The following is a 57,671-nucleotide window of genomic DNA, read 5'->3' on the forward strand; positions in this document are numbered from 1 at the left end:
GTTTTAATGATACTGGCAGACCGCGATAATACAATTAATATAAGAGCTATTACATCTCATAGGTCACGCGAATTAGCGTGAGTCTTATTTTTTCTAATCTTCCCCAAAACACTTATTATTGTGATGGTTACCCCACTAACTAATATCCAATATCCAGACAGAACAATAATCCCTATTAGTGCCATTGGAGCGTCATTTGCTTGAAAATCTGCTGACCACACCATAGCATCAAATATTGTTAGCGAAATTGGTGGAATAAAGAACAACAGGCTTAGCTTTAACCACACTTTTTTAATATGAATTAAGGCTAGCCCAAATAAAACTCCAATTATGGTTGGGATAAGAAAGTTCATAAAAACCTCAAGGACAAGGTACGTGTGTCAAACCGCGAATGCAAACGCCATATGCACATATTCGATATTGAACAGGCATAAGACAAATACCGCCGTTATATAGTTCTAATGGGAATATTTCACCTGATCCACCGTCCCCTGATCCGCTGTTTGTTGAGCCGGTACCGCTTACTACATTCAACTCACCTTTTTTATCTTTGCAGCTTGTACCTTTATTGGCACAATATGCATCTAACCCTATATCAGTATAAGCAACTGCTGCATGATAACTATAAGCAATTGCCATTAGCTGACCGAAAGCGATTGACTCTGGCACAGGAAAATCAATTGCAATGATTCTAGCTTCATATTGCGCAAGCCAACGCATATCGGTCAAAAACATCGAATCGCACCAAGACTTATTTCTGAATGACGCATAACAAATATCATGGTTATTGCATGCTCTAAGGAAAGGGTAATCAGGAATATAAGGGTAACTCCCATGGTTAGGGGTACCGCATCCGTTGGCAATTGAGCTTGATTGCGAGTTTAGGGTTCCATCTAGTTGACTGCGGCGCAGTTGCAAGGATTTACTCTCGGGTTGGAAAGTTAAGGTTGAGTTTTTTAACTCAGTAATAGATTGGTCTACGTACACTGCAAAAAATACAAGTATTTCATACTCCATTCTATCCAAATTTTCCAATCGAACAGGCTTAGATATGCCTTGGCTATCCTCTTCCCATATGATTCTTCTTGCATCAAAGTTCTTGAAATCTACAGCATATTTTTGTGCCTTTAGGCCAATTAAACAAAGCTCCTCGCCTCGATCAAATTCACAAAAAGTATAGTCATCAATGTTGTGAGATTCGTTGAACTCTTTATAAATTGCATAATCTTCATAGTCGCCAAACTCTTCTTTAAAAATTTCAGAGTCTATTAGTTTACCTAGAGATTGTGGCGCATAGCCAAGTAAGGTTGAGAACAGCATCAAAACAATGAGAGGATATTTCATTACACTTCCTTTTAGTTATATCCACTTAGGATTGGTATATCGTTAGCATAAAAAACTTCCAAATCATAGGTAATGTATCAATCTTTTTGCAGAGGGTTGTTTCTTACTCTAAAGAAGTAAATTAGTAAGATAACTGTTTCTTTTATGGGCTTGGCTGGGCATTTCAGTGATTTGCCTGAAATCCTCTTCACAACCGACTATATGAATTTCTGTCGCGGCTCTAGTAATGGCAATGTATAACCATGCTCTGTCTACAATACGCCCTTTTTGCAGAGCAATAATAACTCTAGGAAACTGAGAGCCTTGTGCTTTGTGGAGTGTTATCGCGTAACCCAACACCATGCAATCCAATAAAGATGGCGTTATTTCGATTTTCTCACCCGAATCGAGTGTGACTTCGCCGAAGCTGTGGCTCGATGATGAAACATTTGTCAATGTGCCAAGCGAACCATTTTGAATACCTCTGTCATAATGATTTTGGGTAAATAAGATGGCGTCATTAAGCCTAAGATTTTGAAAAAATTGTTCACCGTGCATTTCAAACTCAAGCCTGCTGCCATCAGAATTAACAGCCTCTTTTATTTGTTTGTTGATGTCTGCGACAAGTGCTTTGCTCGGAGCCATGACACGAGTATCAGCAGGTGATTGCTGATAAAGGTCACAACATACTTTCGCTATAGTGCTCCTTTTCGTTTCATGGAAATGGATCGCTCCGATGCTCAACTGTTCTGCGACGTTACCTTGGTTAACGAGCTTGAATATTCTGGAATGCCTGTTGAGCCATCCTGATGTTTCACAATATCCAGTTTGGTATAGTCAACAGCCTTTGAGCGGACAATATCATAAAGTACCTTACCGCAACCAAAAGGCGGCAACTGATCTGGATCTCCAGTAAAGACGAAACGTACTGAAGGATGCGTATGGTTTATTGGGCGGTACATGGTCGGTAGAGCAATCATGCTGGCCTCATCAATTACCAGATGGTGCTTTTGTTGCTCTGGTGTAGGTGCGATAGGCTCTCCACGCAACAGCTTGGCAATGGTTGAGGTCATACGGCCAATAGATTCATGCAACCTCATGGCAGCTCTTCCACTCAGCGCCACTGCGTGTATTTCAAACCCCATTCGATGAAATGCGTTAAGAGCTGTTCTAAGTACTGTCGTTTTGCCAGTATCAGCACCGCCAGTGATGCAGCTTACTGAATTGTCTAAACACATCGCCACAGCTTCACTTTGCTTTTTGGTCAAATCATAAGGCAAGTCAGACACCACAGAGCAATATGCAGAGTTTGCATTGTCGCCATACAAATCTTTTTGGCGCGCTAGAGCCTTAAGTCGCTTCGCTATTACATTTTCCATCAACAATTGTGCAGTTGGATGGTAGGTGCCAGAGTCTGAATTCAGGATGTATTGTGCTTTGCTGTCACCGATACCTTTGAAGTCACTTTCTTATGCAAGAAGATGAATTAGTTGCTCGCCTGTTTCGGGCAATCTGCATGCGACGCGTTGAGGTGATTCATAGGTATGCTGTTGCATGACATAATCATCACTCTCCATTTCTTCAATTACCCGTTTCCCCTTGACTAACCAATGTTGACCTTGCACTGGGTGTACTGGAATAGAGTCAGGATTAATTTTAATGGTGATGTAATATCTGCTGCTATTGGCTTTATAGGAGTTTTTCTTAAGCGGAACACCGCTGATTATCACCATACTGGGCGATTTATATGGAATGCTCGTTACACGCATTTGTTCTTCATGTACGGCTAAATTCATCGTGGCATGAATCCCATTTCTGATAAGGTTTCAGACAGCTCCCTAAATCGCTCCAGCTTACTCTCTAATTCTTTAACCTTGGCTTTCAGAGCAATGTTTTCAACCTCTAAGGCAGACGCACGTTTCGATACGAGCATCTTATGGCTAGTAGTGTTGTCATATTGTTTTGGGTTATCAGCATTCATCTTTGCGGATTCGGTCAGGGGCGGCAGGACACGCCTCTCACGCAAGTTGTCCTCAAGCGTCTTAAGCGTTCTTCTGAGTGCAGGATTTTGGTTGAGTGCAAATTTAACCCGTTTTAGCTTCATCTACGCTTTCCAAGTTTAACCACCAGTTGTTTTAATTTAACATTTTCACATTACACCAAGTATAAAATAAATTGGACTTCACAAGCTGTCACGTATAAAAATAAAAACCCACTAAATTAGCGGGCTTCGTTAGTTTTTCGTGTTTATTTTAACACTTTAAATTATTGCAACTGCTAAGAAGTGGAGTCAATGGTCTTAAAAATTGAGCTCTATACCTATAGAAGGAAAGACCTCTAGACCTTTTTCTGCGGTTAAAGGTACATTAGTCAAACTTTCAGAACCATTTGGAGAGTAATAGTAACCAGATACATTATCACCAGCCAAAGCATTTAAAAGCGCAAATGTTATCGAGCCATCTAGGCCAAAGGGTAAGTTAGAATACTTTGCTTGTAAGTCTAAGCGAACATAGTTTGGCAGAGTTTCGCTGTTAAGCTCTCCATAGTTTGGTAAAAAATTATCTGGAAAATTTGGATTGACTCTCAACCCAACGATAGGAGTATACTTCGCACCTGCTCTTGCCGTAAATCGCGCTCCGAACTCCCAATAATCAGAATATTCGTAATTAGTGACAATATTCACTACCCAAGGTGTATCTAGCCAATATGGAGTGGTTTGTTTACTCAGCTCATCGGTACGTTCACTCTTCGCGTAGCTAAAACTGGCCCAAGCATACCATCCATTTTGCTTTTGCCGTTCGATTAGCAGTTCTGCACCATAGGACTCCCCACTAACATCATTTGTATAATTTAAGCTTGGAGTCTGACTAAGCTCGTCAGTGGCACGAGGTAAATCATCTAACTGCTTAAAATAAACTTCAAATTTAGTTGACCATAAATTGTTCCACTGCGTTTCGGTACCGGCAGAATAATGATTTGATAAAAAAGGTTTTAAATTTGGATTGCCTATTGTCGGTAAGATTTGTCCACTATTTGGAAAGCGCGAGTAGACTCCTCCTTTTGCGAAAATTGTATTTGAGTTACTTAACATCCAAGACAGGCTAATACGTGGATGAATAAAAGACTTATCGGTGTAGCTGTCTTTTTCAAATCTCGTACCAATTTCAACCAACGCCTTTTTTGACAAATGCCAACTATCAACTAGGTACACGCCGATTACGTCAATATCTATCGCATCGTCTCCTTGAACCCTATCACCTCTTTGACTTTCACAATCAGAGGTAATTTCTGTGCAAGTATAATTGATAATATCATAGGTATATTCAAACCTATTGATTTGAGCGTCCGCTCCAATCATTATAGTGTGATTAGGCACTATATCGCTTGTTACGCTAGCTCTAAAATTATTTTGTGTGTTTTTACCATGTGTAAATTGCCCAGCACCAAAATTGTTTCTGTCTGTTGTAATGACTTGGTTAAAGCCTAGAGATGAGAAGCTTTTATTGCCAAAGTGCTCATAAATAAACGACTGTGAATGTGTAGACGACTTGACTCGTTCATTACCTACAAGGTCAGGGTTTATTCTTCCATCTTCTGAAAGCTCAGATATATTAGCGCCTCCTTTATCACTTGCACCTAGGGCAGCTATTGTCAATTTTTGATTTTTTCCAATCTGCCATTGGTACTTCATTTGATAGTCATCACTTATTGGTGCATCAATAATAGTAATACCATCACTTTCTTCTGTCCCTTCAGATAGAAACAAATGAATAAGTGAGCGCCGATAACTAGCATAAAAAGCATGGTCTTCAGCTAAACTTCCTTCAGCAAAGATACCTGTTTTGATAAGGCTGGCATCTAATGTGAATTTAATGTCTTGTTGCCGAGGATCTCTTAATTTCACATCAAAGACACCTCCTGTGGCTCCGCCATATTGTGCGCCAAATGAAGAGGCATGAAAGTTAAAATCCTGTACAATATTCTTGTTAAAGATGCTGTCTCCAAATAGGTGATATATATAACCTGTAGGCATCCCATCGATAAAAAAAGCGTTGTCCTGCGGCGAAGAACCACGCACCGCAGGCGCACCACCTTCGTCACCGCCAGCATATAAAACACCTGGTAAAGAAAATACCGCAGCTAATGGATCACCATCGATACCAGCTATATTTAAGAGTTTAACTGTTTCTTCACTTGGTTCAGAATTAAGCTTGTTACGTTGCCCCTTTACGGTAAGTATTTCCAGCTCATTTTCGTTAGTAGCATTGCTCACGGCAATTGACTGATTTGATATTAGTAACGAAATAAGCATCGACGCTTTGGCGATGAGGATTCTTTTATTATGCATTATTTTCCCTTAAATATTGACTTAACAAGAGGGGTAAAATTTAGCAAATCAAATAATTTAACTCTGTTGTTGAATTGTTCGTTATTGAGGAGAGTTTCTTACACTTTCTAAACAAAGACGAAATCGTTTCATGTTGTTACTAGCGCAAATCTGGAAATTACAAGATATAGACTTAGCTAGTTGAGAGTGCGATAGGAATTGCTTTGAAGCTATTTCTAAAACGGCGAGGAAAGCTAATTTAAATGTCAACGGAATTAAAATAATGACACTTTATTTATTGAAAAAAACATAATCAAAAAGAAACTCGGTGACAAATTGAGAATCAAATGTTACATCTTAAATTGAAACAATATTTCTTCGTAATTAGGCAAAGAAAATGGACTTTCAATTTAATCTCTTTATGGCCTCAGCAAGAAGTCCAAGTATAAATCTGCTATTTGTTTAGGCTTATCTAGCATTGGAATGTGCCCAGAATTATTAAGAATTTCACGTTGTGAATTGGGTAACGCTTCATGTAATAAATCTGCTCCGCTTACATGAAAAATACGGTCTTCTTGACACCAAAGTATAAGTGTCGGGAGCTCTAAAGTAGGTGCCAAATCAAGCAATTTTGGTGTACTTACAAAACTATTTGCTGCTAACCAAATTTGTTTATTATGATCGACGGTTTTTAATTCCTGTTTCATCCAAGTTCTTAATATTGGCGACGGAATAGCGGGTGTTTTGGGAAAAAGCCATTGATTGCGGATTTCAAATTCTTTTTCAGACTCAACTAAAAGTGGATATTGCCCATTTGCAATAGCAACTTGCATATCACTTTGAATTAATGAGTCCACACCGAGAGGACTACCAATAAATGTTAGTGATCTGAGTAAATCTGGTCTAGTTGCCGCCATTAAAGCTGCAACAGCTGCGCCCATTGAGTTCGCACCAAAATGAGCAGATTCGATTTCTAGTGCATCCAAGACAATCAATAAGTTCTGCTTCTGATGAGACAGTAGATAGTGTTCAAAACCGAGTTGCTTGTTATCACCGAAACCAGGTAAATCCAACGCGATTACCCTAAAATAAGGAGTAAGCTCACGAGCCAAATCAACCCAGTGCTCTTTCCTAGCAAATATACCGTGTAAAAGAACAATAGTTTCTGTATGCACACCTTTCTTGCCTCCTTCCAAGTAATGAATATTCCCTAAAGGCGTTTTCATGGACTTGGAAGATAATCCAGCAGAAGTGTTGTTCAATAAAAGTAAGAATCTACTCATAGTTTGGGGGATAGCAAACCATGAGTAAATAAAGAACAGAAAAAATAATATACAAAAAAAAATAATAGTGTATCGCTTCATTTTGGTTTACTCACTTATCTGTAACAGTCTTAAAGACACCAATATCCAGCGGATATAAAGTGTCCTTGAATTCAGTTGAAATTTAGATGAACGTTATTTTGTAATGGCGAATGCGCTAGTTTAAATAGTTACAATAAAGAAACAGATTTCATATTCGTGTTACTTTGACGTAGATTCACTACCTTCCTATTGATATCACTTCAGATCTGTAAAAAGCATCAGCTTCTATATCGTCCTCAGTAAATTAGACCATTTTGTAATTCACGCTTTCTATCAAAACTGCTAGGTCAAAATAATGAGAAGAATCAGGGTTATTTGACTGACTGTAAGTTGAAACACGCTTAGTATTTATTCCTTGAATATTAAATTTAGCAACAAGAATAAATCCGCTTCCAACATCTAATGCATACCAGTCTCAAGAGAGCCCGCTATACACAATGGAAACGTTGGGCACGGGAGTCAATAGGTAAATTAAGCCAGTCGAAGCAACAGACCAAGTATGAGTCCATGCAAATAGGCTATTGAAACCGAAAAATGTGGTCAAAAGCATGGTGCAAATCCCCCACACACATCGATCTTGCCCGGTATTATTAGGTGAGCTTCGTAACATGCGTACCGCCCGCGGTGAGAGCGATGAATATTTGATAAAATCATACCGTTACCACTTATTGACATTTTTTCCAAGTACCCAACCGTTAGTATCTTTCATGGATTCCGCAAGGCTCATTTTCTTGACCTTTGGTTTTTCGCGAGATTCAATAACAACAATTATCTCTAACTACCCTCGAAAATACTGTAAGGAAAAGTTTAGCAAATGTTTGAAAATGTAATTGCAACAATACCTTCGCGCTATCAAAAATATCTAAGCTGAAACAGACAATAAAAAGCCATCATTGCGATGGCTTAAATATTTTGATTAGTAATAAACGAAAGGAAATGCTTAATACTGAGCGTTACCTGGCGTGCGAGGGAATGGAATTACGTCCCTTACATTTTGCATACCGGTTACATAGGCAACTAAACGTTCGAAACCTAAGCCAAAGCCAGAGTGGGGGACTGAGCCGTAGCGTCTTAAGTCGCGATACCAGCTGTAGTCTTCTTTGTCTAAGCCCATTTCCTCAAGTCTTTGGTCAAATACATCAAGGCGTTCTTCACGTTGTGAACCGCCGATGATTTCGCCGATACCCGGTGCAAGCACGTCCATCGCGGCAACGGTTTTATTATCGTCGTTAATGCGCATATAAAAGGCTTTGATGTCTTTAGGGTAGTTTTGCATGATAATAGGCGCACCGACGTGTTCTTCAGCGAGATATCGCTCGTGCTCTGAAGATAAATCCACGCCCCATTCAACAGGGAATTCGAATTTCTTACCGCTTTTTTGCAAGATATCAATGGCATCAGTGTAGTCCATACGAACAAAAGGAGAGTCGATCACTGACTTCATTCTGGTAACGACTTCTTTATTCACGCGTTGCTCAAAAAATGCCATATCATCTGGACGCTCAGCTAAAACAGCTTTGAAAACGTACTTAAGCATGTCTTCAGCAAGTTGTGCGACATCTGATAACTCAGCAAACGCTACTTCAGGTTCGATCATCCAAAATTCAGCTAAATGACGGCTTGTATTTGAGTTTTCTGCTCTGAACGTAGGGCCAAAGGTATAAACTTTGGACATCGCTGTACAGTATGTTTCTACATTTAATTGACCTGAAACCGTTAAAAACGTCTCTTTGCCGAAAAAGTCTTCTTTGTAGTCTACGTTACCTTTTTCATCTCTGGGGATGTTCATCATATCAAGCGTAGATACACGGAACATTTCACCGGCACCCTCAGTGTCTGAGGCTGTTAGGATGGGCGTGCTGATCCAGAAGTAACCTTGTTCATGGAAAAACCTGTGAATCGCTTGCGACAGGCAGTTTCTAACCCTTGTCACTGCACCGATAATATTGGTGCGTGGACGAAGATGCGCATGTTCTCGAAGATACTCAATCGAATGACGTTTCGCCGCCATCGGGTATGTATCGGGGTTTTCAACCCAACCCAAAACCTTAATGCTGTCAGCTTCAATCTCTAATGATTGCCCTTTACCTTCAGACGCTTTTAGCGTGCCCAATACTTCTAAAGAACAGCTGGTGGTGAGTTTGGTCACTTCGTCATAATTTTCTAAAGTATTAAGAGCAACAACTTGAATTGGGTCGAAGCAACTTCCATCGTGCAATGCCACGAAAGAAAGACCTGCTTTAGAATCTCGTTTGGTTCTTACCCAACCCTTTAAGGTGACTTGTGCACCCACATCATGTTTTCCAGCCAAAACGTCGGCGACTGGTGTATATGACATATTGTTCTCCATTGTAAAATTATTGCGTGCGAAAACTAGCTATTTGGCTTATTGATTTAATCACTGTATTTGCACGGATTTTGTATTGGTGTTCTGTTAATATCTACTGAACTAACTCGTAGTGTGCCAAGTATACTTATATAGGCGCTAGATACCATTACTCAACGCGAATATGCAGCAAAATTCAGAAAAAAACTTAGATTTAGGTCCAACTCGACAAAGCACAATGACGAATATCGAGCGTCGGTTGAAAAAGCGAGCGCAGGATCCTTTTTTTCGTATTGTTGTAATTCTTAACTTATCGGCCTGGTTGTCATTATTTATTGCCCTAGTGTTGTTTCATTTTGCAAGGCCGGAGTTTATTTCTGGGGTTCAGAAATATTGGGGAATTGAAGGGCGCATCTATTGGTCTAAAGAGCATGTTTCCAGTCTGTTGACGATGCTCCAAATCTGTTTGGGTCTTGGATTGGCATCCACGCTTATGAGAAGCAGGCGAAATAGAAGAAAAACCGATAATTTTGGCGTGAACCTATTTATCTTACTTGCGATATCATTTCTTAGTCTAGTCACGTTGTACACATCTATTGTCGAGTGAAAACAAGGGCTTACACCTCTTTCTTAAACTGTCTTCAAACTGCGACACTCTTGATTTTTCTATTTGGCGCTCGCTGCACAATGGTTGTAGAGGGTCGTATTTCTATATATGTTTTACGTGTTGCCAATATGCGACATTATTTATTTTTTAATTCCTTAAGTATTTGAATTTAAAGGTTTATTTATTTGGCTTGGTTTTTGATATACCACGTTGAGCAACAGCAAACGGGGTACTTATTATGACAATGTCGAATATAAAAAAAATGATAATCGTGGCAGGCGCAATTATGCTCGTTCAAGGCCTACTGGCAGCCACCATTGTGTATGCAGAACAGCAAGTAGTGGATGATTTAGATATCGACCAAGACGGATTTTTATCGCTTCGTGAAGCAGCGGTCAGTCGCTATTTATTGGAAAACTTCAATAAGATCGATTTGAATGAAGATGGTCTTATAAGCAAAGAAGAGTTTTCGTTTATGTTACGCAGCCACGCCTAGGATTGCTTTGTTGAAGTCGAATAATGCTTGTGTCATTCTGACCAAAGTCATCTTGGATGCTTGAGTCAGAATTGAAAATACGTTCGTTACGTCAATTGATACTGGGAAGTTTTTTACTTGCCCTTATTCCTTTATTTGTGCTGCTTTGGTTGAGTCAAAGTGATATCGCGAAATTGCGAGCATATACTGAGAAAAATACCGACTTTTTCGTCAACACGTCTGGCAGTATGCAAACGCTTGGACGTATCGCACTGGATATTGAAAGGTTAACACTTCAGCATTTTGTTCTTCCCAATGACACTTTAAAACAACTAAACGATCAAACTATTTCATTATTTAAAGAAAGATTGGCAATTTTGTGCATGCATAACATCGATTCTTATGCATGTGCTAGTTTAATTGAGCAATTAGATCAGTTGGGAAATTATTCGCATATGTCTGAGCGAAGTATCGTTGATGCTCAATTAGCTAGCTTTAAAAGCGCCATGGAAACACTGCGAGGTGATGTAGATAAGCAAATTGATCAAGCGGTGATCGAGCAGCAAATGTCGATGTCATATATGCAAAAGAGGCAAGCCTGGTTAACAGCAGTGTTGACTTTTGTTTCGCTTCTCCTAATTTTGTTTGCTGCACAACTGATTGTTAAGCCCGTTAAAAAGTTGAAAGACATTATTCAAGCAATTGCAAACAACGATAATCGCCTGCCAGCAAAGTCTTCTAACTCTCCTAAAGAGTTGTTAACCGTTGAGCGCGACTTATATAACCTACACAATCGTATACAACAATTAGAAAAAGTGAGAATGGCATTGTTACGCCATGCATCTCATGAATTGAAAACGCCCCTTGCTAGCATGAAAGAAGGCTGCGCTTTATTGAGTGATCATGCCTTAGGTGATTTGAACAGTGCTCAAACTGAAGTATTAGGTTTGGTAAATAAATCAACTGAGCGCTTAGAAACACTGATAATTAAATTACTAGATTACAATAGCCTTTTACAACAAGCTGAACCAGTTTACGTTCAAATCGATGTAAGTCAGGTGTTTGATGAGGCAATCCGAGACAACCGCTTAGCCTTGAGTCAAAGTAATCGAGTCGTTGACATAGACATACAGCTAAGTGAAAGCTCAATCGTCAGCGATGCTGAACTGTTTAGACGCATAATCGATAATCTTTTGTCGAATGCCATCGCACATGGTCGTGAGAATACACCGATCAAAATAACAATCAGCCAAAATAATCACAATACATTCTTAGAAGTTTCAAACCAAGGCTCTCCTATTTCAGAAGATGATAGAGCAACAATATTTGAACCTTTTAAAAGAGGGCATAGTGAACGAAATGATCGCGTGATTGGTGCAGGTTTAGGGCTGTCTATTGTCAGTGATTGTGCGAGTCTTTTAGGGGGAGATGTCACTATTATGGAAGTTGAAGGTGCAGATGTGTGTTTTAGAGTGAAACTTAAAAGAAGAGAAAATTTATGAGAGCAACCCTTTTGAGTAAAAGCCTGTTAATAGTGTTTTTATTACAACTATTGAGTGCTTGTAATTTATTAGAGCAAAATAAAGTCCCTGCACCAGTGGTGAGTGCGGGTGAGCTCTGTGAATCTGAGCTAACGAGTATTGAATTTGGTGATTTTTGTCAAGTTAATCATTGGCATAATGAATTAATTGAATATAGCGAAATTTCTTGGCCAGAACGAAACACTAAAATCAAATCCTTAAGCGACAAACCTGTCGACTTACTTCAGAAAGTACTTTTGTCTCACGGAAACGATACACCCTATGCTAGTCGGCTGCGCGCCCAGTCTTGGATTTCGACACTCCAAACACTATCGGATAAGACCATGACTCAACTGCTAGATATTTTGTTTTATCAAGCTAACCAACAACTCCTAGAATTGGAATCTGCGATTACAATATTAAGTCGAGTCAACTCGCGACAATCAAAAGCCATCGAAAATCAAGAAGCGTTACTAGCTGAAAAAGAAAACATCATAAACACCCAGCAGAGACAAGTTGAACAATTGCTAAATATCGAAGCTTCATTGGTGAACAAAGAGCGAGAGGAACAATAATATGGGCGCGGTAACACTACAAAAACCTGAAAAGTCTATACACAACACACAGTATCATATTTTGCTGGTAGATGATGATGACAGCTTATTGCGGCTAGTGACGCTTCGTTTAGAGTCTCAAGGTTACAAGGTTAGTGCAGCAAGCAGCGCCAACCAAGCTTTGCGTTTAATGTACAATGCGCAATTTGATTTGATCTTAAGTGATATTCGCATGCCCGGAATGGATGGGCTTGCATTTTTTGATGAAGTGATGAACAGATATGACGGTATTCCTCTCATTCTCATGACTGCCCACGGCACAATCCAAGATGCGGTGCTTGCGACACAAAAGGGCGTCTTTGGTTTTTTGACAAAACCATTAGATCACGACAAGCTAAACAAGTTAATTGAGCGTGCAATTGAGAGTAACCAAAAGATAGAATCAGGCGAATGGTCAAGCGCAATTGTAACGCGCTCACCTGAGATGCTGCGTTTGCTTAATCAAGCCCATCGCATCGCTTCAAAAAACGTAAATGTGTTGATTAATGGAGCAAGTGGAACTGGAAAAGAGTTGTTTGCCAGTGCCATTCATAAGGCCAGTCCTAGATCTGATAAGCCTTTTGTCACCATTAACTGTGCATCAATTCCAGAAAATTTACTTGAATCTGAATTGTTTGGGCATACAAAAGGTGCCTTTACTGGCGCTATTCAGTCTAATTTGGGTCTCTTCAGACAAGCAGATGGTGGCACACTGTTTTTAGATGAAATAGGGGATATGCCGCTTTCATTGCAAGCTAAAGTCTTAAGGGCTATTCAAGAGCAGGTAGTTCGCCCTGTTGGGTCAACTTCGGACGTTAAAGTTGATGTACGTATCATATCTGCTACTCATAAAGACTTGAAAAAAGAGATGGTAGATAAAACATTCAGAGAGGACTTGTATTACCGCTTAAATGTTGTGAATTTAAAATTACCACGTCTAAAAGAACGTTTTGAAGATGTGCCTTTATTAGCAGATCATCTATTGAACGTCAGCGCCAATAAACACCAAGTCAATGTCAGCCACTTTTCTGATGATGCTTTAAATCTTCTTTCAACCTTTGATTGGCCCGGTAATGTGAGACAACTGTTTAATGTTGTTGAACAGTGTGTTGCGCTTACTTCTACACCTATTATCTCTAAAAATTTAGTGGAAGAGGCCTTAGCTGAGCAGTCAAAAACATGGCCGACATTGACAGAAGCCAGAGACGATTTTGAACATCAATATTTAAGTCGAATCTTAAAGGCCACGGACGGAAACGTAACGAGAGCTTCAGAGATCGCAGGAAGGAATCGAACAGACTTACACAAATTAATGAAAAAGCACGGCTTAATTGCGGCTGAGTTTAGAAATAATAATGTCAGTTGATAAGCGACTTTCGAGGTGAGTCTAAGACTGTCCTTAGCCTCACCTTTTATGAATTATTTTGAAGCGCGACGAATTCCGAACATACATAAAGCTAAACAGCATAGTAGTGTATTTTGAGGAGCAGAAACACGGGTCACAACCACATCTAAAAGCGATAAGCTGTCGTCGTCGCCATCCACCCAAATCATGAAATTAGTGCCCGTGAATGACATTTCAAAGGCATCCAAAATAATAAAGCCAATCTCATCAAATGGACTGAATAATTCAACATCAAATAGCGTTTGTGTTAGGACTAATGAACCGTCTGAAGCAAAATCTACCATTGAAATGTTAATATCATCCTCGCCTTCGGTAATAAAATCAAAGGATATACCAAATAACGACACTTCTTTATTGAACTGAAGTAAAAAACCTTCGTCGGGATCTTCACTATAATCAGATGAAGAACCACCATCAATGAATGGACTATCTTCAAGATGTGAAAATAAACCTAATCCTCGATCAGCATAAAAAATACCATTTTCATCAGTGAGAACTTGTTGCCAAGGTTCAAGTTCTTCCTGTTCCGAGTTGTGGCTAGTTGTCCATGCTGATATCGATAACAATAAATCTTGCTCTATGAAGTCAAGTTCGTGTGAAATCGTCGGTTCGTCGTCATTTACAAAATCGAATATATACTGAATTGAAGCAAATGAATTGAAGCTCAACAACGCACACGCCAGTACACCATATTTACGCAAATTTAAACGCATAGCCTTATCTCCCTATTGTTTGCTCAATGATAATTAAACAATGTGCAAATAATGTGGATTTGTTGATTGAATATTAGACTTGTTGTTTAGCTAAAAATATCGTTTTTATTCTAAGAGAGGCTGTAAGATAATTTCTTCTAAGCTGACGATATCACCAACACTTGGTGCTTTGATTTCGATAGGCTCAAAAGCGGTAAAACCCAATTCAGACAATTGATCCTCGCCAATTGTCAGACGATAGATACCTGGCGGAACTTGACTGAAGAAGAAATAACCATCACCTTCGGTTGAACTTTGATACTGTTTATTTGATTCAATATGGGTAAGTTCAAGTTCTAAACCAAAAATACCATTTGTTTTTTCGCTTCCTGCTTTATAAAAAACGATACTGCCTTCAATATCATTGACGGGTGCAAGTGCGAAAGACACTCGGGCTTGGCCGCCAGGATGCACATTGACTATTTTCGTATCCATTGAAGGGGCTAAGAATGGATCTTGTAATGAGGTTTCGTCAATACCAATTGATTGATAGTCGGATTGAGTGAATAACTCAATTCGCCCGTTTGCCTTCGTTTCTTTTCCTTTCCAATTGGGCCTTCCTGAAAATTCAATATTTTGCAGTAATGCTTCTTCTTCAGATCGAATGCCATTGCGGTCAGCATCGATAAATGCTTCCGCTAATATTCGTCGACTAGTGGTGCCTTTAGCTTGTGTGAAATTCAACTCACGCGTATTCTGATTCTGGTAAAAGCTGCCAGATACACCTAAGCGAATACTCCATACGCCTTGGTTGTTGACACTGCCGCCAAACTGGAAATTAAAGCGCGGGGAGCGCCAATTAACTTGATGTCTCAATTCAAATATTTCCTTGGCTTGGTTTGAGTAGTCGAAAGTCGTTTCGTTATAAACACCGTGCAGGTTAGGCCAGCGTAAATTCGCTGTGTATTTTCTAATGCTCTGTTTTTCAAAGGGTTGCCAAGCTAGGCTCTGACGCAACTGCCAAGCACCGAAAAAAGCGGAATAAAAAAAACGATGATTGATTTGTTCAGAATTCTTTATTGACGAATATGATAGGCTATTTGAGTAGGTACCAAATGCAAGGTTTTGACTCTGTTGTATCGATATGGAGCGATGTCGTTCACCATCATTAAAGTCTTTTTGCGTGGCACTCACATTAAAGCTTGTAGTGAAGGGGTATTGCAATCTACCGTTAACTCTTAATTTAAATTCAGTGTTGAGATCTTGCTGTTGATCATAAATTTCACTTTGGATATCCTTTATCTTTCTTACGCTTAGATTGCCTGTAAAGTCTTCACTTATACTGGCGTTTAAACCCGCAAACCAAGCGCTTCCAGCGTGTAAATTGTCGGCATATTTAAAACGAAATACGCTATTAGTGTTTGAGTAATCGATTGCATAAGCAAACAAATTTTTGTGTTGTCCATTGAGTAACTTGGTTGCGTGAGACTCGGCACTTAGTGTTAACTGATCGCTCAGACCATAGCGAGCGACGCCTGCTATGCGCTTGTCGAAGTCTCGCGCGTGATGGCTGCCATTGATCAAGCTTTCGCTGGCATTGATCGCGCTGAATTGATAATCGAAACGACCGCGTTCTTGCTGTCCGTCGCCAACCCTTACAATTTTTGTACGGGTACGCTTTTGTCCCTCTGGACCGAATAATGATATCGAAAACGAATTAACACCAAAAAAGGTTGGGACATCATCAAATACAATCTGATTGTTCTCATTTACCAATTCTTCGCGCAAAAACTCACCATTTCTGAATAATAGTGCTCTCCAACCAGGAAGAGCCGTTTCTTCAATTCTAATATTTGAAAAATTACTGCGCTGATTTTGTGAGTAGCTGTAAAGGTTGACTCCTATACCTTGCTTGGTTTCAAACAATAGCTCATCACCTTGTAGGCTAATATCACCTAGTTCAAGCTTATTGGCCCTGTCCTCAAGTGTTTGAATGTTACCCATTTTGATATTTTGAGCATCGTCAAAGAGAATATTGCGACTGAACTTAATAAATTGGTCCGTATTGGCGCTAGTGTGATTGACTCGATATTCACCTGATAATCCCAAAATATCTGAATAGATGTTTGAAGAGAGTCGAATATTGTTTTTATTTAAATGATTTTGACTCGCCACAATATTGTAATTAACAATAGGCGAAGAGAATAGACGATAATTTGTCCTGACGATGGGATAATCTTTTATTTCTATTTCGTTGAAAAAGGCCTCTCGTGAAGTACTTATATTGGCTAAGCCCAAATTTTCATATTGGCTTGTAAAGTTCATTTGCTGCAATTCGACATTAAACTCGGCACTGCCACGTATAAAAGCAGCGACTAAATTAACGTCAATATAAGTACCGTAATCATCTTCTGCCCAGACAAAATTCGACTCTGAACTTTCATCATTAAGGTTGACTTCAAAATTACACAAACCCGCATCCGCACTTGCTTTTGCATCTGACTGCAATGTGTTAGTGACTGCTTGATACTGCCATGAAAGGCCAAAATGCTTACCGATTTCAGTCACAGGGATTAAGTGGGTATTTTTATATCGATAAACATCGATACTTTCTGCGACGGGACGGTTATTGATTCTAAGAACAGCAATGAAATAGTCGTCATCACTCACAATAACTTGTTTAGGATCGACGATATCTTCGCAAGAATCTGCAAATACGGGATGAAACAAAAACGCTAAAAGAAGACTAAAAAAGCGCAACTTCTTTAGTCTTAAATTTGGAATCAAAACAATTAGAGCGTAATGCTAGCTTCAGCTTCTTCGCGACCGCCAAATGAAGAGACTTCTTGATATTTCACAATCAAATCTCCTGAAGGTACTTGGTTGAGCGGAATCAGTACTTTACGTTGAGATAGAGGCGTATACACCGCCACACCATTGAGCAATCCCATTACATCGCCACGCTTGTCGACGACAGTGTAATTGCCATAAAGTGATCGGTTCCCATCGAGTGTTTGAGTCAATTCTATATGAGGGTGTTGGTCAAGCATTACCAGTCTTGAGTTTTGTAGCTCAGTACTTGCTTTAGTATCACCGTGTCGCATGATGACTGGCATGTTGTACGCCAACGTCGGTTTTAGAGTAACGTCTTCTGGCTTTTCTGTTGCGATTGACGTCGCAATTGACAAAACGGCTCGATACTCACCTACTTCTAAGTCTCTAGGACGGCGCAATGAAAAACGAATAACTTGCTTTCCGCCCGCAGGTACTACCCCTCGTTTTGGTGAAAAACGCAGCATTTTAGCCGCTAACTCATCTTTCGATTCTTGGGGAGCTGCGACTTTTATTATTTGACCTTGCTCGGTCATCTTAACGAAGTGGATTGAGGTTTTGTATTCCATCGCATTGCCGCCTGTATTGCGCAGTTGTACAGCGTTTGCTCGATCATTTGGGCCAAAATAAATGCGATTTTGAGATAGCGTTATATTTGCAAAAGTGTGAACGCTAAAGCAGAAAGTAAAAAGGGCAACTAATACTCTGTTCATGATAATAAGTTCTCAACATGGTATTTTATTATTTTCAAACAAGGAAATCGGATGACGTCAAAAACATCATCCGATGAGGCGTTAAAACACTTTTGTTGTTATTGGAAAGTGACGTCAACAACATAGTCAGCTGTATAAGCTTGACCAGCGGTCAAGTCACTATCAACTGTCATTGTTCCGTATACATTAATAGCCAAGTCATCACCAGAGCCGTTTGTAGTCACAGCAGTTGTAGTGTTGTCTGATACTGCGTTGTGAGTGCCTGTTGCGTTTTGAATATCAACGGTTGATACAAACGTAACGTTTGAACCGCTACTACCGTTAACTGTTACATCTACGGCAGTATTAGCAAGCAAGCCCGATACAGTAACAACACCTAATGCAATGTTTGCGTTTGATGCATCACAAGCACCCGTGACGGCACCAGCATTATCCATTGTACAAACAGAACCCGATGCAGTTTGCATTGCACCAAAGTGAAGTGGCGTTGTGTTTGTAATAGTCGCATCAGATACAGCGTTTACAGTTGCTTGGAAGGTTTCAGATGCAGCGAAGCTGAAAGTAGAAACAGAAACTAAAGCAGCGATTGATAGTATTTTGAAATTTTTCATGTGTATTTATCCTTAAATTAAATTCTTGGTTTTCCCCGTAAGTTCAAACATTCCAACACGGTGAAGAGTGTTTGACCTTTCGGTTGAGACGCATTTAATCAAAAGAAATCGGCTGAAGCGGTATAAATTGAAATACCTTTGTATCGAGGGTAAAAAATATTAGAAATCAGTAACCTATGAAAAAGTACTAGTAATGTACTAGATTGATTCTACTTAAGTATAGAAAGTACTAGCGGTGAGAATAGTTAGCAGTTCGATTAAAACATAACCAATTCATTGGGTTACCTATGCTCTGCAAAAAGCAAGAAAACTTTAGGTATTTTTTGTGCAACAAATGCTTAGTTGTTAAATGTTTTTTAAACTAATTTCACAAAAAACATAAAACTTAAACTTTGGTCGAAAGCTTAACAAATACAAACAGTGATTGGCTATACAAAAGTCTAAAAAAGCTGAATCCTAGTAAATATGTGTATTTATTTGCGACTGGAAATAATTGAATTTGAATACTATTGTGGACGTGACGAAAGCTTCATGAGTGGTCATGAACCCACGTCTGCCGAATTTATACCGGCACTACATGAGCTCATAAACCACAGCTAGCTAATATTGTAATTAAAAGTAAACATGAGTTTGAAAAAAAACAAAGTCACTCGTTCTGCTTGGTTGTTGTGGAATACCCTCAGAGCTTCTTACTCCACTGCGTAATTGAAGGTTAGAAATCGGCGCATACTCAACAACAATAGAGTAACGTGTCTCTTCGTTGTTTGAAATGTCGCGATCCGGGTCGTAATATTCCCCAGTTAATTTAAGGTTTAAACCCTTCATTACCTCATAATTTGCCTCAATCAAACTGACAAACTCTTCTATGTCTTCGTCAGCATCTTGTGATGTTTGGATAATATTTGCTTCGGCTAATAAGGCCAACTTCTTCCATGACCACCCGCCATAGACGTTCAAAAAGCGTTGTTCGTTTCTATCGGCACTATTTACCACAATCGTGGAACCTATCCTGGCAGCGTCAAAGAGTCGCTCAAACTTAGCGCCATACAGAAAATTGTCATCATTGTTTGCTACTGAGCTAGTGCCGTTAGTGACAAAAAAGTTGATGATAGTTTTATCATACTCAAGGCCAAGCTCAATACCATTGTCACTGCTGTCAAAATTAAAGCCCGTTACCTGGCGCACAAAAGATGTATCATCTTCAAGTCTCCACCCATACGGGACATACATTTTCCCAGCTTTCACATAGTGATTTCCGGAAAACTTGTACATGACGAAAGCTTCACGATTTATAGCTGCACCCGGCGCAATTTGTTGGTCAATATAAAAGGTGAACTTTGAGTCTTTGGGTTGCAGAGTTACATAAACCTGAGCTGAATCTACTCTAAAAGTAGATGAATTTGTATCCGCATTATCGCGGGATGCTTGCGCGTTATATCGAAAGTTACCTCCTACACTCAAATAATCTGTTAACTTTCCAATATCTGCATTTGTCATATTCGACATGCTCTTGGGTAGTTGAATATGTCCATAAACATTACCAAATTTTGTTCTTTGGCCACCACCTAGTGGATTAATATGACATGCACTGCATTTTGCACCAGTTTTTACCGCTAAATATGGTTCAGCTACGGCATTTTTTGCAATAAACAATAGTCCGCTAATCGTTAATGCGAAACATAAATTAATGAGATATTTCATGAATCAAAGCTCCTCCTTGAAATCCGTCCATATCGCCATCTAGCACATATCCGCTTTCACTGGTGATAGAGGATAAGGACGGTTGATTAATTGTTAAAGTGAGTAGAGTAGGGAGTTTGTCGAGCTGGCTAAATTTTACGCTGAGCGTTTTTTTATCTAGCCATACAAATGATTTGTTCGCCAGAACGATAGTGTTATCTTCAGGGTTTACCAACTGAGCGCTCGAGGCATCAAATGTAGATGTCTGCATTGCTTGACTAAATGAAATGTTGGCGATTATCTGTCCAGCATCAATTTTGTCTATACTAACTCCAGCGGTGACTTGCGTTGAATCTAGGGGCGCACCGTCGTTAATCCATTGCTTTATAGTGTCTTGAGTTTCTTGATCTAAGGGGGTAAGCCCTAACGGCATTTGGTTTCCAGCAATTGGAGCTCCTGAAATTTTTAAGTATAAGAAACTGTTGTCAGCATCCCCTGGAAGAACTCGTTTAAAAGTCGGGTTGGTTGCCGAATCAACCTCAATCAAGTTGATCCGTGAGGTTTCAAGGTCGTCTAAGCCGAGCCCAAGTGGCGCATTGCTTCCAGCATGACACTGAACACATACTGGCGTAAAAACCTTTTCTTGAATAGACGCTAATGTGGGTTTGATACTACCATCATCAGGCTCATCAGGCTCATCAGGCTCATCAGGCTCATCAGGCTCATCAGGTGGTGTTTCGGTAGGAGGATCAGCGGGTGTTACAGGCTGGTTAGGGTCAATGGGCTGGCCATTGTTATCGAGTCCATCTCCATCGCCCGCACTACATCCTGCTAGGGTAAGTGCTGTCAATAATACGCTCAGCAAACGTTTGTGAGTTTTCATGTGTATTCCCTTGGGATTAAGTAACAATATCTACATTGATGGTTTGTACCTTCAATAACCAAGGTTACGCCGGCGTTTGATTGAAAGTTGCAAGCTACTATGGATTGTTAGAGGGAAAATCTGCAGTTTAGGCCGAACGAAACGGGTGAGGCCTTATTTTTTCTGGTACGCACTAACTGGTCTGAGCTTTAAAAAATCAGTTAAATTTGTAAAATACTAAGTGAAGCGAAACAGTTTCTTGTGGACACAGAGACAGATAAGTTGCTAAGCAAAGCAAGCATTCAATATTGAAATTATCCTGTACGATAATCGCGAGAAGGACTATGTTAAGACAATTACATGGAGTACATGTTCTTGCTACCCCTTGATGTATATTAGTTTGCAGATAGTTGTTTGCGATATTGACCAGGAGTAAGCCCCGTAAACTCCTTGAAGACTCTTGTAAACGGAGCAGCTGATGAAAAGCCACTTTCTATGCCAACAACGAGTACTGACCAATCCTGCTTGTCAGGGGCACTCAAAATACTTTTAGCGTGCTCAACACGCATTTGATTAATATAATGATTGAAGTTTTTGGCGCTAAAATGGTTTTGCATAATGGTGCGAATACGATACTCAGGAACGTCTAACTCGCGAGCAATACCAGCAACGCGTAAATTAGGTTCTAAAAAACGCTTATCTTCAATTAAGAGCGTCTGTATGTGTTCGGCAAGGTTGGTCTCCTCTTGAGTCACTGAGTTCGATTCTCTTAGCTTTTTTCCAATTTGAAATTGTCGAAAGTGAATGAGTACATGTGAAATTGATAGTATCAATGTGTAAGCGAACACTACGAGCCAATCGCGCCCAACTCCTTCTGATAAATCCCTTGGAAGTGCTGCCGCAATTAACATAACACTGACGATGCCCGTGATTAGAGAAGACAAGTAAACAATTGATATCTTACGCAGAATTGCCGTTGCATGTTTTAAAACTCGGTAGCCCTCCCAAAAAGCGAGAATGAGCATACCTGAAGATAAAATAGTGATTGCTTCGGATAAGATCGTGTTAGTCACTGTCAGCCATTCTGTATTGGCTAACCACATCTTTTCAGCAAAACGTAACAAATGCCTCAGCACTAAGAGTGCGCCGAGTAGGCCAACGAACAATAGGTGGTGCTGATTAATCGCATTGGATTTTCTGAAAAATGTACGTGCAAATAACCAGTAGCCGCTGCAAGTAGCGAAGCCAAATATACCTATTAGATGATGGTATGGTGAGCAGTACTCAGCAGAGAATACATAAGCCATATGCATTGAAGATGATGCGCAAAAAAATGCAAAGGCTAAATGCAGATCATGCTTATCTCGACGTTTAAAATGAATAATGGCGAGCCCAATACACAAAAAAACAACCATTAATTGCAAAATCTTAAGCAGTTCCAATACGCATCTCCTTTCCACTTGTGAGTAATATTACATTAGTTCTGTTTATTTTCGATCTGAACGTTCGATTTTGTTTTTTCGTGGATCAAATTTGAAATTTGAACCTATTTCAACATCTGGTAGTGGCAGTATTACGCAGAAATTTTAAAAACGAGGTGTTGTTATGAAAAATGAAATTACTATCGAAAATGAAATTATAAAAGGTGCCCCAGCAGTTCCACTCTGGAAAACTTGGGGACTAAGGCTGTTTTTTGCGGGCTTAGTTTTTGTGATTGGGAGATGGCAGTTAATCTACATTTTAGAGGGGCCTTCAGATTGGACGCCTTGGCGTGGAGTGGGGCATTCATTTCTATTTGCACTAGCCATATTATCTATAGGCGGCATGTTTCGTCCATTGGCTTTATTACCTATTATGATATTTGAAATCGTTTGGAAAGTTGTATGGCTACTTGCTGTAGCGCTTCCGCTATGGATGGCTGGAGAGCAAATTCCGGGTGTTGTAAGTATTCAAGGATCAATAATTGGGAGTTGTTTAATCGCTACAGTTATCCCTTGGAAATATGTATGGTGGAGATATTTCAAACAGCCATTAGAGCCATGGAGGCGTAAAAAGCAAAAAGCTGCGGAATAAACCTACGTAAAATTTGGGGGGTGTTAGCGTCCGTTATATTCGCCCCTAGCTATAAAACTGTGTTACTGATTAAGCGTTTAAAACAAAACAGTAAGGAATTTGTATGCGATTAGCAAATAAAATAGCACTTATTACTGGAGGGGCCAGAGGTATTGGTGAAGCAACAGCAAAGGCTTTTGCAGCAGAAGGTGCCCACGTAATTATTACCGATATTAATGATCAGCAGGGAAATGAAGTTGTTAGTAGTTTAGCTGAGCGAAGTGAATATCTGCACCTGGATGTATCGAAACCCGAGGATTGGCAAAGAGTCCATGCAAGTATCCTAGCTAAATATGGTCGTATCGATATTTTAGTTAACAATGCTGGCATAACAGGTTTTTTAGAAACCAGTGGACCACATGACCCTGAGCATTTGGACTTGGTCAGTTGGCAAAAAGTAAATTCGGTAAACATTGATGGCGTGGTGTTAGGCTGCCAAGTAGCTATTAAATTGATGAAGAAATCAACAGCTGCAAGTATTGTTAATATCTCTTCTCGCTCAGGTATTGTTGGTATTCCAGCAGCAGCGGCTTATGCTGCAAGCAAGGCCGCTGTCAGAAATCACACCAAAACGGTAGCACTTTATTGTGCCGAAAAAGGCTACCCAATAAGGTGTAATTCAATTCACCCTGGGGCGATATTAACGCCAATGTGGGACGCCATGCTCGGTGAAGGTGAGGCCAGAATTGCTGCTATAAAGGCAGTTGCTTCCGATATCCCACTAGGCACAATGGGAACACCAGAAGATGTTGCTTATGCCGCATTATATCTGGCGTCTAATGAGTCTAAATACGTAACTGGTATCGAGCTTAACATTGATGGCGGCATACTCGCTGGCAGCGCAGCTGCACCAACCCAAGAGATGTAAAAAATCATTAAAGGACGGAGCCTTGAAGACATGGGGTAGTTAAACAAGCGTTGTCGTAAAATATAAATTCAAAAAAGTTGTGAGATTTTTCTAGCTAGCGCGAATCATTAGTTAAGTAGGTTTTGTTAACGAGGATATGATGGTTGTGATTAATCACCATTGCGTAAAGAATTTAATGTTAGCTTGGATTCACGCACACGAAGAATTGAATCCAAAATCAATCAATAAGCCCTTTACAAAAGGTGACTGATAAGTGCAAATTTCGAAGAAAAGTGAAATGTGCCCAGACAAGCAAACGCTGTATCTTGAGATCATAGAAAAACACAAGGGTATCGTTTTCAAAATCACTCGTGCCTACTGTAGAAATGAGTTTGAAAGAGAAGACTTAGCTCAAGAAATACTGGCTCAAATTTGGCGCTCTTTAGATACGTATCAAGAAACATTCAAAATAACGACATGGATGTATCGAGTGGCACTAAATGTGGCAATTTCGTTTTATAGGAAAGACAAATCAGTCGCATACAAGCATCTGCAGATGGAAGATAAACTACTCAGCTATGATATGGAAAAAGAAAGCGAAAATGAACAGGGTTTGATCAAACTTTATGAGTTTATTAACCAACTGAACGATATAGATAAAGCGGTGCTATTGATGTACTTAGAAGGCGAAAACCAGTCTGAAATTGCTTCTAATTTAAATATCACGGTATCAAATGTCTCAACCAAAATCAGTCGGATCAAGCAAAAACTAGAGCAGAAGGCTGCTTAAATTAAAGAGGTAATAAGTATGAATTTAGAGCAAATGCAAACCATGTGGCAATCACATAGCGCAAAATTAGACGAGTGTATTAGTCTCAATAAAAGCCATTTAGTAGATAAGCAGTTCGAAAGTAAAAAAAATGAGTTAAATAAGCTCAAGGTTACGAGAGCAATTGAAGGCTTGTTGTTTTTTGTCGTTGTCTTTTTGCTATGGAAGTACATCGTTTCTTCTTGGGAGTTAAGTGCGCCAGTGGTGTCGGCCTTTATACTGAATATATTTGCTATTGTCGGCTTAGCGGGAAGCATTGGACAAATAGTGCTGTTGAACAATATTGATTTCTCCAAGCCTGTTAAAGAAACAGTAACAGACCTTATTGCGGTGCGTTCGCATAATTTGAATAACTTTAAGCTTATTAGCCTTTCAGTTCCGCTATATATGGCTTATGTCTTTTTAGCTTATGACATAGTTTTTAGCGTAGACTTATTCTCACTAATGTCAGCTCAAACCCAGGCAGTGTTTGCTGCTGTTTCATTATTGACTGGTGGACTGGTTGTATACTTAATTAATAAACTTAAGCCAGAAAATAGAAACAATAAATTAATTGGGTGGCTGTTTAAGGAAGTATCGGGCGAAAGATTAACTCACTTGTTGGATGAACTTGAAAACTTGGAAAACGCCAGCCTATCAAGAGTGTTTTAATTAACTTTATTGCCACAACATTTTTTAACGGTGGGGGAGCTTAATTGGCCCCTCGCTTTTGATAATACAACTAGCAGCTAAAGTCAGATTATTGCCTAAATTAGCACGAAAATTTAATGAGAGGTTTATAAATTTTGAATGACAGCGTAATAGATTTGGTTAGCGTTACGATACAAGTATTCGGTTTGCTGTTGGTGGCGATTGAGCTTTATTTACCGAAATTAGCGGAACGTCTTAAAGTATTCTTAGAAACAGTTCAATTTCGATTTGTTGGCAGACCAGCGAAGAAACAGGACTGGCACTGGGTTGCAATTGGAGCCTATATTACTATTTGGGTAATTTCGGTCGCTATCGTCTCAATAATGGAGCCCTCGATGAGTATCGTTGCAAATGCTGCCTTTACAATCTTTACAATATTCTTTGGAATAGTCACCTTTATAAGCAAGGTTTTTGTAAGACTAGGCATAGTGCTTGGCAGAGGGAATGCTATCGGTGGTGTTGGCCTAGTTTTAGCTTTAATTGGTTTTACGGTAGAGATATCCAAGATGGTTATCGCTTAACCGTCAAAGCTAGATAGACGCGTTGAAAATATGAGTCTCATAAGAATTAATGGCATATGACTATCTTGATTGATGACTTCAAATCGCTTTTTCAAACGATGATGATGCTCAACCCTCTATGACTGCGAAACAATATCGTGACAACCCTTATCACTTCTCAAATTCGGTCAACTTCAGGCTTATTTTAGCGCTAGGTACTCAGTGACTTAAAAAATAGTCATACCACCATTTCACCGAACAAAGTAATGTATCTGTATTTTAGAAAACTTACCAAGTGGTCAGTTATTTGCGGGTGTAAATTGTTGAATATATTGATTTTTAATTTTTACTGTGGGATTTTTAATTCTACTGGCATCATTAATGCAAAGGTTTATCCATAAGCGTAAAAATTACAAGTTTTGTAGACATTTGCGCCATTACATTGCAAATAATTAAAAAACTGCACCAAAAAAGTGAATGTTGGTTTTTTATTATTTCTGTGTATTTAGACCGTGTGATTTGTTGTGGTTTGAATCCGTCAACAAATTACTAACTTTGCATTAGGAAGCTTTAGGATGGATGAGCAAACACGCCCACTGTTTAAACATATTAGAAATCACGATGCTTTGTTCAGTGAATTAGCGCTTATCCGAAATAACTATATTGCTTCTTTGGGACTAAAAGACTATCGCTTTCACAAAACGCCAAAACAAATAACACCATCAGGCCAGCGTTTATCAATCGAGCCTGAACGAAGTATCGTTATACATGATTACAAAGCTGTGACAGGTGTTAAGCCAATTTTATGCAAGCAATTAGCCGGTTTTAGTATCATTCCCGATAGTGATATTGGTTTTCGATACCCAACGGCTGCATTAGCTGGACTAGAAGCTCCTTATATTAAGCGATTTAGATCAGAGTATTTTCACCGCGTTGACGAACATCGTGATATTTGCCGACCCATAAACTTGTCCTATGGCATAAAAAGCAGAGGTAAAAGCGATAATCGTGAGGAATATGAGGTATGGGTACCTGAGGACAAGCTAAGCCACGATCCAAGTCCTTTATTTATTGAAAAATACGCCGAAGATCTCCCGAAAGCTATACTCGACTTTGCTAGCCAGCCTCCTTTAGTACATGGTTGGATGGGAGTGAAGCGTTGCGCGTTTGAAGGTATCTATCAGGAGCCTAGCTTAGGAGATATAGCGGTATGCATCGCACTATCTTTAGATTCATACAATATCGGCGCTCGCCCAGACTTATCCTTTTCAGAAAATACTCAAAGCTCCATTGCTTGTGGTGGTGCAGAGTTTGAGTGGGAAGTATTAGGTTTTTACTGTCCAGATAGTGTGCAACCCAGTCAGGAGCAAATCTGGTCTGCGATTAACAAAGCCATTGATGCAATCTCAGAACCACTCGAAACAGCATTTAGTCGCGATATTGTGGCGAGTGATGAAAGCAAAACAGAACGTATTTTAAGTGCTGTTTTTGAAAGTGGTACCACGGTTGACGAAGTTGAGGCGCTTAACTTGAAACCTTGGGAGTTTTTACAGACTCAAAGTGAGTACCGCAAAAAGCCCCGTGATAACACCCGAAGTATCAATTTATTAGGGCGGCTAAACCGACTTTTTTACAACCCCGAATATGCATTGCCATCGCTGCGCGAACTTCATCATCTTGCGGCCTTAGAAATATGAATAAAAAGAATATCCAGAGTCTCTGTGTACTTAATATAAAAGTAATTAATAAAAGGGTAAACCATGCGCGGAAATACTGAAATAATTTATGGTCTCGATGACAAGCCGCCTTTCGGTCAAAGCTTTACCGCTGCCATCCAGCATGTACTTGCCAGTTTTGTTGGCATAGTAACACCAACCCTAGTCATCGGTTCGAGCCTAGGTTTGTATAACGAAATCCCATATCTAATTAGCATGGCGCTTATCATATCGGGTGTGGGCACTGCCGTGCAGGCACGTCGGTATCGAGGTGTAGGTGCAGGGTTGATAGCTTTGCAAGGTACTAGCTTTGCATTCTTGACCGCTTTTATAACAGGTGGATTGCTTGTAAAAAGTAAAGGCGGCACGAACGAAGAAATACTAGCGGTGTTGTTCACTATCACCTTTCTAGGTGCGTTTATCGAAATCTTCATGAGCTTTTTTATCCGCTACGTTAAAAAGATCATCACTCCGCTTACAACAGGTGTTGTTATAACAACAATTGGCGTGTCATTAATCAAAGTTGGTATGACTGACATTGCTGGTGGATTTGGCGCTCAAGACTTTGGTAGTTTATCTAATCTTGCACTAGGAGGATTAGTGCTCGCTATTATTATTGGTCTGAACAACTCTTCTCGCCCCTTATTGCGCTTATCCGCAATTTTTATTGGTATTATCGTTGGTTCGTTGATCGCTTATTCAAGTGGAATGAGCGTGTTTAAAAGTCCAGATAGTATTGAGCTACTTGCTTTCCCAATTCCATTTAAATATGGCTTTGCCTTTAGTTGGGATGTATTTATCCCAGTTGCTTTAGTCTATTGCTTAAGCACTATCGAAACAGCCGGCGATTTAACGGCAAATAGTCTGTTTTGTGGTTTACCCATAAAAGGCAAACAATACATTAGTCGAATCAAAGGTGGTATTTTGGCTGATGGCATAAACTCTATGCTTGCCGGCATATTTAATACATTTCCTAATACTACTTTTGGGCAAAATAATGCAGTGATACAACTTACTGGTGTCACAAGTCGCTATATTGCGTATTTTATTTCATTTATTTTGGTAGTCTTGGGCTTATTCCCAATTTTGGGTGTAGTGCTACAAAACATTCCTAAGCCGGTTTTAGGTGGCGCTACATTAGTGATGTTTGCCACTATTGCAGTGGCGGGCATTAAAATTCTGAGCTCCGAGCCCATCAATCGGCGTAGCAGCTTGATCATTGCCAGCTCTTTTGGCCTGGGCTTTGGTACGATGTTAGTACCTGATGTGTTGTCGCATTTGCCAAGTTTACTGCAGAATATATTTTCTTCTGCTGTCTCTACCGCAGGGTTTACCGCTATTATAATGACCTTAATTTTACCTGATAACCAAATAACTTCGTTTATCCCTGAGGTAAATAACACAAAACTAAAAGAAGCTGATGCTCCATGAACCACGTCACCAAACCCAACATCGACAAGACATCACAAAAGATTTGGTTAAAGTCACCTTTGGCTGTATTTACTGCAAGCAATTCAGATGCAAGCGGGGGACTTGTTGTTCATGACGATAAAATTATTGAATGCATTTCCGCGGGGCAAACGCCAAAATCTGAATATGATAGTGTAATAGAATGCGGCAATTTCGTGCTGACTCCTGGACTTATCAATACACATCATCATTTTTATCAAACGCTTACCCGTTGTTTACCTCAAGCTATTAACAAACCACTATTTCCTTGGCTAAAAACCTTGTATAAAGTTTGGCAACATCTTGATGACGAAATGCTATATAGCGCAACACAGTTGGCGTCTTTAGAGCTAATGCTGTCGGGAACTAGTATGGTCTGCGATCACCACTATGTTTTCCCTAAAGGTTTAGATAATGCGATCGACATTCAGGCTGAGGCACTCAAACAACTAGGTTGTCGTGCAATGCTAACTCGCGGATCAATGAGTTTGGGAGAATCAGATGGTGGCTTGCCACCTGATTCAGTAGTGCAAACACAAGACACAATTATTCAAGACAGTATAAGGGTAATCAAGCAGCACCATGAGAGCTTTGAGGGTGCATACTTAAATATTGCGTTGGCGCCGTGTTCGCCTTTTTCTGTGACCACCGAGTTAATGCAAGAAACAGCGTCTGTGGCCCAAAAACACAATGTTTTATTGCACACCCACTTAGCCGAAACCGAGGATGAAAACGTATTTTGTGAGCGCATGTACGGTATGCGGCCTCTCGCTTACTTAGATAAGTGCAATTGGTTAGGCCCGCAAACTTGGCTTGCTCATGGTATACATTTTTCGGCTGACGAAATTACCTTACTCGGTAAACACAAAGTGGGCATTGCGCACTGTCCTAGTTCTAATATGCTCTTGGCCTCAGGTATTTGCCCTACGCTTGAACTTGAAAAAGCGGGATGTAAAATCGGCATGGCTGTCGACGGTTCAGCGTCTAACGATTGTTCTAATTTGTCTCAAGAAGTCCGTCAGTCTTTACTGCAACAACGTTTAAAGTATGGAGCTGAGTTGATCACCGCTGAGAAAGTACTGGGTTGGGCAACTGCTGGTTCTGCAAGCGTTCTTCACCGCAATGACATTGGCGAACTCGCGCCAGGGAAACAGGCGGATATTGCTTTTTTTGATCTTAATGAATTACGTTTTTCAGGTGCAGGCGATCCTATCGCGGCATTGGTCACCTGTGGTGTTTACAAAGCCAGTAAATTAATGGTTGGCGGCAATTTGGTAATTGAAGATGAGCAACATGCAAACGCGCTAAGTGAACAAATATTGCATCAACATACTCAGCTAGCCAAACAACTTCACGCTAAGTCGGCTTAGAGATTTATGACAAGATCACTTTCTACCAATAACACCTTGCCAGCCGCTTTTGTATCTATGCCAAAAGAAACGGATAAGATTAAAGTGGCAAGTAAAGATTTTTCCGACGTAACTTTGGCTTGTCCACTTGCCAATATGCGCTTAGCGGTTAAAGACCTTTTTCACATTGACGGACTGTCTACAGCAGCAGGCAATCCTACTTGGGCGAAAACACATCCAACACCCGACACAACTAACTCAAGTGTGTCGGCGCTTATTCAAGCCGGCGCGCGCTATGTTGGCAAAACGCTGACAGACGAGCTTGCGTATAGTCTAAATGGTCAAAATATCCACTATCCAGCCTTATACAACCCAGTTACACCAGATAGGATAGTAGGAGGTTCATCAAGTGGTTCAGCAGCGGCTGTATCTAGTGACATTGCCGATATAGGCTTGGGCACAGATACTGGCGGCTCAATTAGAGTACCAGCAAGCTACAACGGTTTATTTGGCTTACGAACTACACACGGAGTAATACCCAAGGACAACATGGTTCCACTGGCGCCAAGCTTCGACACAGTCGGTTGGATGTGCAAAAGCATTGAGTTACTTGAAGAAGTGGGCAAAGTACTTTTACCTAAAAGCAAAATGCTAGCCAGCGATTCACAAGCAAACGAGATACGTATATTTGTTGCGAGCAATTTAATAGCCGCATCAGAACAAAGCAGGGAAATACAAAACTGGCTGACCACTTTGAGCAAAGTAGCCATAACAAAAGGGGAGTTTGATGTCATCGCGATGGACACGAGCAATACCTTTCGAATACTTCAGGGCTTTGAAATATGGCAGCAACATGGGCAATGGATTTCTGCGAATTCACCTAAATTTGCAGACGATGTTGAGCAACGGTTTAAATGGTGTAAAAGCTTAAGCCTAACGCAGCAAGAAATGGCAAAATCGCAACAACAAACCATTAAGCACTATGTCGATGAAATATTTGAGCAACATGATCTAATACTATTGCCAACGACACCTGGACTAGCCCCTCTGATTGGTCAAGAACCGAGTGAAATGGCAAGTTACCGAGAAGAACTCATGGCCTTAACCGCAATAGCGGGTCTAAGTGGCCGTCCGCAAATACACTTGCCTTTATTTAAGATAGATGACGCGCCCTGCGGTTTATCTTTAATTGGTAAGCTGGGGGAAGATCTTAAATTGGTTCAACTAGCAAAGCAGCTTATACATACAAGTAAACTGGCGCCGAAAGAGAGGCATATTCAATGAAAACATCGAGGATGAGTACAGCGTCATTCACCTCTCCACATTTTGCTGCCACGAATGCAGGCATCGACATACTGGATAAAGGAGGCACTGCGATTGAAGCAATGGTTGCAGCAGCAGCATCTATTGCAGTTAACTACCCCCATATGAACGGCTTAGGTGGTGATGGTTTTTGGTTAATTAGCGAACCTGAAAAGCCTCCAATAGCAATAAATGCAGCAGGTGTTGCAGCAAAAGCAGCTGACTTATCCTTTTATGATGGTTTATCGAGTATTCCCAGCAGTGGTCCTAAAGCGGCGTTAACAATGGCAGGCGCTGTCTCTGGTTGGCAAAAAGCCCTAGAAATTAGCGATAGCTGGCAAAAGAATAAGTCATTGTCTCTGCTATTAGGTCATGCAATTGAGCAAGCGCAGTCAGGTGTAAAGGTCACCCAAAGTATGTGTGATGCTAGTCATAAAACCTTTGAAAATATGTCAAGTTCGGCGGCTTTTGCGCAGTTTTTGTCAGACGGTAAGCCACTCAGTAAAGGCGAGTTAATTAAGTTACCACTCTTATCCAAAACCTTAACAAAGCTTGTTGAAAATGGTCTAAGCGATTTTTATCAAGGCGAAGTTGCAGCGCAACTTGCCCATGATCTTTGCGCAGCAGGATCGCCCATACAGCTTCAAGACTTTCATGACTACCAAGCTGAAGTCGTCGAGCCTTTGAACGTTAAGGTGAGTAAAGGAAAGCTTTACAATCTTCCTGCGCCCACACAAGGTATTGCCTCGCTTATTATTCTAGCCTTGTATGATCTGCTTCAGCACCACGTTACTGACGACCTTAGTCATGCACACTTGCTGATTGAGTGCACAAAACAAGCCTTTATTCAAAGAAATAAATACCTGACCGATCCCTCTAGGCTTGACATAGCTCTAAATGAATTGCTCGATCAAGCCAGCATTAAAGCTATGGCTGACAATATATCAATGACTTCTGCTGCTCCATGGCCGCATGCAGCAGCCAAGGGCGATACTGTTTGGATGGGTGCTTGCGATAACCAAGGTCGCATGGTGAGTTATATACAGAGTTTGTATTGGGAGTTTGGCAGTGGCGTAGTGAGCCCTTCAACAGGTATTGTTTGGAACAACCGTGGTACTTCATTTAGTTTAGAAAAAAACAGTCTTGGGCAATTGGCGCCAGGATTGCAACCCTTTCACACCTTAAACCCAGCTTTTGCTGAGTTAAATGACGGAAGGCGCATAGCATACGGGACAATGGGCGGAGAAGGACAACCACAAACTCAAGCAGCTACAATTACGCGTTACGTTTATCAAAATATGCCTCTGCAAGATGCGTTTTCTAAAGGTCGCTGGTTGTTGGGTCGAACTTGGGGCGAAAACTCACACAATTTAAAACTAGAGTGTGATATTGGTGAAGATATTGAGAGTCGTTTAGTCAACATGGGGCATGACGTGGTGAGCGTTCCAGCAAAGAGCGAAATCATGGGGCACTCAGGCGCGGTAGTTTTGCACACAGATGGCACCTGTGAAGCCACTACTGATCCAAGAAGCGATGGCAAAGCCATTGTTCAATCTGTTGATACTTAATAAAAGGCAAGATAATGGATTTAATATTAACGAACTTACCGACAATCGCCGCACTTATTGCAACAGGAGTCGTCGCAGGTCTATTAGCCGGTTTACTGGGCGTCGGTGGTGGTATCGTGATTGTTCCGATACTCTATTTTTTGTTTCAAGCTTTTGGGGTTTCACCAGATTCTGCAATGGTGATTGCCACGGCAACATCTTTAGCGACCATCGTACCCACTTCAGTTACTTCGATGCGCGCCCACCACAAAAAAGGAAATGTCGATTTTGCGCTCTTGAAGTTATGGAGCGGCTTTATCGTTGTAGGTGTGTTAGTTGGCAGTTATTTAGTGACAAAAGTAGATGGTCAATGGCTCAGCATATTGTTTGGTATTATTGCCACCTTGTCCGCCCTAAATATGTTATTTGGCAGTAAAACTGCAGTGTTTAACGACTTGCCGAATAAAGCGGGGCAAGCTGGCATGGGCACCAGTGTCGGGCTGTTTAGTTCGCTCGTCGGAATTGGTGGAGGTACGTTAACTGTGCCTATGCTGACCTTTTGCAACTACCCTGCACACAAGGCTGTCGGTACAGCAGCAGCTGTCGGCTTACTGATTTCTTTGCCTGCTGCAATTACTATGCTCGTAGTTGGCGTAACGCCTGCAGATGCGCCAATCGGCACATTTGGCTTGGTCAATTTAGTTGGCTTTGTTTGTATTGTGCCATTGACGGTATTATTTGCGCCAATAGGGGCAAACCTCGCGCACAATATGGATGCAGCAAAACTTAAGAAAGTTTTTGCTGTTGTGCTAATGATCACCGGCATTCGTATGCTCTCACAAGTTTTCTTATAGGATTACATGATGTCTTTACTTACCCCACCTCCTCGTTTGCTAATGGGTCCAGGTCCGATCAATTGCTATCCGCGTGTGCTAAATGCAATGTCGACCCAATTAGTAGGCCAATATGACCCTGTTATGACTGGCTACATGAATGAAACCATGTCACTTTATCGCAAGGTGTTTAAAACAGAAAACAAGCAAACATTTTTGATTGACGGAACGTCTAGAGCAGGGATAGAAGCAGTATTGGTATCGATTGTTGAACCTGGTGACAAGGTATTAGTGCCTATTTTTGGACGCTTCGGTCATTTATTGGCAGAAATAGCCGAGCGAGCAGGTGCAAAGGTACACACTATTGAAGTACCGTGGGGCGAAGTATTTGAGCCTCAACAAATTGAAGACGCCGTTAAACAGGTTCGCCCAAAGGTTGTTGCTGTTGTACAGGGCGATACCTCAACAACGATGCTACAACCTCTCGATGAAATTGGAGCAATTTGCCGTCGATATGATGCCTTATTTTATTCAGATGGCACTGCATCTATTGGCGGAAATCCCTTTGAAACTGATTTATGGCAACTTGATGCTGTGTCAGTTGGTTTGCAAAAATGTCTGGGGGGCCCATCAGGCAGCGCCCCCGTGACCTTTGGTGAGCGTTATTTAGATATCGTCAATAAACGCAGGCATGTAGAAGCCGGTATCCGAAACAATCAGCATGTTGATGGTCAAGCATCTAGGATACGCTCTAACTACTTTGATATTCCAATGATTATGGATTATTGGGGAGAAGAACGCCTAAACCACCATACAGAAGCATCTTCGATGCTTTATTGTGCCAGAGAATGTGCTTTGCAATTGTTAGAAGAAGGCATCGACAAGAGCATTGCTAGACATCAACTAGTAGGCGATGCGATGTTAGCTGGTGTTAAAGGGTTAAACTTAAAACCCTTTGGCGACTTGCGTCATAAAATGACCAATGTTGTAGGCGTCTACATCCCTGAGGGCATCAACGGAGAAGCTATTCGCCACACTATGCTACACGATTTCAATATCGAAATTGGCACTAGCTTTGGGCCTCTGCACGGTAAGATTTGGCGTATTGGCACGATGGGATATAACGCGCGACCAGACGCCGTTTATCAAACGCTACAATCCCTTGAAACCTGCCTAAGAAGAGCCGGACATAAGCTTTCACTTGGGGAAGGTGTAGACTCAGCTTACGCAGTATATTCGGGTCACGCACTATGAGCCAAGCCAGTCGTAGTCACTTACTCTTTGAACGAGCTCAATGGGTGATGCAAGCTTGTGAAGATCTAGGTGCGATTAGTCAATCGCCTGTCTATGTGGATAGGCGTTATTTAACTAAAGAACACAAAGCAGCAAACTCTCTTGTAATGACTTGGATGAAAGAGAGGTCAATGCGTACATGGGAAGACGCAGTGGGCAATGTGTGTGGACGCTTACAAAGCAAAAACCCTAATGCGAAGTCATTATTGTTTGGCAGTCACTTGGATACTGTTGTCAATGGCGGTAAATATGATGGCATGTTAGGCGTTATAGCCCCCTTAGCGCTAGTAGACTTGCTACTTGAAGATAGTACTGAATTTCCTTTTCACATCGATATTGTCGGTTTTTGCGATGAAGAAGGCACGCGCTTTGGTTCGACGTTATTAGGCAGTAGAGCATTAACGGGCAAGTGGCAGCGCGAATGGGCGAATTTACAAGATGCCGATGGCAAAAGCCTGCGACAAGCAATGCAAGACTTTGGCTTAAATTTTGACGCAGTCGATGACGCCAAGCTTGATTCGAATTCCTTACTTTCATATGTGGAAGTCCATATTGAACAAGGCCCAGTGCTTGAAGAAAAAAACCTGCCAGTTGGTGTGGTAAGCGCTATTACAGGAGCAAAACGTTTTAATATAAGCCTAAAAGGTATGGCTGGCCATGCAGGCACAGTGCCAATGGCGAATCGTCAAGATGCGCTTTTGGGGGCAAGTGAAATGGTGTTAGCGGTAGAGCAATGTGCCATCGATTATGAAGTCGTGGCAACTGTGGGAAAGATAAATAATTCTCCAAATGCGGTTAATGTGATTTCGGGTATGTGTGAATTTAGTCTTGATGTTCGCAGCGACAATGATCAACGTCGAGATGCTGCAATTACCGAAATGACCGCTGTGTTTGAAAATATCGCTAAACATCGCGCATTGAGTTTGGAGATTACAGAAACGCATCAAGCCCCCGCTATTTTATGTTCTCAAAGCTTGATTAGGCAACTGGGTATAGCCTGTGTTAGTGCACAAGTTGCACCTAATGATGAACCATTTCAATTACTGTCAGGGGCAGGGCATGATGCAATGGCGATGGCTGAGATTTGTGAAGTCGGCATGCTATTTGTCCGTTGCGATAAGGGAATTAGTCATCATCCCAAAGAGTCAATTTTAGTAAGTGATGTGCAAGATACACTGGCGGTATTACAAGCGTTTGTGATGCACTTTGAGCAAAGTATTCAATAGTCACAGACATCGTGACTAAGTGATAAATGGCAATAATTTAAACCAAATCAATCAAGGATAAAATATGATAGTGCCACGTATATACGCCGATGAGCAGGGCAACAGCCTGTTTGGTGAGGTAGATATGCCTTTAGCAGATGGTGGACCAATTGGTTTACTGTCAGAAAAATTCCCAGCCGGCTCAGTGATATTTCGTGAAACTCCTGCAGATTACAACTTCAAATGGCACCCAGCACCAGCTCGCCAACTTTTGTTTATCATAAAAGGCAGTGCAGAATTTACCGTCTCAAGTGGAGACGCTCGAGTGTTTGGTACAGGCAGTGTAGTGCTGCTAGAAGATACACATGGACAAGGACATTGCAGTCGAGCCCTTAATAATGAGGTTCGTCATTCAATTTTTGTGACTCTGCCCGAAGGTTTGGATAGCGTAATAAAATAGTATTCGCCTAAGTATAAGGATGTTTTATGTTAGTAGCTTTTATCGATAGAGTTTTTCAACTAAAAGAACACAAAACAACAATAAAAACTGAAGTTGTTGCAGGCTTGACCACCTTTGCAGCAATGTCATACATACTCATCGTTAACCCCAGTATTTTAGGCTTAAGTGGTATGCCGATTGAGGGCTTAATTACTGTAACTGCCCTCGCAGCCTGCCTTGGTACTTTGCTCATGGCATGGTTAACCAACTATCCAATTGCGTTGGCACCAGGCATGGGCTTGAACGCTTTTTTTGCGTTTACTATTTGCATGTCACGTGAAATACCATGGGAAGCAGCTTTGGGAATTGTGTTCTACAATGGCATATTGTTTTTGCTGTTGACGGTTTCAGGTATTCGTAAAAAAATTGCGGACGCGATCCCCGACGCGTTAAAAATAGGGGTTCAGTGTGGTATCGGTTTGTTTATTGCTTTTATCGGTTTAAAAAATGCCAATTTAATCGTCGATAATCCAGCAACGTTTGTGTCCTTAGGTGACTTATCTGAACCTGCAGTCATGCTCGCCTTTTTAGGCATTATATTCACCGTCATATTAGTGGTTAAAAAAGTCACTGGTGCGATTTTAATATCCATCATTACACTAACTGTAATCGGTATTTTTATTCCTACCGAAAATGGTTATTTAACCTCAACGCCAAGCGGCATAGTTGGGATGCCTGAACCTATCGGCAATACTTTGTTCGCTATGGATCTTGTTTACCCAATAGTGAACTTTGCAAGCACATGGGACCTTATTTTTGCACTTATGTTCGTGAATATGTTCGATACCATCGGTACGCTTATTGGCGTTTCTAAACGCGCAAACCTTACCGATGCAAACGGTAAACTACCTAAAATGGGACGTGCGATGACTGCTGATGCTGGTGCGAGTATTGTGGGTGCAGGATTAGGCACATCACCTGTGACAAGTTACGTCGAATCTGCAACCGGCGCTGCAGCGGGCGGGCGCACTGGATTAACAGCTGTAGTAGTCGGTATTTGTTTTTTACTTGCTTTGTTTTTAACGCCGTTAATGGTCGTAATACCAATTATGGCGACAACCCCTGCACTGGTTATGGTTGGTATTTACATGATGGAATCGATTCGCAGTTTAGATTTTGATGACATGGCTAGCGTCGCAACGGCAACCATTGCTTTAATGGCAATGCCACTGACATTTAGCATAAGTGAAGGTATCGCACTAGGTTTTATCACTTATGTCATTGTGAAGCTTGGCGTTGGCGAATATCGACGAATAAGCGCGATCACCTACATATTGGCGCTCGTGTTTCTACTTCGGTATTTACTTAATTTAAAATAGCTATTTAGGGCCTCTTGATCAGCAGGGCGATTTCGCAGGCGTTGGAAAACGGCTTTGCCAATGCTCAGCAATCTCTTGTCGCGTGCAGACCCACACATCGTTGTGGGTATTTATGTATTGAATAAAGCGTTCCAGTGATTTTAAACGGGCAGGGCGGCCAATGATACGACAGTGCAAACCTATAGATAGCATTTTAGGGTGAGTTTCACCCTCTTCATATAACACGTCAAATGCATCTTTTAGATAGCAGTAAAAATCGTCGCCAGTATTAAAGCCTTGCGGCGATGCAAAGCGCATGTCGTTGGTGTCGAGGGTGTAAGGCACCATTAGCAGTGGCTTTTCATAGTGCATATCGTAATAGGGCAGGTCGTCAGCATATGAATCTGCGCAATAGAGAATATCTTCACGTTCGGCGATAAGCGCTAGCGTATTTGGGCTGGTTCTTCCGGTATACCAGCCTTTTGGCTTGGTTCCGGTGAGAGCTTTATGCAGTTCAATAGCTTGTTCGATTTGTTCGCGCTCTTGTTCAATAGGCATTTCCTGATAGTGAATCCAGCGCATCGCATGACAAGCAATCTCCCAACCTGACTGCAACATTGCTTTAACGACTTCTGGATGGCGTTGCATAGCCATGGTGACGCCAAATACTGTGACTGGCAAATTGTACTTTGTGAACAAACGATGCAAGCGCCAAAAGCCAGCACGACTGCCATATTCGTACAGAGACTCCATGCTTATGTGGCGTTCACTAAAGGCCTGCGCACCAATTATTTCAGATAGAAATGTTTCAGAGTGTTCATCCCCGTGCAGTACGCAATTTTCGCCTCCTTCTTCGTAATTAATCACAAACTGAACTGCTAGCTTGGCTTTTCTGGGCCAATTAGCTTTTGGAGGGGTTTCACCGTATCCGACTAAGTCTCGAGGGTAAGAGGTGTTGGACAAATAGCTCATTTCACATCCTTCGGTGTACTACCTTTGTCGTTATTATTGATAACCTCAGAGGTAACAAGGTACTGCTCTGGAATGGACAAACCACAACCTTTGAGAATGATATTTACTACCGTTTGCGTAGCTTCTTTATATTCCTTTTGCCTCATCGCTTTACCTCGAAGCTGTTTAATTTGAGACGAAAAATCTGCATAGTGCTGGGTAGTTGACCAAATGTGATAGAGTAAATATTCAGCGTTAATATTGTCCATTTTACCCGTCTCAATCCAGCCATTGATGACATCGATTCTGGAGTTTACCCACTGGCTATGATCGCGTTTAAATGAGGCGTCTAAATTTTCGCCGCCGTTTATTATTTCTATCGCAAAAGCCTTGGATGAATAGGGGTGTAAACGTGAAATCTCCATCTTTTCAGCGATATATTTAGCAAGTGTCTCTGACGGGCAATCGTCCACTGTTGCATCATCAAAGCTAGAATTCCACATACTCAATATAGATTGCATGACAGCTGAATAAAGCGCTTTTTTGGAAGCGAAATAATAAAGTATATTTGCTTTAGGCAAGTTTGCAGCATCTGCTATTTTTTGTATCGATGCACCTTTATAGCCATTTTCTGCGAACGATTTTAGTGCAGCTGACAATATAATATTGCGTTTTTTCGTGCCTTTTCCGCCAGTCAGTTTAGATCGCGGTGTCATTTAGGTGAGTCGTCCTTTGTCTTTAATCAATTAATATTACTAGATAAACCAATACCTGTGAACGAATAACACAGCAATAAATGTACCAATGCACTGATTTATAGAAGATAAAAGCTGACCGATCGGTCTGCTTTTTGCATCACCCTTAAATATTGGTAAAAGGATGCAATTGCCTTAAATAATACTCTAGGTTAGTAAACAATTATGATCCAGTTTTTAGTGAACGACGAGCTCATTCAGATTGACAATGAACCAGCTGACCTGACGTTGCTAGATTTTTTGCGCGAGCATAAGCAGTTAAGTGGCACTAAAGAAGGCTGTGCCTCGGGTGATTGCGGCGCGTGTACAGTCGTGACAGCAAGTTTACTGAAGGAAGACCAACAACACACCTCGTTATCACACGCCAAACCACGGCTCAAATACGAAGCGATTAATAGTTGTATTACGTTCTTGTCGGCGTTGCATGGCAAGCAAATTATTACGGTTGAACACTTAGGGCGTGGCGCTAAGCTGCACCCAGTGCAATCTGCAATGGTTGACGCCAATGCGAGCCAATGCGGTTTTTGCACACCAGGCTTTGTAATGTCGATATTTGCTTTGTATCAAACAAATAAAACGTCGAAACATGCTACAGGCCGAACCGAAGTCATTAATGCTCTTTCGGGAAATCTATGTCGTTGTACAGGTTACCAGCCCATTATAAATGCTGCGCTTAGTGTTTGTTCGCTAGATAACAATAAGCCTGATGAGAAAAAGCCATCTGAGATAGACAAAAAGCAGGATGCTGTCATACAAAAACTCCAACAGATAGACATAAGTTCGGGTTCGTGTGAGCATTCATTGTTACCTACTTCTAGAGAACAGCTTGCTGAATATATTAAAAGTCATCCAAAGGCTAAATTAGTAGCAGGCAGTACTGATCTCGCTTTATTGAGTACGCAACAGCTGCAATCGATACCGACATTGATTAGCCTTCGATACTTGCCCGAACTATCTAGTATTGAGCAAACAGAAGGAAAAATTCGAATAGGTGCAGCGTGCACATTAAGTCAAATTGAATCAATCCTACTTACGCACTTTCCTAGCCTAAAAGAGGTATTCGAACGCTTTGCAAGCTTGCCTATTCGCAATCAAGCTAGTGTGGGAGGGAATATTGCCAATGCTTCGCCGATTGGTGATATGCCACCGGTATTACTGGCTTTAAATGCTAGTCTTGTTATCGACAATGGCGATCAGTGCCGAAGCATCGCACTTGAAGACTTTTTTGTTGATTATAAGCAAACTCGCCTTGGCACACATGAATGGCTTCGGTTTGTTGATATTCCTTTACCTTCGTCAAACAATATCCTCAAAGTTTACAAAATATCTAAACGCATGGAAGACGATATTTCGGCGGTATGCATGGCGCTTTCAATAGGCCTAGATAAGGGGAAAGTTGTCTCATTGAAAACCGGCTTTGGTGGTGTAGCTGCAATACCTTCTATTTGTGAAGATTTAGCATGTGCATTAATAGGTAACGTTTGGCATGACAGTAATAATGTTAATATTGGTAAAGAAATACTTAAACACGCATTTACTCCGATAGATGATGTTCGCGCCAGTGCAGATTACCGGATACAAATGTTGCAAAATTTATGGCATCGGTTTTGGTTAGAAACACAAGCAAGTGAACTGTCTATTCCCACACGAGTGATTGATCATGCGTAAACTTACCAACAAGCCATACTCAGATATCAAAAGCGCTAGTCCTAAAAAACAAACACAACACGAAAGCGCCGTTCGTCAAGTCAGAGGCACAGCAAATTATATTGATGACATTAGTGTTGCCGCCAATATTAAATATGCAGCAGTCGGGGTAAGTGATTGTTGTAGCGGTATCATTGAATCGATAGATTTGAGTGATGTTAGCAAAAGCGACGGTGTAGTAGATGTAATTACGGTTAAAGATGTGCCTGGCCATACCGATATTGGACCGGTGTTCAAAGGTGATCCATTATTAGCAGATGTGCAAATTAAGTTTCATTGTCAGCCCATTTTTGCAGTCCTTGCTAACACGCAACAACAAGCAAGAGTAGCAGCAAAAAAAGCACGTATTAAAGTATCTGAAACGCCTGCAATTTTAAGTGTAGAAGACGCAAAAGCACAAGAATCATTTGTCAGGCCTTCGCACACAATGCTTGTCGGTGAGCCGAAACATAGTATCGATAGCGCACAATACCGTGAAAAGGGTCATGTGAGCATTGGCGGTCAAGAGCACTTGTACCTAGAGGGGCAGGTCGCCATGGTGGTACCCGATGAAGAAGACCGTTTGTTAGTATATTCGTCAAGTCAGCACCCCAGTGAAGTGCAAAAGCTAGTGGCCGAAGTACTTGATATAAAACTCAATAGAGTCACTGTTGATATGCGCCGAATGGGTGGTGGTTTTGGCGGCAAGGAGACACAAGCCGCTCAGTGGGCGTGTATTGCTGCGATATTTGCTCAAAGGCAAAAGTGCGCAGTAAAAATTCGCTTGAGCCGACAGCAAGATATGCAGGTTACAGGTAAACGCCACCCTTTTGAAAATACCTACTCGGTTGGTTTTGATGAAAATGGACTGGTCAGTGCCGCGCAAATTGATATCAACGGTAACTGTGGACATTCTCCAGACTTATCTGATGCAATTGTTGATAGAGCTATGTTTCATGCTGATAACGCTTATTATCTTAAAAATTGTGAAATACATGGGCATCGTTTAAAAACACATCAAGTTTCTCACACTGCGTTTAGAGGATTTGGTGGTCCTCAAGGAATGATAGTTGCTGAAGCCATGCTTGATAAAGTGGCGCGCGCGACGGGGCAAGATCCTTTAAGCATACGCATGCTAAATTTGTATGGCGCTAAAAACAGCCACAAACACAATATGACCACCCCCTATGGTATGGAAATTGAGCATAACCTATTGCCTGAAATCATGACGCAACTAGCCAAAAGCAGTGACTATTGGTCGAGGCGAGATGCGATTAAAACTTTCAATGCGAACAGTCCAGTGATCAAAAAAGGCTTGGCGCTTACCCCAGTAAAATTTGGCATTTCTTTTACTGCAAAACACTTGAATCAAGCAGGCGCGCTTGTGCATATATACACTGATGGCAGTATTCAGGCCAACCATGGCGGCACCGAAATGGGGCAAGGCCTACATACCAAAATTAGCCAAATTGTGGCGCGTGAATTTGGCGTAAGCGTGAATGAAGTCGAAATTACCTCTACGCGAACCGACAAAGTCCCCAACACTTCGCCAACAGCAGCTTCAAGTGGAACAGATTTAAATGGAAAAGCCGCGCAAAATGCATGCATTGCAATAAAGCAGCGTCTCCTTAAATTTTATGCAGAGCAGGTTGGTGAATCCACCAGAGAAGCATATTTAGAAAACAATCACATACATTGCGGTCAGCATTCCCTGCCATGGGCAGACCTTATTCAGCAAGCTTATATGGCAAGGATCAGTTTGTCGGCAAACGGCTTTTATAAAACACCCAAACTAGACTACGACAGAGATACCGCCAAAGGCAGACCTTTTTTCTATTTTGCTTATGGGGCAGCTGCGAGCGAGGTAATAGTAGACACACTGACGGGTGAAAACAAAGTCACACGTGTAGACATACTTCACGATGTTGGCAATAGTATTAACCCAGCTATCGATATTGGGCAAATAGAAGGCGGATTTATTCAAGGTATGGGCTGGTTAACCACAGAAGATTTAGTGTGGGATGGCAAAGGTAGACTTAGCAGTAATAACTTAGCGACCTACAAAATACCGTCTATTGGGGATACGCCCGAGGTGTTTAATGTTGAATTGTTTGACCGCGCGAATGCTGAAGACAGTATTTATCATTCAAAAGCGGTGGGTGAACCGCCATTTATGTTGGCAATCTCAGTTTGGTGCGCCATAAAGGACGCTATATCTAGTCTTGATGATTATCAAACTGATCCAGACTTAAGCACGCCAGCGACACCTGAACGGATCATGGGGGCGATCAATACACTGCAAACCCAAAAGGCGTCAAATAGCCCTCAAAAAGGTGTTACCTCATGCAAATAAACACTTGGTATGAAGCTATCTCATCTTGTGAAAAGCAGGGCTCTGCCTATGTACTGATTACGGTATGGCAAAGTGCAGGCTCTACTCCACGAGACGCAGGCTGTAAAATGTTGGTAACTGGCGATAGTCAATACGACACTATTGGCGGTGGTCATTTAGAGTTTCAAGCGATAAAAACAGCCAGAAAATTGCTGGTCAAAGGCCAAAGCTGCCAAGAAATAGAGTCGTTTCCGTTGTCGAGTAAATTAGGACAATGCTGTGGAGGAGCCGTAAAACTATTGTTTGAAGTTATGTGTTCTCATCAGCAGCATGTCGCTATATTTGGGGCTGGACATGTGGCACAAGCCTTAGTGCCTATATTAGCGCAGTTGCCGCTTCAAATTAGCTGGACAGATAGTCGAGAAGGCATGTTTGGTGATGATGCTAAACAAGCAAGTGAACTTCTGAAGACGCGGCATGACTTTTCGGATAAAGCACGAGAAATATCGGGGGCATATTCAAACGTTAGGGCTTTTACTAACGATGCCCCTGTTGATGTTATTAAAGAGTTACCTTGCAACGCTTGGGTCGTGATACTGACACACAATCACCAACTCGATTATGAACTTGTTGAGGCGGCGCTAAAACATCAACACTTAAATTACATTGGCATGATTGGCTCTTCAACAAAAGCTAAGCGATTTCAGACGAAGCTTTGCCATAGAGGTTTTTTACCTGAACAAATAGCAAGCCTAGTGAGCCCAATTGGCGAGCTTGGCATCACGGGTAAACGCCCAGTTGAAGTCGCCGTATCCATAAGCGCGCAACTCATCAATTTGCTAAATGTGAAAGCAGTTCAAAACTTGCCTCGCCTACAACCTAGACACTCAAAAAGCAAGGCGCTAGCAAGCCAACCTGGGGATTCACAATGAATACTATTGAGCAACTCAATGAAATGACGCTAGAGGGCGCTCATGCTTGGTTTATGCAAACATGTACCGCGACTCAATGGTGTGAGCTAATGACACAGTCTCGTCCATATACGTCTGTTGAGCATCTCAGTGATTGCGCTGCGCAGCATTGGGCGAAGATGCAAAGCAGCGATTATAGGGAGGCTTTCGAGGGGCATCCGATGATAGGCGATATTGATTCTTTGCGAGAGAAATACGCTACCACAAAAAAAATGGCCGGCAATGAGCAAGCCGGCACTGCAGTTGCGAGTGAGTCAGTGCTAAAAGCGCTGCAGCAGGCTAATGCAGATTATTTAGAAAAACATGGTTTTATCTTCATTATTTGTGCTAGTGGCTTATCTGCAGAAACTATGTTGGCAGCCTTAAATGACAGAATAGAAAATAGCACTCACATAGAAGAACAAAACGCAGCTCGTGAGCAACTCAAAATAACGCTGTTGCGCATAAGTAAAGCGTTTGAGGGCAATTTGCTAACTAGAACTCAAATCAAAGATCAGAACAAGCATCAAAACAAAGGAACACCGCTATGAATAGTTTATCCAGTCACGTGCTCGACACAACCTGTGGTAAGCCGGCAAGAAAGATAAAAATTACGCTTAGCTTGCCTAGTGGGCTTGAGATAGAAAGCGAAACGGATAAAGACGGGCGTTGCAAAGATTGGGGGGATACCGTTTTTGTTGCAGGAACTTACCGTTTGCGCTTTCACTGTCGAGAGTATTTGGAGTCAGTTCATGGAGAAAGCTTTTATCCATTCGTGGATATCTATTTTGATATCACAGAAAATGGCGGACATTACCACGTCCCCTTACTTATTTCTCCATATAGCTTTAGTAGCTATCGGGGAAGCTAGTGAAGGCTGATTTAACTATTTTTCGCGCAAGTATTTTGCACTTTTCCAAAGCCATGGATGGTGCGAATGTTAGCCCTGATTACTTTGATGATGGAGCCTTGGTTGTCAGCGGCGACCGAATAGTCGCAGTTGGGCACTTTAAAGCTTTAAATGCGCAGTATAAGTGTAGTTTAGAGCATGACTTTAGTGGCAAATTAATTATTCCTGGACTTATAGATAGTCACTTGCACTTTCCGCAAACAGAAATGATTGCAAAATACGGTGAACAATTATTATCTTGGTTGGAAACTTATACCTTTCCTACTGAACGTAAGTTTGACGATCCGACCTACTGTCAATTTATCGCCCAACATTTTATCGCGCAGCTCATAAACAACGGCACAACGACTGCTTTTGCATTTCCAAGTGTACACACCCAGTCTGTTGATGCATTATTTAGTCAAGCATCAAAGCACAATATGTCGATGATCAGCGGAAAAGTGTGCATGGATAGAAATTGTCCGGAATTCCTGCAAGATACGCCTGAAACAGCGCAGCAACTGAGCCACGAATTAATTGAAAAGTGGCATGAAAAGGGGCGCAATTTATATGCGCTTACCCCACGCTTTGCGCCTACTAGCACCGATAAACAACTTTCTTTATTAGGTGAGCTATCCCAGCAGCACCCCAGTGTATTTTTACAAACTCATTTGTCAGAAAATCACGGTGAAATAGCATGGGTAAAAAGCCTGTTCCCACAGCACAATACTTATTTAGATGTTTATGACAGATATAACATGGTGCATTCGCGATCTTTGTTTGGTCATTGTTTGCACTTACATGAGCAAGAGTGGGAGCGCCTAGCAGATACTGGAGCAAGTGCTATTTTTTGCCCAAGTTCCAACCTCTTCTTAGGCAGTGGCCTTTTTTCTCTTGAGCAAGCACAAAAATATAAAGTAAATGTCTCGCTTGCCACTGACGTAGGGGCGGGTACCAGTTTTAACATGCTGAAGACGTATGGAGATGCATATAAGATAAGTCAACTGCAACAGTGCCCACTTAGTGCAATACAAGGTTTGTATATGATGTCGCAAGGTCCGGCATGTGCCTACAACCTAGACCATGAAATCGGCAATTTGAATCCCGGTACATACGCAGACTTTGTTGTTCTCAACCCGTATTCTAACGCAATGAGTGATTTGCGTTTTGAAAGTCTAAGCAGATATCGTTCAGAGGGAGCCGCAAACACTACTGAAGGGATAGCCTTAAGCGAGGATATGCTCTTTGCCCTAGCGTTTATTGGTGATGACAGAGCGATTGAAGCCACCTATGTGGCAGGTGTGGACCTTAAACAACAATTAAAGGAGCAAAGGTATGCCTTGGCTTGAGTGGGTTTCATTATTTGTAAGGTGGTTTCATGTGATAGCTGGTGTGGCTTGGATAGGCGCATCTTTTTACTTCATCTGGTTAGACAATAGTTTGCGTTCTCCCCCCCAATGGAAAAAAGATAAAGGCATTAAAGGTGATTTGTGGGCAGTACACGGCGGAGGCTTCTATGAAGTCGCGAAATACAGCTATGGGCCGGAGGAAATGCCAAGTACTTTGCATTGGTTTAAGTGGGAAGCTTATTCGACTTGGCTAAGCGGTATGGCACTGCTTATTATTGTATATTACTACGGAGCATCCTCGTATTTAATTGACCCGAGTGTAATGGTACTGTCACCTTTTGAAGCAATTACTTATGGCTTGCTTTATCTCTTTGGCGGCATGGCGATTTATGAGCTGGCTTGTCGAAGTAAACTTGGAAAATCACCCAAAATATTCGCAGTATTTTTGTCTTGTCTAATAGTGTTTGCATGCTGGCTTGCTACTTATTTATTTAGTGGTCGAGGGGCTTATATACATGTTGGCGCACTCATTGGCACTATTATGGTCGGCAACGTATTTTTAAATATCATGCCTGCTCAGCGTAAAATGGTAGATGCAGTCACTAAAAAACTGCCTATTGACCCAGCATGGGGCACGGGCGCTAAATTAAGGTCGGTACACAACAACTACTTTACCTTGCCTTTGCTTTTTATCATGATTAGCAACCATTATCCTATGACGTATCAGCATGAGTTAAACTGGTTAGTATTGGTGGCGATCATCGCTTTATCTTCTGGTATTCGCCACTACTTTAATTTAAAGCACAATGACGTTCACAAACCATCCATATTAGTATTCGGTTTCATTGGTATGGCTTTACTTGCGCTATGGGTTTCATGGCCCCAAGCCACCAGTCCTGACGATAAAGGGCTTGTTTCAGAAGAAGTATTTACAGCTCCTTTGACTGATACTCAAGTGAGAGTATCAAAGATTATTGAAACGCACTGCGTGAGTTGTCATGCACAACACCCACAAGATGCAATATTCACTGTTGCGCCTTTAGGACTGAAGCTTGATAGTTGGCAACAAATTCAGGCTAATGCCCCTAAAATATACAATAGAACCGTCGTCACAAAAGATATGCCATTGATGAACAAAACGAACATGACAGACGAAGAGAGGAAGGCCTTAGCTGATTGGTACTCCAATTTATAATGAAGATAGATTAGGGGGCGATGGTAATAAAAGCGTTTTTTTACTACGTCCAAAAAGCTTTGTGTAAGTCTGCAATTTCTTGCACGACCTCTTCAACAGGTCCCCATATTTTAATTGCCTTTTGACCTTTGGAAAAGACATAACGGCTGGGTACATCAAGTGTTGGATTTTCGTCATGGTTACCAGTAAGGTCCAGCAGTTGACGTTCTGACATACCGTAAACCAAGCGGCCGATGTTGGCCCAATATTGAGTGCCAGCGCACATTACGCAAGGCTCTGCCGTTGAATACAGGGTTGTTCCCCATAGCTGCTCGGGCGTATATTTTTGTGCAGCTCTTTGAGCAAGTGTCGATTCGGCATGCGCAACCGAACTTATATTTCCCTGCTCCATCAGTATTGTTTCGTTATCCTTAGCGACTAATACGGCACCAAAAGGGTGATGTCCTGCTTCCATCGCTATTTTAGCGACTTGATTTGCACGTCGTAAGTGTTTAATCATCTGTTCTGTAGTGGGATCGTCACCAGGCGGTGGATTTTTGGGTTTCGATTGTTTACCCGCTGTTGCGTTTGATATTAATATGCCGGAAAGGCCTACGCCTATAGCTGATGCGCCTGCAAAGCGGAGCAGTTTTCTGCGGCTAGGTGATGTTAGTTGTTTTATCATTTTTTGTGCCTTTATGACCTTTTTAGATGTGCTACGCTTTCAGCAGGTATGCTCAATGTAGAGCTAGCATAAAAAAGTCTGGCTAAACAGCCAGACTTTCATTTTTCTATTCTTAATAGTATTTATGCTCAATATTAAAAGTTATATCTCACGCGAGCCATAACCATGCGTGGCGGTATATATTGAAAACCTGTTTCGTTGACACCAAATACGTCAGTCATTGCTGAGTTTACGCCATCTTGATCTGTTAGGTTGTATACCATTAAATCTGCGCCCCATGTCTCTTCAGGAGAATCATAAGACAGATTGACGTTAAATAAATTATACGCGTCCACTGGGTCTACTTCGGGGTTATTAAACACACGCTGTTCAAAATCGCCGCGATGCGTATACTGAATACTAGCGAGTATGTATGCACCATTACTTAGTTGATCTTCATAAGAAAAGGTAATGTCAGCTGTCAATCCAGGTGTTTTTGCCAGTTCATTGCCATTTAGATTTTGTAAAAAGCCAGCGACATCTCTTGTTGCTCCGTGTATTTCTTCTTTGGCAGGCGTAACACCGTCAGCTAAAAATACATCTTCGATTAACAGTCTATTATCCAGTGCTAGGTAGTCAGCTGAGACTTCAGACTCCATTGCGCCAAGTTTCACATCAAGACTGAAGTTATCACCGATTAATGCTGTCATTTCAAATTCTAAACCATAAATTTGTGACTCAGGAATATTCGAAACACCGCTGCCAAACTCGTTAAAGTCTGAAGCTTGGAACTGAAGGTTTGCATAATCGTAATAAAAAGCTGCAAAGTTAGTTCTGACTTGGCTATTCATTAAATCAGCTTTATAGCCGATTTCGTATGCGTCAATCGTTTCGTCTTCAAAGGCTTCCCTTACCAATGCATCCTCACCTTCTGAAAAGGTTAAGTTGCTGCCGCCAGGCTTTAACCCTCGTGTGTATGACGCGTAAGTCATTGCATCTGTAGCTAGATCCCACTCCACTGCAACGCGACCCGTCAAATCAGTTGTTTTCGGATTAATGAATGAAGGCGTTGGGCTAAAGAAGTTAGACACCGTACTTTTGACTTCATCATCAGTATAACGAAGTCCAGTGATCAAGCGTAATTCATCACTCAAAGGGTAAGTAGTTTGGCCATAGATAGAAATCGACTCTCGCTTAGGGTTAGAGTCAGAGATAAAACCGCGGTCTCCGCCAAATACTTCTGGAAACGTTGTTGCATAGCCATCTAAGAAACCATTTCGGTCAGTATCAAGTTCTTCTCTGATAGTAATTTCAATGTCTGTATCGAGGTAAAAGACACCCACTAACCAGTCCAACTTACCAAACAATGGCTCATTTGAAATCACGTTCAGCTCTTGAGTAAAGGTAGTTTGTACGTTGTTTTCTGGATTGAATTGGCTGATTTGAATTTCAGGGTTAGTTAAAAACGAGTGACGGTCGTTATCACGTACAACGGTAATATCATCTTTTTGATAGCTGCTTAGTGATTTAATGACTGCAAAACCTGCGTCCCATTCTGCTATGAGTCCATAGACTTCCGAATCCAGTTCGTATGAGGAAGGGGTATCTTGCGACAGGTTTCTAGCGCCTTCAGTAGGGTCGTCAATTCCTTTTATACCCGCTCCATTCGATTCACCTGAAAACAGCTGAGCTAATAGGCGAACATTGAAGGTATCACTTATGTTAAACAACCAGTCTGTTCTAAAAGACAAATTGTCGATATCGTCCATATCTTCGCCCACGAAGGTTTCGCCGGGCTCAGATACACTAGGGCCATTGTAGACGTTTTGAGTGTAACCATCTTGTTTCACCGCGCTGAAAGAGGTGCGCATGGCAATGTTGTCTGAAATTGGCACATTCACAGTACCGCGCGCTTTGCGCATGTTGTAGTTGCCAATTGTTAAATCCGCTTTACCTGAAAATTCATCTGCACTTGGTAAGGTGTTGATAATATTGATTGCACCACCCGTTGAGTTTTGGCCAAACAAAGTGCCTTGTGGGCCTCTCAATACCTCAATGCGTTCGATGTCGATAAAATCGGTTTGCAGCGCATAAGGTGATGCGATGTAAATTCCATCCATGTGATAAGACACCGAAGGATTAGCGGTCGCATTCTGGTTTGCTTCATTACCAACGCCTCTCACAGAGATAATGGTTTTAAAACCCTCATTTTTGGCCACTGTTACGCCCGGTGCAATTGCGCTTAAATCAACAAATGAAGAAATGTACTTTTTATCTAAATCATTTGCCGTAATGGCTGTCACCGCTTGAGATAGATCTTGCAGACTTTCATTTCGTTTTTCAGCGGTAACTATTATCTGTTCAACTTCACGCTTTGAATCACTTGTTGCTTCAGATTCTTGAGCTTGTGCGATTTGCGTTAGTGAGGTTGCTATTGCCAATGCTGCAGCGAGCGGACTTAACTTAAAGTTGATTGTTCTCATTGTGTTGTTGTTCCTAGCGTGAATTAAAATATTTTCACGACAAGTGTGCATTTTTGAATGCATCTACCCGCTAATAACTCAAGCAGTCTTGTCGACTTATTTGTGAAAAAGCACGATAAGTGCCAAATTATTGACCGATTGGACAGGTTTTGTTTTGCGCTTGTAAGTGATTGTTAATTAGGTACTTTGCGAGTTTTATTTATGTGGTAAGTGCAAAAAGAGCAGCGTCCAACTGAACATTATTTTTGAAAACTGCGTTTTTTTCGTGCAATCAAGATGAGTTTTGCACAGGCAAAGAGCGCAGTAGACGAAATTGACTTTGTGGAATAGTTTCAGTCGTGATTTAAATGAGATCGAGATTATTATTAAGTTGCGTTAACGATTCCAGTTTGTGACATGCATCAAACATACTTTCTCTACTTAAACACAACATTGTTATCCGCTATTTGCAGCTGGTCACGGCCGCTATTTTTTGCTTTATATAGCGCGATATCAGCGGCTTTACTCAGTGCTTCAAAAGAGGTGAAATCACTATTGTTGTTGGCGAGCCCTGCACTGAACGTCAAATCACCAGAAAAGGTATTCGATTCCGCAAGCCTAAGCTTGCATTCTTCTCTTAATTGCTCAGCCAGTTGAAGACCTTCTTCCTCGTTACTATTTGGCAGAACAATCATAAATTCTTCACCGCCTAGGCGGCCTACCAGATTGGGTTTGCGCACAACGCTAGTTAACACCTTGGTTAAAAATAGAAGCACTTTGTCACCGACGTCATGCCCATAGGTGTCGTTTACTTGTTTAAAGTTGTCAATGTCTATCATCAATAAGCATAGGTTTTGTTTATCTCGCTGACTAATTTTAAATAGTCGCTCTCCTAAGCCTAATATTCTTCTTCGATTTGAAAGACCTGTCAGTGCGTCCTTAACCGCAAGTGACTTATTAGTGAGATAAAGCCTATAAATTATTAACATTAATAGTAGGATCATTGCGACAAACACTATAAGTGCAAGGATCGTGTACGTTTGACGAGCTTGCATTTGCTTTTCCTGAGTTAACTGGTCTTGCAAAAGTTTGTTTTTTCGTCTAAATATTGGTTAGTAAGTTGTTCTTTTTCTAAATTAAAGTGTGCATTTAAACGAGCAGCTTCTGACGTAATATCCAATCTAGCTTTGGCTAACAAGGCCCGTTCTGCCTTCGACATATAATAAAATGCCTCTTGGAAGCTTTCTTTTGCGGCTAAGATGGTCCCATAATTATTGTAAGCATCCCATTGACCAGCCAAGTCATCAGTAGGCGCAACCAAATCAACTGCTCTTTTCCCATAGATCAATCCTTTATCTAATTCACCAAGTTCAAACAAAGTATAGCTGTAATGCACATACGCATTGGCGATGTCGATGTCATTGCCCAATTGCTTCATCAGTGTTATTGACTCTTCAATCCATGTAAGTGTTTCGCGCTGATTTCCATCTTTACTGTAAAAATATGACTTTAATAAATAAGCATATGCGAGTGAGTCAATATCCTGAAATTCAGAAAGCACATCAATGACCTCGTCCAATAAAGCAAATGCATGCTGACGTTCGCCAACAATATTAATCATTTGAGCCTCTCCCATTTTTGCTCGCGCGATAAATCGCTTTGCTTGTTGCGGAAGCGATGATTGGGCTTGTTGGTAATATTCTAATGCTTGTTCATAATTTTTGAGCTCATAACTGATTATTGCAAGGTGATACAAACTCATTCCACCAATTAACGCCAGTTCTTTTTCGTCAGCGAAAAGGTGTAATGAGGTAAGTCTATCGATCGCTAACGAATATTGCTGTAAGTATGCTTGGTTCAATGAGGAATAAAGCGTTAAAACAGTTAACAGGTATTGAGCTTCCTCAACATACTGTTGTTCTTCTGATAATGTTTCAAAGGTGTTTAACGCGACACTAAAACTACTGTCTGCGTCTTCATATTGACCGCGATAGAAGAAGTAGTATGCATTAAAAAAATGCCATTTTATTGAATCAAAAGCGATTGGCTGTTCGATTGTTTCAGCTTCGATTTGATCTAGAAGTGGCCTCAATAAATCTGCACGCCCATATGTCAAATACAATGTTGATAAAGAAAATTGCTGCGCGAGTTTATCTTTGTTATTCGTTGAGCGTTCAATGCTTAACTGTAACTGCTTTTGCACTTCTAGAAAGCTTGCTTCCTCAAACGCATGGTGAAAAAACAGCATGGGCTTAGCATATATTGAGCTTGCAACAATCGCTAATAAACATAAGAGGGCTACGCTACTTGCTTTAAAACAACGGTTTAATTGCATTTAATCGTTAAATCCTTTGTTAAAAGCTAATTTTTTATAGTTACTTTGTGACGTCATTAGCTGAGCAAATAATGTGCAAGTTTGCAATGCATTTTATTAATAAACGTTAAATTAAATATTTAACGACGACTTACAGTAACTCATAATTAAACCATTAACTTTTTTAATGCATGTATCTGATTATCTTTCTTGGCGCATAAATCTTTGTCACAGAATATTGCGTTTGTTGAAAGCGTTGAAACTGCAGAAATATACGCTGATTATTCAGATATAGCTCATCAATCAAAATGCGTTTATGATTCATAGGTTATAATTTTAAACTTGCGGTCTTACTTTGACAAAGTGTCGGAACTTTTACTAACAAATAGGAAAGCTAAATGAGATGCAAAGAACTGTCCTTAGATGATGTGCGCAGATTGCTTATTGGGTGCACCGTTTTCGGCACTGGGGGAGGTGGTGAATTAACCGAAGGGTGGGATTTCATCGAGCATGCTCACGCGTTAGGTAAGCGTTTTTTATTGGCGAACATCGATGATGTTTCAGATGATACTTTACTATGTACACCCTATTTATTAGGTGCGTTAGACACACTTGAGACTATTAATAATCCTGAATTTTCAGCGATGCCGCGCACTCAAAACATCCCAATATTAGCGACCTTGCAAAAGGCGCAGTCTTTTATGGGGAGGCATATTGAAGGCGCTATATGCTGTGAACTTGGTGGTTCAAATACTGCTGTCGCTTTATTTATCGCAGCTATGAATGAAGGCTACGTTATTGACGCAGATCCCGCAGGTAGGGCAGTGCCTGAAATTACTCATTCTACTTATTATTTAGATGGACTTGCCGCATCGTCTGCAATTGCGAGTAATATCTTTGGTGAAACCTATGTCATCGAAAATATCGTAGACGATATGAGAGCAGAGTCAGTCATACGGGCGATTTCTGGCGTTAGCAATAACGATTTGTCGGTAATTGATCACATTATGCCGTGCGCCATAGTCTGATAAAAGGAACACTTTCGATGGCGTTAAAAGCAGGTCAGGCGCTAGAGAAAGCGATTCAAAATAAGCAAGATATAGCGCAAGCTTTGGCCATCGCATGCAACGGGAAAGTCCTCTGTAGAGGGACTGTAAACACGAGTCGCTTTGTGTCGAATGAGGGCTTCACCACCGGAACAATATGTATTGATGTTAAAGATATTAATTCAATGGTTTCTCAATCAGCCGAAACCTGTGAAATTGAAGTTAAAAACGAAAATATGCGGGTAAAAATTGATGGGGAAATAGTCGTCACTATTCCTGAACTGATTACATGTATCGATTTGACAAATCAATGTGTGCTTACGAATCCAATCATACCAAATCATGCTCAGGTTGCCGTTTTGATTTTGCCAGCACCCCATGCATTTACCTCTGAAAAAGGCCTAAGTGTGTTTGGTCCAGAATATCTGGATTTACCACAAGCCTACCAATCTTTCTTAAATAGGACAGATTAAAATGCCGCCTAGTGTTGATGGCTCACATATCAAGCAAGAACAGCTAATAGCGTGGCCTCGCGTTGCCGCAGTTTCAGCAATGGTCGCGTTTTCACTGCCGACTTTTATCACCGGTATTGAAATATATGAGGGGATGGCAATTGCAGATGGGCTTTGGGTGATACTTATTGCGTCGATTGTTTTAACGCTCATCGGTGGTGTAATGGGAAGTATTGGCGCGCTCACACGTTTAAATTCTTATCAATTGATTAACATCGCGTTTGGACGTCTTGGCGCAAGGGTAGTCAATATTGCGTTTTCTATATCACTATTGGGTTGGTTTGGCGTGAATATTGATTTGTTTGCCTCGGCGATTATTGAATTGAGCTTGCAGCAATTTAATATAATTATTCCCAGTTGGCCAATTGAGCTAATAGCCGCGGCACTAATGGTTTTGACGACGGTTATCGGATTTAAAGCAATAAATACATTGGCCTCTGCACTTATGCCTATTTTGATAATAGTAACTGGTTTTATGCTCATTGGCGCATTCGATACATTCAGTATTGAACAATATTTGCAAATCGAAAAAGCGCATTCAATGAATACAAGCCAAGGTGTTGCTGCGATAGTTGGTGCAATAATTATCGGAACTATCATTCTGCCCGATATTACAAGGTTCTGTAAAAGTTGGCAGGGCGGCCTTTATACCGCTTTTACAGCATATATGGTTGTGCAGTGTTTGGTCTTGTTGATCGCTGCCTTTGCCGCTGCTGCATACCAACAATTTGAAATTCTAAAGTTATTGCTTTTGCTTGGCTTAGGGCTAGCAGCATTTATAGTAGTCATTGCTGGCAGCTGGATTTTAAATTCCTTGAATTTCTACTCTACATTGTTATCGCTAGAGGCAAGTCTACCTCGTACATGGCATATCTTAACTCGAAAGCGTTATGCCTTTTTATTAGGGAGCCTCGGTTTTGTTGCGGCGCTTGCGAATATTTTGGACGTATTTATTACTTTCTTGATTGTTCTCGCCACGATCTTTATTCCAGTTGCAGGTGTTATAATTGTCGATTTTTGCTTAGTGAATCGCACAGCGTAGATGAATCAACAGGTAAATAAAGATAAGCATATAAACAAACCCGCTATGTTTGCTTGGTTTTGCGGTGCTGTGGTAGCTTCAGCTGATTTTGTTAGTGATATACCCACTATCAGTGGTATCGCCTCAATTGATGCGATCGCTGTTGCTGGCACCCTATATTTTGTAATGAGTAAAGCAACTACAAAATAAAACAATGCTTACACTTCAATCGGGGTAAAGTGTTTCAATACCCGCTTTGATTGCAGAGCAAATCGTTAAAATTTCATCGTGCGAGCAAATAAACGGCGGCATAACGTATATTAACTTTCCAAATGGTCGAATCCATGCGCCATGTTTTATAAATACCTTTTGTATTTCTGCAACATTCACTTGTTGCTTCATTTCAACTACGCCAATGGCACCAAGTACGCGAACATCATAGACGCTTTGGTAGGACAATAACGGAGTAAGTAATGCTTTTAACTGTATTTCTATTTGTTGAACCTGCCCTTGCCATTCGTTAGTTTTGATTAAACCTAAACTAGCATTGGCAACTGCACATGCCAGAGGGTTACCCATATATGTAGGCCCATGCATAAAAACGCCTGGCTCGCCAGCACAAGCGCCGATAGCCACTTCATCTGTACATAGTGTGGCGGCAAGCGTCATATAACCGCCTGTTAAAGCTTTGCCTAAACACATAATGTCTGGCGTGATATCAACATGATTACAAGCAAATAATTGCCCAGTTCTGCCAAAGCCGGTGGC

The 57,671-nt window shown here is 41.2% G+C and carries 53 protein-coding genes and 1 pseudogene (1 of these 54 running past the window's edge); 31 read left to right on the top strand and 23 right to left on the bottom strand.

Features of this window, described 5'->3' with window-relative positions; all coding sequences use genetic code 11:
- Positions 1 to 56 precede the first annotated feature (56 nt).
- The 9 genes and pseudogenes from KUL10_RS12530 to asnS form a co-directional block, all read right to left on the bottom strand.
- The gene (locus tag KUL10_RS12530; RefSeq protein ID WP_110429290.1) at positions 57 to 353 is read right to left on the bottom strand and encodes a hypothetical protein; all 297 of its coding nucleotides are present in this window, start codon (positions 351 to 353) and stop codon (positions 57 to 59) included.
- Between the two features lie 7 nt (positions 354 to 360).
- Entirely contained in the window at positions 361 to 1,344 is a 984-nt protein-coding gene (locus tag KUL10_RS12535; RefSeq protein WP_110429291.1) for a hypothetical protein, read from the bottom strand.
- A gap of 108 nt (positions 1,345 to 1,452) precedes the next feature.
- The gene (locus KUL10_RS18830) at positions 1,453 to 2,067 is read right to left on the bottom strand and encodes an ATP-dependent RecD-like DNA helicase (RefSeq protein WP_233499811.1); all 615 of its coding nucleotides are present in this window, start codon (positions 2,065 to 2,067) and stop codon (positions 1,453 to 1,455) included.
- Positions 2,064 to 2,702: an AAA family ATPase gene (locus KUL10_RS18835; protein ID WP_233499812.1), complete on the bottom strand. Its 639-nt coding sequence runs from the start codon at positions 2,700 to 2,702 to the stop codon at positions 2,064 to 2,066. The genes KUL10_RS18830 and KUL10_RS18835 overlap by 4 nt, the downstream gene beginning before the upstream one ends.
- Positions 2,703 to 2,792: 90 nt before the next feature.
- Positions 2,793 to 3,119 (bottom strand): hypothetical protein, encoded by a 327-nt coding sequence (locus KUL10_RS18840; RefSeq protein WP_233499813.1) that lies wholly within the window; start codon positions 3,117 to 3,119, stop codon positions 2,793 to 2,795.
- Positions 3,116 to 3,409 (bottom strand): annotated as a pseudogene (locus tag KUL10_RS12545) (VPA1267 family protein); the annotation flags it as partial. The gene KUL10_RS18840 and the pseudogene KUL10_RS12545, both read right to left, overlap by 4 nt.
- Positions 3,410 to 3,622: 213 nt before the next feature.
- Positions 3,623 to 5,671 (bottom strand): TonB-dependent siderophore receptor, encoded by a 2,049-nt coding sequence (locus KUL10_RS12550; protein ID WP_110429293.1) that lies wholly within the window; start codon positions 5,669 to 5,671, stop codon positions 3,623 to 3,625.
- A 398-nt stretch (positions 5,672 to 6,069) separates the two neighbouring features.
- On the bottom strand, positions 6,070 to 6,825 hold the full coding sequence (locus KUL10_RS12555) for an alpha/beta fold hydrolase (RefSeq protein WP_233499814.1): 756 nt from the start codon (positions 6,823 to 6,825) through the stop codon (positions 6,070 to 6,072).
- A gap of 1,129 nt (positions 6,826 to 7,954) precedes the next feature.
- Positions 7,955 to 9,352, bottom strand: coding sequence for an asparagine--tRNA ligase (gene asnS / locus KUL10_RS12560; RefSeq protein ID WP_110429295.1), 1,398 nt, complete (start codon positions 9,350 to 9,352; stop codon positions 7,955 to 7,957).
- A gap of 172 nt (positions 9,353 to 9,524) precedes the next feature.
- Between asnS and KUL10_RS18845 the strand changes: the two genes are divergently transcribed.
- From KUL10_RS18845 to KUL10_RS12585, 5 genes are all read left to right on the top strand, one after another.
- Entirely contained in the window at positions 9,525 to 9,947 is a 423-nt protein-coding gene (locus KUL10_RS18845; RefSeq protein WP_233499815.1) for a hypothetical protein, read from the top strand.
- A gap of 238 nt (positions 9,948 to 10,185) precedes the next feature.
- Positions 10,186 to 10,443, top strand: a complete 258-nt coding sequence (locus tag KUL10_RS12570) for a calcium-binding protein (RefSeq protein ID WP_233499816.1) — start codon at positions 10,186 to 10,188, stop codon at positions 10,441 to 10,443.
- Positions 10,444 to 10,499: 56 nt separating this feature from the next.
- Positions 10,500 to 11,924 (top strand): sensor histidine kinase KdpD, encoded by a 1,425-nt coding sequence (locus tag KUL10_RS12575; RefSeq protein ID WP_110429296.1) that lies wholly within the window; start codon positions 10,500 to 10,502, stop codon positions 11,922 to 11,924.
- The gene (locus KUL10_RS12580; protein WP_110429297.1) at positions 11,921 to 12,517 is read left to right on the top strand and encodes a hypothetical protein; all 597 of its coding nucleotides are present in this window, start codon (positions 11,921 to 11,923) and stop codon (positions 12,515 to 12,517) included. The genes KUL10_RS12575 and KUL10_RS12580 overlap by 4 nt, the downstream gene beginning before the upstream one ends.
- 1 nt (position 12,518) lies before the next feature.
- Positions 12,519 to 13,901 carry a sigma 54-interacting transcriptional regulator gene (locus tag KUL10_RS12585; RefSeq protein ID WP_110429298.1) on the top strand — a complete coding sequence of 461 codons (1,383 nt, stop codon included), beginning with the start codon at positions 12,519 to 12,521 and terminating at the stop codon, positions 13,899 to 13,901.
- Between the two features lie 53 nt (positions 13,902 to 13,954).
- Here KUL10_RS12585 and KUL10_RS12590 read toward each other — a convergent pair whose 3' ends face one another.
- The 7 genes from KUL10_RS12590 to KUL10_RS12625 form a co-directional block, all read right to left on the bottom strand.
- Positions 13,955 to 14,653, bottom strand: coding sequence for a hypothetical protein (locus tag KUL10_RS12590; protein WP_110429299.1), 699 nt, complete (start codon positions 14,651 to 14,653; stop codon positions 13,955 to 13,957).
- A gap of 105 nt (positions 14,654 to 14,758) precedes the next feature.
- Complete coding sequence (locus tag KUL10_RS12595; protein WP_110429300.1) at positions 14,759 to 17,392, bottom strand: carboxypeptidase-like regulatory domain-containing protein; 2,634 nt, start codon at positions 17,390 to 17,392, stop codon at positions 14,759 to 14,761.
- A 32-nt stretch (positions 17,393 to 17,424) separates the two neighbouring features.
- The gene (locus tag KUL10_RS12600) at positions 17,425 to 18,177 is read right to left on the bottom strand and encodes a molecular chaperone (RefSeq protein ID WP_110429301.1); all 753 of its coding nucleotides are present in this window, start codon (positions 18,175 to 18,177) and stop codon (positions 17,425 to 17,427) included.
- Positions 18,178 to 18,275: 98 nt separating this feature from the next.
- Positions 18,276 to 18,788: a hypothetical protein gene (locus tag KUL10_RS12605; protein WP_110429302.1), complete on the bottom strand. Its 513-nt coding sequence runs from the start codon at positions 18,786 to 18,788 to the stop codon at positions 18,276 to 18,278.
- 612 nt (positions 18,789 to 19,400) lie between these two features.
- Positions 19,401 to 20,489: a hypothetical protein gene (locus tag KUL10_RS12610; protein WP_110429303.1), complete on the bottom strand. Its 1,089-nt coding sequence runs from the start codon at positions 20,487 to 20,489 to the stop codon at positions 19,401 to 19,403.
- Positions 20,473 to 21,351: a hypothetical protein gene (locus tag KUL10_RS18725; protein WP_199509234.1), complete on the bottom strand. Its 879-nt coding sequence runs from the start codon at positions 21,349 to 21,351 to the stop codon at positions 20,473 to 20,475. The genes KUL10_RS12610 and KUL10_RS18725 overlap by 17 nt, the downstream gene beginning before the upstream one ends.
- A 374-nt stretch (positions 21,352 to 21,725) precedes the next feature.
- Entirely contained in the window at positions 21,726 to 22,772 is a 1,047-nt protein-coding gene (locus tag KUL10_RS12625) for an AraC family transcriptional regulator (protein WP_110429306.1), read from the bottom strand.
- A gap of 163 nt (positions 22,773 to 22,935) precedes the next feature.
- Here KUL10_RS12625 and KUL10_RS12630 point away from each other — a divergent pair, with 163 nt between their 5' ends.
- The 15 genes from KUL10_RS12630 (at position 22,936) to KUL10_RS12700 (ending at position 38,819) form a co-directional block, all read left to right on the top strand.
- Complete coding sequence (locus tag KUL10_RS12630; RefSeq protein ID WP_110429307.1) at positions 22,936 to 23,403, top strand: hypothetical protein; 468 nt, start codon at positions 22,936 to 22,938, stop codon at positions 23,401 to 23,403.
- A 103-nt stretch (positions 23,404 to 23,506) separates the two neighbouring features.
- Entirely contained in the window at positions 23,507 to 24,310 is an 804-nt protein-coding gene (locus KUL10_RS12635) for a glucose 1-dehydrogenase (protein WP_110429308.1), read from the top strand.
- Between the two features lie 253 nt (positions 24,311 to 24,563).
- Positions 24,564 to 25,079, top strand: coding sequence for an RNA polymerase sigma factor (locus tag KUL10_RS12640; protein ID WP_199509236.1), 516 nt, complete (start codon positions 24,564 to 24,566; stop codon positions 25,077 to 25,079).
- 18 nt (positions 25,080 to 25,097) lie between these two features.
- Positions 25,098 to 25,769 carry a hypothetical protein gene (locus KUL10_RS12645; RefSeq protein WP_110429309.1) on the top strand — a complete coding sequence of 224 codons (672 nt, stop codon included), beginning with the start codon at positions 25,098 to 25,100 and terminating at the stop codon, positions 25,767 to 25,769.
- Positions 25,770 to 25,903: 134 nt separating this feature from the next.
- Positions 25,904 to 26,329 (top strand): hypothetical protein, encoded by a 426-nt coding sequence (locus KUL10_RS12650; RefSeq protein ID WP_110429310.1) that lies wholly within the window; start codon positions 25,904 to 25,906, stop codon positions 26,327 to 26,329.
- Between the two features lie 554 nt (positions 26,330 to 26,883).
- The gene (locus tag KUL10_RS12655; RefSeq protein WP_110429311.1) at positions 26,884 to 28,005 is read left to right on the top strand and encodes a hypothetical protein; all 1,122 of its coding nucleotides are present in this window, start codon (positions 26,884 to 26,886) and stop codon (positions 28,003 to 28,005) included.
- Between the two features lie 63 nt (positions 28,006 to 28,068).
- Positions 28,069 to 29,454, top strand: coding sequence for a uracil-xanthine permease family protein (locus tag KUL10_RS12660; RefSeq protein ID WP_110429312.1), 1,386 nt, complete (start codon positions 28,069 to 28,071; stop codon positions 29,452 to 29,454).
- Positions 29,451 to 30,842 (top strand): 8-oxoguanine deaminase, encoded by a 1,392-nt coding sequence (locus KUL10_RS12665; protein ID WP_110429313.1) that lies wholly within the window; start codon positions 29,451 to 29,453, stop codon positions 30,840 to 30,842. The genes KUL10_RS12660 and KUL10_RS12665 overlap by 4 nt, the downstream gene beginning before the upstream one ends.
- A 6-nt stretch (positions 30,843 to 30,848) precedes the next feature.
- Positions 30,849 to 32,105 (top strand): amidase, encoded by a 1,257-nt coding sequence (locus tag KUL10_RS12670; RefSeq protein WP_110429314.1) that lies wholly within the window; start codon positions 30,849 to 30,851, stop codon positions 32,103 to 32,105.
- Entirely contained in the window at positions 32,102 to 33,691 is a 1,590-nt protein-coding gene (locus KUL10_RS12675; RefSeq protein WP_110429315.1) for a gamma-glutamyltransferase family protein, read from the top strand. Before KUL10_RS12670 ends, KUL10_RS12675 begins: the two co-directional genes overlap by 4 nt.
- 14 nt (positions 33,692 to 33,705) lie before the next feature.
- Positions 33,706 to 34,524, top strand: coding sequence for a sulfite exporter TauE/SafE family protein (locus KUL10_RS12680; protein WP_110429316.1), 819 nt, complete (start codon positions 33,706 to 33,708; stop codon positions 34,522 to 34,524).
- 9 nt (positions 34,525 to 34,533) lie between these two features.
- Positions 34,534 to 35,757 (top strand): alanine--glyoxylate aminotransferase family protein, encoded by a 1,224-nt coding sequence (locus KUL10_RS12685; RefSeq protein WP_199509245.1) that lies wholly within the window; start codon positions 34,534 to 34,536, stop codon positions 35,755 to 35,757.
- Entirely contained in the window at positions 35,754 to 37,022 is a 1,269-nt protein-coding gene (locus tag KUL10_RS12690) for an allantoate amidohydrolase (RefSeq protein ID WP_110429317.1), read from the top strand. The genes KUL10_RS12685 and KUL10_RS12690 overlap by 4 nt, the downstream gene beginning before the upstream one ends.
- A gap of 64 nt (positions 37,023 to 37,086) precedes the next feature.
- A complete protein-coding gene (locus tag KUL10_RS12695; protein ID WP_110429318.1) occupies positions 37,087 to 37,461 on the top strand; it encodes a hypothetical protein in 375 nt (124 codons plus the stop codon).
- Between the two features lie 26 nt (positions 37,462 to 37,487).
- Positions 37,488 to 38,819, top strand: a complete 1,332-nt coding sequence (locus KUL10_RS12700; protein ID WP_110429319.1) for an NCS2 family permease — start codon at positions 37,488 to 37,490, stop codon at positions 38,817 to 38,819.
- A gap of 18 nt (positions 38,820 to 38,837) precedes the next feature.
- Here KUL10_RS12700 and puuE read toward each other — a convergent pair whose 3' ends face one another.
- Together puuE and KUL10_RS12710 are read right to left on the bottom strand one after the other, a co-directional pair.
- Complete coding sequence (gene puuE / locus KUL10_RS12705) at positions 38,838 to 39,770, bottom strand: allantoinase PuuE (RefSeq protein WP_110429320.1); 933 nt, start codon at positions 39,768 to 39,770, stop codon at positions 38,838 to 38,840.
- A complete protein-coding gene (locus KUL10_RS12710; protein WP_110429321.1) occupies positions 39,767 to 40,465 on the bottom strand; it encodes a TetR family transcriptional regulator C-terminal domain-containing protein in 699 nt (232 codons plus the stop codon). Before KUL10_RS12710 ends, puuE begins: the two co-directional genes overlap by 4 nt.
- Positions 40,466 to 40,669: 204 nt before the next feature.
- Between KUL10_RS12710 and xdhA the strand changes: the two genes are divergently transcribed.
- From xdhA to KUL10_RS12745, 7 genes are read left to right on the top strand one after another with little or no spacing between them, the layout of a single operon-like run.
- Positions 40,670 to 42,172 carry a xanthine dehydrogenase small subunit gene (gene xdhA / locus KUL10_RS12715; RefSeq protein WP_110429322.1) on the top strand — a complete coding sequence of 501 codons (1,503 nt, stop codon included), beginning with the start codon at positions 40,670 to 40,672 and terminating at the stop codon, positions 42,170 to 42,172.
- Complete coding sequence (xdhB, locus tag KUL10_RS12720) at positions 42,165 to 44,543, top strand: xanthine dehydrogenase molybdopterin binding subunit (RefSeq protein WP_110429323.1); 2,379 nt, start codon at positions 42,165 to 42,167, stop codon at positions 44,541 to 44,543. Before xdhA ends, xdhB begins: the two co-directional genes overlap by 8 nt.
- Positions 44,534 to 45,454 (top strand): xanthine dehydrogenase accessory protein XdhC, encoded by a 921-nt coding sequence (gene xdhC, locus KUL10_RS12725; protein ID WP_110429324.1) that lies wholly within the window; start codon positions 44,534 to 44,536, stop codon positions 45,452 to 45,454. Before xdhB ends, xdhC begins: the two co-directional genes overlap by 10 nt.
- Entirely contained in the window at positions 45,451 to 46,023 is a 573-nt protein-coding gene (uraD, locus tag KUL10_RS12730; protein ID WP_110429325.1) for a 2-oxo-4-hydroxy-4-carboxy-5-ureidoimidazoline decarboxylase, read from the top strand. Before xdhC ends, uraD begins: the two co-directional genes overlap by 4 nt.
- Positions 46,020 to 46,343 (top strand): hydroxyisourate hydrolase, encoded by a 324-nt coding sequence (gene uraH / locus KUL10_RS12735; protein WP_110429326.1) that lies wholly within the window; start codon positions 46,020 to 46,022, stop codon positions 46,341 to 46,343. Before uraD ends, uraH begins: the two co-directional genes overlap by 4 nt.
- Entirely contained in the window at positions 46,343 to 47,710 is a 1,368-nt protein-coding gene (gene guaD / locus KUL10_RS12740) for a guanine deaminase (protein WP_233499817.1), read from the top strand. Before uraH ends, guaD begins: the two co-directional genes overlap by 1 nt.
- On the top strand, positions 47,697 to 48,905 hold the full coding sequence (locus KUL10_RS12745; RefSeq protein ID WP_110429327.1) for a urate hydroxylase PuuD: 1,209 nt from the start codon (positions 47,697 to 47,699) through the stop codon (positions 48,903 to 48,905). The genes guaD and KUL10_RS12745 overlap by 14 nt, the downstream gene beginning before the upstream one ends.
- Before the next feature lie 43 nt (positions 48,906 to 48,948).
- Here the strand turns inward: KUL10_RS12745 and KUL10_RS12750 are convergent, their stop codons facing one another.
- From KUL10_RS12750 to KUL10_RS12765, 4 genes are all read right to left on the bottom strand, one after another.
- The gene (locus KUL10_RS12750; protein ID WP_110429328.1) at positions 48,949 to 49,569 is read right to left on the bottom strand and encodes a nucleoside deaminase; all 621 of its coding nucleotides are present in this window, start codon (positions 49,567 to 49,569) and stop codon (positions 48,949 to 48,951) included.
- A gap of 134 nt (positions 49,570 to 49,703) precedes the next feature.
- Positions 49,704 to 52,031: a TonB-dependent receptor gene (locus KUL10_RS12755; protein WP_110429329.1), complete on the bottom strand. Its 2,328-nt coding sequence runs from the start codon at positions 52,029 to 52,031 to the stop codon at positions 49,704 to 49,706.
- Between the two features lie 416 nt (positions 52,032 to 52,447).
- Complete coding sequence (locus KUL10_RS12760; RefSeq protein ID WP_110429330.1) at positions 52,448 to 53,065, bottom strand: GGDEF domain-containing protein; 618 nt, start codon at positions 53,063 to 53,065, stop codon at positions 52,448 to 52,450.
- A gap of 14 nt (positions 53,066 to 53,079) precedes the next feature.
- On the bottom strand, positions 53,080 to 54,345 hold the full coding sequence (locus tag KUL10_RS12765) for a tetratricopeptide repeat protein (RefSeq protein ID WP_110429331.1): 1,266 nt from the start codon (positions 54,343 to 54,345) through the stop codon (positions 53,080 to 53,082).
- A 377-nt stretch (positions 54,346 to 54,722) separates the two neighbouring features.
- Between KUL10_RS12765 and KUL10_RS19010 the strand changes: the two genes are divergently transcribed.
- Genes KUL10_RS19010 through KUL10_RS12780 form a run of 4 tightly spaced genes read left to right on the top strand, consistent with a single transcriptional unit; the run spans position 54,723 to position 57,113 of the window.
- The gene (locus tag KUL10_RS19010; protein ID WP_373415188.1) at positions 54,723 to 55,352 is read left to right on the top strand and encodes a DUF917 family protein; all 630 of its coding nucleotides are present in this window, start codon (positions 54,723 to 54,725) and stop codon (positions 55,350 to 55,352) included.
- Between the two features lie 17 nt (positions 55,353 to 55,369).
- Entirely contained in the window at positions 55,370 to 55,843 is a 474-nt protein-coding gene (locus tag KUL10_RS19015) for a hypothetical protein (protein ID WP_373415189.1), read from the top strand.
- Position 55,844: 1 nt separating this feature from the next.
- Positions 55,845 to 56,924, top strand: coding sequence for a cytosine permease (locus KUL10_RS12775; protein WP_110429332.1), 1,080 nt, complete (start codon positions 55,845 to 55,847; stop codon positions 56,922 to 56,924).
- Positions 56,925 to 57,113, top strand: a complete 189-nt coding sequence (locus KUL10_RS12780; RefSeq protein WP_110429333.1) for a hypothetical protein — start codon at positions 56,925 to 56,927, stop codon at positions 57,111 to 57,113.
- 15 nt (positions 57,114 to 57,128) lie between these two features.
- On the opposite strand, the gene bioA is transcribed toward KUL10_RS12780, so the two are convergent.
- A protein-coding gene (bioA, locus tag KUL10_RS12785; protein WP_110429334.1) for an adenosylmethionine--8-amino-7-oxononanoate transaminase crosses the window boundary here: on the bottom strand, positions 57,129 to 57,671 show its 3' portion. 738 nt of this gene lie beyond the right edge of the window; only the last 543 of its 1,281 coding nucleotides appear in the window; its start codon lies beyond the right edge, outside the window; it ends in the stop codon at positions 57,129 to 57,131.

The organism is Glaciecola sp. KUL10, assembly GCF_003203515.1.
Classification (GTDB): domain Bacteria; phylum Pseudomonadota; class Gammaproteobacteria; order Enterobacterales; family Alteromonadaceae; genus Glaciecola.

Coding starts and splice junctions, on each gene's coding strand:
- KUL10_RS12710 (WP_110429321.1), bottom strand. CDS start 40,465: ATGACACCGCGATCTAAACTGACTGGCGGAAAAGGCACGAAAAAACGC.
- KUL10_RS12755 (WP_110429329.1), bottom strand. CDS start 52,031: ATGAGAACAATCAACTTTAAGTTAAGTCCGCTCGCTGCAGCATTGGCA.
- KUL10_RS12670 (WP_110429314.1), top strand. CDS start 30,849: ATGACAAGATCACTTTCTACCAATAACACCTTGCCAGCCGCTTTTGTA.
- KUL10_RS18725 (WP_199509234.1), bottom strand. CDS start 21,351: ATGAAAACTCACAAACGTTTGCTGAGCGTATTATTGACAGCACTTACC.
- xdhA (WP_110429322.1), top strand. CDS start 40,670: ATGATCCAGTTTTTAGTGAACGACGAGCTCATTCAGATTGACAATGAA.
- KUL10_RS18835 (WP_233499812.1), bottom strand. CDS start 2,702: ATGGAAAATGTAATAGCGAAGCGACTTAAGGCTCTAGCGCGCCAAAAA.
- xdhC (WP_110429324.1), top strand. CDS start 44,534: ATGCAAATAAACACTTGGTATGAAGCTATCTCATCTTGTGAAAAGCAG.
- uraD (WP_110429325.1), top strand. CDS start 45,451: ATGAATACTATTGAGCAACTCAATGAAATGACGCTAGAGGGCGCTCAT.
- KUL10_RS12530 (WP_110429290.1), bottom strand. CDS start 353: ATGAACTTTCTTATCCCAACCATAATTGGAGTTTTATTTGGGCTAGCC.
- KUL10_RS12610 (WP_110429303.1), bottom strand. CDS start 20,489: ATGAAATATCTCATTAATTTATGTTTCGCATTAACGATTAGCGGACTA.
- KUL10_RS12575 (WP_110429296.1), top strand. CDS start 10,500: ATGCTTGAGTCAGAATTGAAAATACGTTCGTTACGTCAATTGATACTG.
- KUL10_RS19010 (WP_373415188.1), top strand. CDS start 54,723: ATGAGATGCAAAGAACTGTCCTTAGATGATGTGCGCAGATTGCTTATT.
- KUL10_RS12680 (WP_110429316.1), top strand. CDS start 33,706: ATGGATTTAATATTAACGAACTTACCGACAATCGCCGCACTTATTGCA.
- KUL10_RS18840 (WP_233499813.1), bottom strand. CDS start 3,119: ATGAATTTAGCCGTACATGAAGAACAAATGCGTGTAACGAGCATTCCA.
- KUL10_RS12780 (WP_110429333.1), top strand. CDS start 56,925: ATGAATCAACAGGTAAATAAAGATAAGCATATAAACAAACCCGCTATG.
- KUL10_RS12600 (WP_110429301.1), bottom strand. CDS start 18,177: ATGAACAGAGTATTAGTTGCCCTTTTTACTTTCTGCTTTAGCGTTCAC.
- xdhB (WP_110429323.1), top strand. CDS start 42,165: ATGCGTAAACTTACCAACAAGCCATACTCAGATATCAAAAGCGCTAGT.
- KUL10_RS12645 (WP_110429309.1), top strand. CDS start 25,098: ATGAATTTAGAGCAAATGCAAACCATGTGGCAATCACATAGCGCAAAA.
- KUL10_RS12700 (WP_110429319.1), top strand. CDS start 37,488: ATGTTAGTAGCTTTTATCGATAGAGTTTTTCAACTAAAAGAACACAAA.
- KUL10_RS12695 (WP_110429318.1), top strand. CDS start 37,087: ATGATAGTGCCACGTATATACGCCGATGAGCAGGGCAACAGCCTGTTT.
- KUL10_RS12760 (WP_110429330.1), bottom strand. CDS start 53,065: ATGCAAGCTCGTCAAACGTACACGATCCTTGCACTTATAGTGTTTGTC.
- KUL10_RS19015 (WP_373415189.1), top strand. CDS start 55,370: ATGGCGTTAAAAGCAGGTCAGGCGCTAGAGAAAGCGATTCAAAATAAG.
- KUL10_RS12630 (WP_110429307.1), top strand. CDS start 22,936: ATGAAAAATGAAATTACTATCGAAAATGAAATTATAAAAGGTGCCCCA.
- KUL10_RS12655 (WP_110429311.1), top strand. CDS start 26,884: ATGGATGAGCAAACACGCCCACTGTTTAAACATATTAGAAATCACGAT.
- KUL10_RS12765 (WP_110429331.1), bottom strand. CDS start 54,345: ATGCAATTAAACCGTTGTTTTAAAGCAAGTAGCGTAGCCCTCTTATGT.
- uraH (WP_110429326.1), top strand. CDS start 46,020: ATGAATAGTTTATCCAGTCACGTGCTCGACACAACCTGTGGTAAGCCG.
- KUL10_RS12750 (WP_110429328.1), bottom strand. CDS start 49,569: ATGATAAAACAACTAACATCACCTAGCCGCAGAAAACTGCTCCGCTTT.
- KUL10_RS12690 (WP_110429317.1), top strand. CDS start 35,754: ATGAGCCAAGCCAGTCGTAGTCACTTACTCTTTGAACGAGCTCAATGG.
- puuE (WP_110429320.1), bottom strand. CDS start 39,770: ATGAGCTATTTGTCCAACACCTCTTACCCTCGAGACTTAGTCGGATAC.
- KUL10_RS12665 (WP_110429313.1), top strand. CDS start 29,451: ATGAACCACGTCACCAAACCCAACATCGACAAGACATCACAAAAGATT.
- KUL10_RS12535 (WP_110429291.1), bottom strand. CDS start 1,344: ATGAAATATCCTCTCATTGTTTTGATGCTGTTCTCAACCTTACTTGGC.
- KUL10_RS12605 (WP_110429302.1), bottom strand. CDS start 18,788: ATGAAAAATTTCAAAATACTATCAATCGCTGCTTTAGTTTCTGTTTCT.
- KUL10_RS12675 (WP_110429315.1), top strand. CDS start 32,102: ATGAAAACATCGAGGATGAGTACAGCGTCATTCACCTCTCCACATTTT.
- KUL10_RS12580 (WP_110429297.1), top strand. CDS start 11,921: ATGAGAGCAACCCTTTTGAGTAAAAGCCTGTTAATAGTGTTTTTATTA.
- KUL10_RS12570 (WP_233499816.1), top strand. CDS start 10,186: ATGACAATGTCGAATATAAAAAAAATGATAATCGTGGCAGGCGCAATT.
- asnS (WP_110429295.1), bottom strand. CDS start 9,352: ATGTCATATACACCAGTCGCCGACGTTTTGGCTGGAAAACATGATGTG.
- KUL10_RS18845 (WP_233499815.1), top strand. CDS start 9,525: ATGCAGCAAAATTCAGAAAAAAACTTAGATTTAGGTCCAACTCGACAA.
- KUL10_RS12685 (WP_199509245.1), top strand. CDS start 34,534: ATGTCTTTACTTACCCCACCTCCTCGTTTGCTAATGGGTCCAGGTCCG.
- KUL10_RS12775 (WP_110429332.1), top strand. CDS start 55,845: ATGCCGCCTAGTGTTGATGGCTCACATATCAAGCAAGAACAGCTAATA.
- KUL10_RS12635 (WP_110429308.1), top strand. CDS start 23,507: ATGCGATTAGCAAATAAAATAGCACTTATTACTGGAGGGGCCAGAGGT.
- KUL10_RS12590 (WP_110429299.1), bottom strand. CDS start 14,653: ATGCGTTTAAATTTGCGTAAATATGGTGTACTGGCGTGTGCGTTGTTG.
- KUL10_RS12660 (WP_110429312.1), top strand. CDS start 28,069: ATGCGCGGAAATACTGAAATAATTTATGGTCTCGATGACAAGCCGCCT.
- KUL10_RS12745 (WP_110429327.1), top strand. CDS start 47,697: ATGCCTTGGCTTGAGTGGGTTTCATTATTTGTAAGGTGGTTTCATGTG.
- KUL10_RS12550 (WP_110429293.1), bottom strand. CDS start 5,671: ATGCATAATAAAAGAATCCTCATCGCCAAAGCGTCGATGCTTATTTCG.
- KUL10_RS12585 (WP_110429298.1), top strand. CDS start 12,519: ATGGGCGCGGTAACACTACAAAAACCTGAAAAGTCTATACACAACACA.